General features: G+C 68.0%; 58 protein-coding genes and 1 pseudogene (2 of these 59 only partly in view). 21 read left to right on the plus strand and 38 right to left on the minus strand.

Translation table 11 applies throughout. The annotated features are described in order from the left end of the window. Together E6C70_RS09100 and E6C70_RS09105 are read left to right on the plus strand one after the other, a co-directional pair. On the plus strand, positions 1-226 hold the 3' portion of the coding sequence (locus E6C70_RS09100) for a DUF6114 domain-containing protein (RefSeq protein ID WP_136424215.1). It extends 1385 nt beyond the left edge of the window; only the last 226 of its 1611 coding nucleotides appear in the window; its start codon lies off the left edge, out of view; the stop codon is at positions 224-226. Between the two features lie 83 nt (positions 227-309). Then, positions 310-492, plus strand: coding sequence for a hypothetical protein (locus tag E6C70_RS09105; RefSeq protein ID WP_136424216.1), 183 nt, complete (start codon positions 310-312; stop codon positions 490-492). Positions 493-592: 100 nt separating this feature from the next. Here the strand turns inward: E6C70_RS09105 and msrA are convergent, their stop codons facing one another. From msrA to E6C70_RS09130, 5 genes are all read right to left on the minus strand, one after another. After that, on the minus strand, positions 593-1108 hold the full coding sequence (gene msrA / locus E6C70_RS09110; RefSeq protein ID WP_136424217.1) for a peptide-methionine (S)-S-oxide reductase MsrA: 516 nt from the start codon (positions 1106-1108) through the stop codon (positions 593-595). Next, positions 1105-1590 (minus strand): peptide-methionine (R)-S-oxide reductase MsrB, encoded by a 486-nt coding sequence (msrB, locus tag E6C70_RS09115; RefSeq protein WP_136424218.1) that lies wholly within the window; start codon positions 1588-1590, stop codon positions 1105-1107. Before msrB ends, msrA begins: the two co-directional genes overlap by 4 nt. A 577-nt stretch (positions 1591-2167) precedes the next feature. Further along, the gene (locus tag E6C70_RS09120; protein WP_136424219.1) at positions 2168-2896 is read right to left on the minus strand and encodes a histidine phosphatase family protein; all 729 of its coding nucleotides are present in this window, start codon (positions 2894-2896) and stop codon (positions 2168-2170) included. 239 nt (positions 2897-3135) lie between these two features. Continuing rightward, the gene (locus E6C70_RS09125; RefSeq protein WP_136424220.1) at positions 3136-3573 is read right to left on the minus strand and encodes a pyridoxamine 5'-phosphate oxidase family protein; all 438 of its coding nucleotides are present in this window, start codon (positions 3571-3573) and stop codon (positions 3136-3138) included. Beyond that, positions 3570-4463, minus strand: a complete 894-nt coding sequence (locus tag E6C70_RS09130) for an alpha/beta hydrolase (protein ID WP_136424221.1) — start codon at positions 4461-4463, stop codon at positions 3570-3572. Before E6C70_RS09130 ends, E6C70_RS09125 begins: the two co-directional genes overlap by 4 nt. 117 nt (positions 4464-4580) lie before the next feature. Here E6C70_RS09130 and E6C70_RS09135 point away from each other — a divergent pair, with 117 nt between their 5' ends. Together E6C70_RS09135 and E6C70_RS09140 are read left to right on the plus strand one after the other, a co-directional pair. After that, on the plus strand, positions 4581-5210 hold the full coding sequence (locus tag E6C70_RS09135) for a GNAT family N-acetyltransferase (protein ID WP_136424222.1): 630 nt from the start codon (positions 4581-4583) through the stop codon (positions 5208-5210). Next, positions 5207-6067: a 3-hydroxyacyl-CoA dehydrogenase gene (locus E6C70_RS09140; RefSeq protein WP_136424223.1), complete on the plus strand. Its 861-nt coding sequence runs from the start codon at positions 5207-5209 to the stop codon at positions 6065-6067. Before E6C70_RS09135 ends, E6C70_RS09140 begins: the two co-directional genes overlap by 4 nt. 3 nt (positions 6068-6070) lie before the next feature. Here the strand turns inward: E6C70_RS09140 and E6C70_RS09145 are convergent, their stop codons facing one another. Next, positions 6071-7387 (minus strand): GNAT family N-acetyltransferase, encoded by a 1317-nt coding sequence (locus E6C70_RS09145; RefSeq protein WP_136424224.1) that lies wholly within the window; start codon positions 7385-7387, stop codon positions 6071-6073. Next, complete coding sequence (locus E6C70_RS09150) at positions 7384-8262, minus strand: nuclease-related domain-containing protein (protein ID WP_136424225.1); 879 nt, start codon at positions 8260-8262, stop codon at positions 7384-7386. The genes E6C70_RS09145 and E6C70_RS09150 overlap by 4 nt, the downstream gene beginning before the upstream one ends. Before the next feature lie 107 nt (positions 8263-8369). On the opposite strand from E6C70_RS09150, the gene E6C70_RS09155 reads away from it, so the two are divergent. Then, the gene (locus tag E6C70_RS09155) at positions 8370-9284 is read left to right on the plus strand and encodes a carbohydrate kinase family protein (protein WP_235833364.1); all 915 of its coding nucleotides are present in this window, start codon (positions 8370-8372) and stop codon (positions 9282-9284) included. A gap of 91 nt (positions 9285-9375) precedes the next feature. Here the strand turns inward: E6C70_RS09155 and E6C70_RS09160 are convergent, their stop codons facing one another. Both E6C70_RS09160 and E6C70_RS09165 read right to left on the minus strand, forming a co-directional pair. After that, a complete protein-coding gene (locus tag E6C70_RS09160) occupies positions 9376-10548 on the minus strand; it encodes a MarP family serine protease (protein WP_136424226.1) in 1173 nt (390 codons plus the stop codon). 178 nt (positions 10549-10726) lie between these two features. Continuing rightward, positions 10727-11395: an NAD(P)-dependent oxidoreductase gene (locus tag E6C70_RS09165; RefSeq protein WP_207670080.1), complete on the minus strand. Its 669-nt coding sequence runs from the start codon at positions 11393-11395 to the stop codon at positions 10727-10729. Between the two features lie 37 nt (positions 11396-11432). Between E6C70_RS09165 and E6C70_RS09170 the strand changes: the two genes are divergently transcribed. Continuing rightward, positions 11433-11909: a MarR family winged helix-turn-helix transcriptional regulator gene (locus tag E6C70_RS09170; RefSeq protein WP_136424227.1), complete on the plus strand. Its 477-nt coding sequence runs from the start codon at positions 11433-11435 to the stop codon at positions 11907-11909. Between the two features lie 31 nt (positions 11910-11940). Here E6C70_RS09170 and E6C70_RS16665 read toward each other — a convergent pair whose 3' ends face one another. From E6C70_RS16665 to E6C70_RS09180, 3 genes are all read right to left on the minus strand, one after another. Beyond that, positions 11941-12090, minus strand: coding sequence for a hypothetical protein (locus E6C70_RS16665; protein WP_168770880.1), 150 nt, complete (start codon positions 12088-12090; stop codon positions 11941-11943). A gap of 62 nt (positions 12091-12152) precedes the next feature. Next, positions 12153-13634 carry a maltokinase N-terminal cap-like domain-containing protein gene (locus E6C70_RS09175; RefSeq protein ID WP_136424228.1) on the minus strand — a complete coding sequence of 494 codons (1482 nt, stop codon included), beginning with the start codon at positions 13632-13634 and terminating at the stop codon, positions 12153-12155. 51 nt (positions 13635-13685) lie between these two features. Next, on the minus strand, positions 13686-14081 hold the full coding sequence (locus E6C70_RS09180) for a YchJ family protein (protein ID WP_136424229.1): 396 nt from the start codon (positions 14079-14081) through the stop codon (positions 13686-13688). A 43-nt stretch (positions 14082-14124) separates the two neighbouring features. Between E6C70_RS09180 and E6C70_RS09185 the strand changes: the two genes are divergently transcribed. After that, positions 14125-14499, plus strand: coding sequence for a DUF2834 domain-containing protein (locus E6C70_RS09185; protein ID WP_136424230.1), 375 nt, complete (start codon positions 14125-14127; stop codon positions 14497-14499). On the opposite strand, the gene E6C70_RS09190 is transcribed toward E6C70_RS09185, so the two are convergent. From E6C70_RS09190 to E6C70_RS09205, 4 genes and pseudogenes are all read right to left on the minus strand, one after another. Further along, positions 14399-16705 carry an LLM class flavin-dependent oxidoreductase gene (locus E6C70_RS09190; RefSeq protein WP_136424231.1) on the minus strand — a complete coding sequence of 769 codons (2307 nt, stop codon included), beginning with the start codon at positions 16703-16705 and terminating at the stop codon, positions 14399-14401. The genes E6C70_RS09185 and E6C70_RS09190 overlap by 101 nt on opposite strands. A 320-nt stretch (positions 16706-17025) precedes the next feature. Continuing rightward, positions 17026-17259: pseudogene (locus E6C70_RS17310) on the minus strand (hypothetical protein); the annotation flags it as partial. 60 nt (positions 17260-17319) lie between these two features. Further along, a complete protein-coding gene (locus E6C70_RS09200) occupies positions 17320-17718 on the minus strand; it encodes an NUDIX domain-containing protein (RefSeq protein ID WP_136424232.1) in 399 nt (132 codons plus the stop codon). A 149-nt stretch (positions 17719-17867) separates the two neighbouring features. Further along, positions 17868-18470 (minus strand): AAA family ATPase, encoded by a 603-nt coding sequence (locus E6C70_RS09205; protein ID WP_136424233.1) that lies wholly within the window; start codon positions 18468-18470, stop codon positions 17868-17870. A 67-nt stretch (positions 18471-18537) separates the two neighbouring features. Between E6C70_RS09205 and E6C70_RS09210 the strand changes: the two genes are divergently transcribed. The 6 genes from E6C70_RS09210 to E6C70_RS09235 all read left to right on the plus strand — a co-directional run bounded on the left by E6C70_RS09210 (position 18538) and on the right by E6C70_RS09235 (position 22532). Beyond that, positions 18538-18786 carry a hypothetical protein gene (locus E6C70_RS09210; protein ID WP_136424234.1) on the plus strand — a complete coding sequence of 83 codons (249 nt, stop codon included), beginning with the start codon at positions 18538-18540 and terminating at the stop codon, positions 18784-18786. 138 nt (positions 18787-18924) lie between these two features. Further along, entirely contained in the window at positions 18925-19176 is a 252-nt protein-coding gene (locus E6C70_RS09215; RefSeq protein ID WP_136424235.1) for a hypothetical protein, read from the plus strand. A 358-nt stretch (positions 19177-19534) separates the two neighbouring features. Then, positions 19535-19960, plus strand: a complete 426-nt coding sequence (locus tag E6C70_RS09220; protein WP_136424236.1) for a hypothetical protein — start codon at positions 19535-19537, stop codon at positions 19958-19960. Between the two features lie 250 nt (positions 19961-20210). Then, complete coding sequence (locus E6C70_RS09225) at positions 20211-20738, plus strand: GNAT family N-acetyltransferase (RefSeq protein ID WP_136424237.1); 528 nt, start codon at positions 20211-20213, stop codon at positions 20736-20738. Positions 20739-20810: 72 nt separating this feature from the next. Then, positions 20811-21650, plus strand: a complete 840-nt coding sequence (locus E6C70_RS09230) for an alpha/beta hydrolase (RefSeq protein WP_136424238.1) — start codon at positions 20811-20813, stop codon at positions 21648-21650. 117 nt (positions 21651-21767) lie between these two features. Then, entirely contained in the window at positions 21768-22532 is a 765-nt protein-coding gene (locus tag E6C70_RS09235; protein WP_207670092.1) for a phosphotransferase family protein, read from the plus strand. A gap of 202 nt (positions 22533-22734) precedes the next feature. On the opposite strand, the gene E6C70_RS09240 is transcribed toward E6C70_RS09235, so the two are convergent. Next, a complete protein-coding gene (locus E6C70_RS09240; protein WP_136424240.1) occupies positions 22735-23580 on the minus strand; it encodes a pentapeptide repeat-containing protein in 846 nt (281 codons plus the stop codon). Positions 23581-23698: 118 nt separating this feature from the next. Between E6C70_RS09240 and E6C70_RS09245 the strand changes: the two genes are divergently transcribed. From E6C70_RS09245 to E6C70_RS09255, 3 genes are all read left to right on the plus strand, one after another. Then, entirely contained in the window at positions 23699-24298 is a 600-nt protein-coding gene (locus E6C70_RS09245; RefSeq protein WP_136424241.1) for a carboxymuconolactone decarboxylase family protein, read from the plus strand. A 365-nt stretch (positions 24299-24663) separates the two neighbouring features. Next, entirely contained in the window at positions 24664-24924 is a 261-nt protein-coding gene (locus tag E6C70_RS09250; RefSeq protein WP_136424242.1) for a hypothetical protein, read from the plus strand. 137 nt (positions 24925-25061) lie between these two features. Beyond that, positions 25062-25502 (plus strand): GNAT family N-acetyltransferase, encoded by a 441-nt coding sequence (locus E6C70_RS09255; protein ID WP_136424243.1) that lies wholly within the window; start codon positions 25062-25064, stop codon positions 25500-25502. A 798-nt stretch (positions 25503-26300) separates the two neighbouring features. Here the strand turns inward: E6C70_RS09255 and E6C70_RS09260 are convergent. The 3 genes from E6C70_RS09260 to E6C70_RS09270 all read right to left on the minus strand — a co-directional run bounded on the left by E6C70_RS09260 (position 26301) and on the right by E6C70_RS09270 (position 27432). Continuing rightward, positions 26301-26504, minus strand: coding sequence for a hypothetical protein (locus E6C70_RS09260; RefSeq protein ID WP_168770899.1), 204 nt, complete (start codon positions 26502-26504; stop codon positions 26301-26303). A gap of 175 nt (positions 26505-26679) precedes the next feature. Continuing rightward, positions 26680-27036 carry a hypothetical protein gene (locus tag E6C70_RS09265; protein WP_136424244.1) on the minus strand — a complete coding sequence of 119 codons (357 nt, stop codon included), beginning with the start codon at positions 27034-27036 and terminating at the stop codon, positions 26680-26682. A 153-nt stretch (positions 27037-27189) separates the two neighbouring features. Then, entirely contained in the window at positions 27190-27432 is a 243-nt protein-coding gene (locus tag E6C70_RS09270) for a hypothetical protein (protein WP_136424245.1), read from the minus strand. 109 nt (positions 27433-27541) lie between these two features. Here E6C70_RS09270 and E6C70_RS09275 point away from each other — a divergent pair, with 109 nt between their 5' ends. Continuing rightward, the gene (locus tag E6C70_RS09275) at positions 27542-27973 is read left to right on the plus strand and encodes a hypothetical protein (RefSeq protein WP_136424246.1); all 432 of its coding nucleotides are present in this window, start codon (positions 27542-27544) and stop codon (positions 27971-27973) included. A 432-nt stretch (positions 27974-28405) separates the two neighbouring features. Here E6C70_RS09275 and treZ read toward each other — a convergent pair whose 3' ends face one another. From treZ to E6C70_RS09330, 11 genes are all read right to left on the minus strand, one after another. Then, positions 28406-30229 carry a malto-oligosyltrehalose trehalohydrolase gene (gene treZ / locus E6C70_RS09280; RefSeq protein ID WP_207670081.1) on the minus strand — a complete coding sequence of 608 codons (1824 nt, stop codon included), beginning with the start codon at positions 30227-30229 and terminating at the stop codon, positions 28406-28408. Beyond that, positions 30226-32628, minus strand: a complete 2403-nt coding sequence (treY, locus tag E6C70_RS16855; RefSeq protein WP_207670082.1) for a malto-oligosyltrehalose synthase — start codon at positions 32626-32628, stop codon at positions 30226-30228. Before treY ends, treZ begins: the two co-directional genes overlap by 4 nt. 2 nt (positions 32629-32630) lie before the next feature. Further along, on the minus strand, positions 32631-34838 hold the full coding sequence (gene glgX, locus E6C70_RS09290; protein ID WP_136424249.1) for a glycogen debranching protein GlgX: 2208 nt from the start codon (positions 34836-34838) through the stop codon (positions 32631-32633). A 121-nt stretch (positions 34839-34959) separates the two neighbouring features. Then, on the minus strand, positions 34960-35880 hold the full coding sequence (locus tag E6C70_RS09295) for a 1-phosphofructokinase family hexose kinase (RefSeq protein ID WP_168770900.1): 921 nt from the start codon (positions 35878-35880) through the stop codon (positions 34960-34962). Further along, complete coding sequence (locus tag E6C70_RS09300) at positions 35877-36863, minus strand: carbohydrate kinase family protein (RefSeq protein WP_235833366.1); 987 nt, start codon at positions 36861-36863, stop codon at positions 35877-35879. Before E6C70_RS09300 ends, E6C70_RS09295 begins: the two co-directional genes overlap by 4 nt. Then, positions 36860-37753 carry a carbohydrate ABC transporter permease gene (locus E6C70_RS09305; protein WP_136424251.1) on the minus strand — a complete coding sequence of 298 codons (894 nt, stop codon included), beginning with the start codon at positions 37751-37753 and terminating at the stop codon, positions 36860-36862. Before E6C70_RS09305 ends, E6C70_RS09300 begins: the two co-directional genes overlap by 4 nt. Further along, positions 37753-38718, minus strand: a complete 966-nt coding sequence (locus E6C70_RS09310; RefSeq protein ID WP_235833367.1) for a carbohydrate ABC transporter permease — start codon at positions 38716-38718, stop codon at positions 37753-37755. Before E6C70_RS09310 ends, E6C70_RS09305 begins: the two co-directional genes overlap by 1 nt. Positions 38719-38727: 9 nt before the next feature. Then, positions 38728-40047: an ABC transporter substrate-binding protein gene (locus E6C70_RS09315; protein ID WP_136424252.1), complete on the minus strand. Its 1320-nt coding sequence runs from the start codon at positions 40045-40047 to the stop codon at positions 38728-38730. Positions 40048-40098: 51 nt separating this feature from the next. Further along, on the minus strand, positions 40099-40977 hold the full coding sequence (locus tag E6C70_RS09320; protein ID WP_136424253.1) for an SIS domain-containing protein: 879 nt from the start codon (positions 40975-40977) through the stop codon (positions 40099-40101). Positions 40978-41102: 125 nt separating this feature from the next. Then, the gene (locus tag E6C70_RS09325; protein WP_136424254.1) at positions 41103-41960 is read right to left on the minus strand and encodes a class II fructose-bisphosphate aldolase; all 858 of its coding nucleotides are present in this window, start codon (positions 41958-41960) and stop codon (positions 41103-41105) included. Beyond that, on the minus strand, positions 41957-43273 hold the full coding sequence (locus E6C70_RS09330; RefSeq protein WP_136424255.1) for an alpha-glucosidase/alpha-galactosidase: 1317 nt from the start codon (positions 43271-43273) through the stop codon (positions 41957-41959). Before E6C70_RS09330 ends, E6C70_RS09325 begins: the two co-directional genes overlap by 4 nt. A gap of 106 nt (positions 43274-43379) precedes the next feature. Here E6C70_RS09330 and E6C70_RS09335 point away from each other — a divergent pair, with 106 nt between their 5' ends. From E6C70_RS09335 to E6C70_RS09345, 3 genes are all read left to right on the plus strand, one after another. After that, complete coding sequence (locus E6C70_RS09335; protein WP_136424256.1) at positions 43380-44192, plus strand: DeoR/GlpR family DNA-binding transcription regulator; 813 nt, start codon at positions 43380-43382, stop codon at positions 44190-44192. 102 nt (positions 44193-44294) lie between these two features. Next, positions 44295-45335 carry an LLM class flavin-dependent oxidoreductase gene (locus tag E6C70_RS09340; protein ID WP_168770901.1) on the plus strand — a complete coding sequence of 347 codons (1041 nt, stop codon included), beginning with the start codon at positions 44295-44297 and terminating at the stop codon, positions 45333-45335. Between the two features lie 11 nt (positions 45336-45346). After that, positions 45347-46444, plus strand: a complete 1098-nt coding sequence (locus E6C70_RS09345) for an amidohydrolase family protein (protein WP_136424258.1) — start codon at positions 45347-45349, stop codon at positions 46442-46444. 17 nt (positions 46445-46461) lie between these two features. On the opposite strand, the gene E6C70_RS09350 is transcribed toward E6C70_RS09345, so the two are convergent. The 5 genes from E6C70_RS09350 to E6C70_RS09370 form a co-directional block, all read right to left on the minus strand. Next, positions 46462-47247 carry a DeoR/GlpR family DNA-binding transcription regulator gene (locus tag E6C70_RS09350; RefSeq protein ID WP_136424259.1) on the minus strand — a complete coding sequence of 262 codons (786 nt, stop codon included), beginning with the start codon at positions 47245-47247 and terminating at the stop codon, positions 46462-46464. A 152-nt stretch (positions 47248-47399) separates the two neighbouring features. Further along, positions 47400-48293 (minus strand): SIS domain-containing protein, encoded by an 894-nt coding sequence (locus E6C70_RS09355; protein WP_136424260.1) that lies wholly within the window; start codon positions 48291-48293, stop codon positions 47400-47402. Positions 48294-48326: 33 nt separating this feature from the next. Then, a complete protein-coding gene (locus E6C70_RS09360; RefSeq protein WP_136424261.1) occupies positions 48327-49232 on the minus strand; it encodes a carbohydrate ABC transporter permease in 906 nt (301 codons plus the stop codon). Continuing rightward, positions 49229-50242, minus strand: coding sequence for a carbohydrate ABC transporter permease (locus E6C70_RS09365; RefSeq protein ID WP_136424262.1), 1014 nt, complete (start codon positions 50240-50242; stop codon positions 49229-49231). Before E6C70_RS09365 ends, E6C70_RS09360 begins: the two co-directional genes overlap by 4 nt. 7 nt (positions 50243-50249) lie before the next feature. Further along, complete coding sequence (locus E6C70_RS09370; RefSeq protein ID WP_136424263.1) at positions 50250-51509, minus strand: extracellular solute-binding protein; 1260 nt, start codon at positions 51507-51509, stop codon at positions 50250-50252. A gap of 354 nt (positions 51510-51863) precedes the next feature. On the opposite strand from E6C70_RS09370, the gene E6C70_RS09375 reads away from it, so the two are divergent. Then, positions 51864-53609, plus strand: a complete 1746-nt coding sequence (locus E6C70_RS09375) for a carbohydrate binding domain-containing protein (protein ID WP_136424264.1) — start codon at positions 51864-51866, stop codon at positions 53607-53609. Between the two features lie 90 nt (positions 53610-53699). On the opposite strand, the gene E6C70_RS09380 is transcribed toward E6C70_RS09375, so the two are convergent. Continuing rightward, complete coding sequence (locus E6C70_RS09380; RefSeq protein ID WP_168770902.1) at positions 53700-54482, minus strand: bestrophin-like domain; 783 nt, start codon at positions 54480-54482, stop codon at positions 53700-53702. 264 nt (positions 54483-54746) lie between these two features. Beyond that, positions 54747-55268 carry the 3' portion of a lysophospholipid acyltransferase family protein gene (locus E6C70_RS09385; RefSeq protein WP_136424266.1) on the minus strand. Its footprint extends 273 nt past the window's final position, so 522 of the gene's 795 nt are visible here — the last part of the coding sequence; the start codon falls outside the window, past its right edge — the gene reads right to left on this strand; it ends in the stop codon at positions 54747-54749.

Consider the following 55268-nt stretch of genomic DNA (forward strand, 5'->3'; position numbering starts at 1 on the left):
GCCGAACACCGCGTCGCGCATGAGTGCGGACGGCCGCGTCGAGCTGCTCGTCGTCTCCCTCGGCGGCACTCTGGCGGATGGCACCGGCATCCGTTTCGATGCTGCGGCCCCGCCCCCCGATGGCACGCTGCTGCCCGGGCTGACGGGCCCGGTCGTGGAGTTGGTCTCGATCACGGGCGACTCGTTGCGCCTCGTGGGATCGCACCAGCAGGTGCCGGTCGCGTAGCACCCCGGCGCTGCGGGGGAAACCCTCTACCCGGATGCGGTCTGCAGTCGGATGCTGGACCCATCCGATGACGGGAGAACCAGATGTCCGATATCAACGCGCCCAGTGCATCCGAGGCGCCGGGTCAGGACGATGAGACGACGGATCCAGCGGATCCGGGCACGGAGGAGTCGTCGTCGTACAACATCTCGCCGCCGCCCGACGTCGACTCCGAACCGGGTGGCGACGGGCTTCCCAGCGCGGACGAGGACTCCGCCGCCGAGTAGTCGCGCCAGGAGACGGCTCAGCGCCACCTCGTCGGCGTTCGCGCCAGTTGAACTGGCGCGCGTACCGACGAAGTGGCGCTGAGGGACGACGCTGAGGGCGCTACGCGGGCTGCTGCTCGCTGCGCTTGGGCAGCACCCATCCCGGGCGGACGAAGTGGCAGGTGTATCCGTTGGGGTACTTCTGCAGGTAGTCCTGGTGCTCGGGCTCGGCCTCCCAGAACGGAGCGGCCGGCTCGATGGTCGTGGCGACCTTTCCGGGCCAGAGGCCGGAGGCGTCGACATCCGCGATGGTGTCGCGCGCGATCGCCTCCTGCTCGGGGCTCTGCGGGAAGATCGCCGAACGATAGCTCGTGCCGATGTCGTTGCCCTGCCGGTTCAGCGTAGTGGGGTCGTGCACCTGGAAGAAGAACTCCAGCTGGTCGCGGTAGCTGGTCTTCTCGGGGTCGAACACGATCTCGAGAGCCTCGGCGTGGCCGGGGTGATTGCGGTAGGTCGCGTTGGCGTTCTGGCCGCCGGTGTAGCCGACGCGGGTGCTGATGACGCCCGGGCGCGTGCGCACGAGCTCCTCCATGCCCCAGAAGCAGCCTCCGGCGAGAATTGCGGTCTCGGTGCTCATGATGCGTCCTCCTGCGTGTTGGTCGTGGTGTTCATCGTCTGCGGGAACAGCGAGCGGAAGTCGCCGTATCCCTGCGCCTCGAGCTCGCCGACGGGGACGAATCGCATCGCCGCCGAGTTCATGCAATAGCGTAGGCCTCCCGCCTCGGCCGGCCCATCGTCGAAGACGTGACCGAGGTGGCTGTCGGCGCCGCTCGAACGCACCTCGGTGCGCTTCATCCACAGCGTCCGGTCGGTCTTCTGCGTGACGGCGTCGGCGCTGATCGGCCGCGTGAAGCTCGGCCATCCGGAGTGGCTGTCGTACTTGTCGGTCGACGCGAACAGCGGTTGCCCCGACACCACATCGACGTAGATTCCGGCGTCGTGGTTGTTCCAGTACTCGTTGCGGAAGGCGGGCTCGGTGGCGTCCTCCTGCGTGACCCGGTACTGCGCGGGCGTGAGGCCGCTCACGGCCTCGGGAGTCTTGCGGTAGTCCTGTGACACTTTCTGCTCCTGTTCTCGACATCGCTGGCTGCGACGGCTGGCGGTCGCTCATCTCGGTCTATCGGAGTTCGCGGCCACTGGATAGAACGGATGGGATGTCGATGCTGTTCCATCGAGGCTGGGAGCGCGCTGTGGGTTTGAGCGCGGGCGGGCGCTCGTGGGTTTGGGCGCGAGCGGGCGCTGGCTGTCGCGGCGGCGGATGCGCGTTATGGCACCGACGCGCGGCCGGATGCGCGTTGTGGCACTGCGGTGACGGCAACGCGGTCCGGCCGGATGTGGGGGCCGTGCCGGCGGATGCGCGTTATGGCACCGACGCGCGGCGGGATGCGCGTTATGGCAGTGCGATGATGGCGACGAGGCGAGAGTGGATGTGCGGCGCGGTCACGGATGCGTCAAAGCGTCGACGCGAACGCTTGCGGCATCGGATCCGGGCGCGCTGCCGGCCGGATGCGCGTTATGGCACCGGCGCGTGAGCGGATGCGCGTTATGGCACTGAGGGGGTGGGAGTGGGGTCGGGCCGGACGTGGGGCGCGGCGGCGGATGCGCGTTATGGCACCGACTCGACGCGGGATGCGCGTTATGGCACGGAGGTGGGGTGCGGCGGGGGTGCGTCTCGCACGGTCGACAGGGTGCGGCTGAGCGGGTCGATCGCGGTGACGTCTTCGAGCTCCGCGCCCGAGATGGGCTCGGCATGCCAGTCGACGAGGGTCCAGCCCGCAGGACCGTCCGGTCCATCGGGGTCGACGGAATCGAGGGTGACCATGCCCGTGTTCAGCAGCTCGTGGGTCGAGGCGAACGTGTCGCTGATGTTGCCGGAGCGGTTGGCCGCCCACACGCGGATCGCCATGCCGTGGCTGAACGCCGCAGCGACGTCGACATCCGGATCCGCTGCCGCGACGATCGCGGCGATCGCCTCGTCGTACCGGGCGAAGAACTCGTGGCCATCGGCGGCACCCGGCATCCGCACGTCGAGCTCGCCCTGCGCCCACGCGAAGCACGTGCTCAGGTACAGGTGCACGGACACCGGGTCGCTGCGGTCTTCGAGCTCGCCCGCCTCAACCTCTCGGAGCCCGGGCAGGATTGTGATGGGCAGGTCGAGGTGTCGGGCCAGCGGGGCGGCCGTCAGCTGGGTACGCAGAAGTGGGGATGCGAAGATCGCCTGCGGATACCGGCCGTCGAGTGCGTCCGTGACCGCTTCCGCCTGCTCCTCGCCCAGTTCTGTGAGGCCCGGACCGGGCGCGTCGGTGTCGAGGCGACCGAGGACGTTCGACGGGGTCTGGCCGTGGCGGATGAGCAGAAGACGCATGGTTCGCACAGCCTAAGCCTGCTGAAGCCCGCATCCGCCCGCGCCAGCCCGCTCGTGCTTGCCCCAGTCGCCACCCCCGCTCGTGCCTGCCGCAGTCGCCACCCCGTTCGCCAGCCTCTCGCGCTCGCCCCAGTCGCCCCCGGCTCGCGCTCGCCCCAGTCGCCCCCGGCTCGCGCTCGCCCCAGTCGCCAGCCCGGTCCCGCTCGCGCCAGTCGCCACCCCGCTTGCGCCCGCCAGCGTTACCAGGCGGCGAGCTTCTCCGGCGTCATCACGATGACCGTGCTGAACTGCTCGGCGATGGGGCCGATATCCATGCCGTAGTCGACCATTCCCTCGGCGTACTTGGTTCCGTACGCCGCGCCGATCTCGTCGAGCCACTCGGTCGTCGGGCGGTCGGACAGCACCGCCGAGCCCGTCAGGATCACGATCTCGGAGCCGAACGGGCCTGACTCGAGGTGGAACTGCACGGGCGAGCCACGACGGATGGCGCGGACCTTCGTCGTGGGGGGCTCGCTCAGCACGATGACCGTGCCGTCGTGCCAGAGGAACCAGACGGGGACGCTGTGCGGTGTTCCGTCGGCGCGTACGGTCGTCAGCCAGCCGATGATCTCGGAGTCGAGCTTGCGAAGCGCCGTCTGGTGCGCCTCCTTGCTCTCATCGAACAACGTGTCGGTCATGATCGGTCCTCTCTGGGGTTCGATGCGAGATGGTCACGGAACCACGCGACGGCGATCGCGTCGTACGCCGCAGCCCCTGCCGTCTGCGGAGCGGGTTCGATGCCGGGCTCCTCGGCCAGTGCGTGACCGACCCCGTCCACCACGCGCAGCTCGGCGGACGATGCGTCGGCGAACGCCCGCGCCGGAGAGAGAAACCCCTCCTCATCGTCCGCTCCGGCGACGACGAGAACGGCCGCGCCCGTCGCGTCGATTTCGGGAGCCTGCCGAACGAAGTCGAGCTGGGTCGCGACGGCCTGGGCCGGTGGCTTCCAGTCGTAGGCGCCGCGGCCGAAGAAGGCGGACATCTGCTCGATGTTCGGCTCGAGCTGAAGCATGGGACTGACCAGCACGACGGCGCGGGCCTCGGATGCGCCGCTCGCCAGCACTCCCGCGGCTACCGCCGAGCCGGCCGAGCCGCCCAGGAGGCCGACCGGCGCAGACGGGTCGACGCCGAGGTGCTCGCGCGCGTCGGAGAACGCCTGCGGGAACTCGGCGATCGCGCCCAGGCAGATGGGCTCGAACAATCGGGTGACGGGATCTTCGGAGGCCAGCTGCATGATGGCGTCCATACCTCCGGCCGGCATCCGTTCTCCGTTGAGCGGCAGCCCGAAGTAGATCACGGTCGCGTCGAGACCATCGAGCGGCAGCGCCGCCGCGAAAGCGGCCTCGGAGCGCGGGGGGTCGAGAAGGTGCCATGCGGCGATCACCGGGGCGCCGGGGGAGTCTCCGCGCCGAGCGACGTAGGGAACCCCATTGCCGGTGGTCCCTCGCACCATCTCCGTGCTCGTGACAGCACCGGCATTCGATGCCCCGTCAGCTGCCGCACCCTCGACCATCGCATCTTCGCTCATGCAATCGACGCTAGCCGTCCCCACCGACACTCGAAAGACGGAAACCCGGTCGGCGCGTGGCCACGCGAACCAGTGCGGCAGGCACCCGACCGTGTCCGCCGATGGCAGCATGGTCGTATGGGCGAGAGAGAGCGGATCGAGATCCGGCCCGCGCAGCCCGGCGATGCCGCAGGGGTCGCCGACGTGTGGTTGCGTTCGTTCTCTGCAGCGCTGCCGACGGTCGCCCGCGCGCACTCGAATGACGACGTGCGGCGGTGGGTGAGGGAGGTCCTCCTGCCGGATTCGGCCGTATGGGTCGCGGTCGACACGAGCGCCCGCACGAGCGCAGAGGTGAGCGCCGACACGAGCGCAGAGGCGAGCGCCGACACGAGCGTCGACGGAAGCGCCCACGCGGCCGCCGACGCAGGAGCCGACGCGATCCTCGGAATGATGGCGCTCGGAGGCGTCGACGGAGACGGATGCACGGAGCTCGACCAGCTCTACGTCGTGCCCGAGCGATTCAGCCAAGGCATCGGCACCCGTCTCGTCGAGCGGGCGCGCATCGAGGCGCCCGGGGGCCTGGTGCTGTGGACGTTCCAGGTCAACACCGCCGCGCGTGCCTTCTACGCGAGTCGGGGATTCATCGAGGTCGCCCTCACCGACGGGGCAGACAACGAGGAGCACGAACCCGACGTGAGGCTGCGCTGGCAGCCGACGGACCCGCAACAAACGACAAGCCAAGACATCACCCAACGAAGGAAACCATGACTGAATTCACCAGCGTCACCGTGCTCGGCACCGGAGTGCTCGGCTCGCAGATCGCCTACCAGACCGCGTTCAGCGACTTCGACGTGGTCGCCTACGACATCAGCGACGAGTTGCTCGAGGGCGCGAAGAAGCGCTTCGCCGCGCTCGCCACCACCTATGCGAAGCACGTGAAGGGGGCGGGCGACGGCAAGGCGGATGACGCGCTGACCCGCATCCGTTACTCCAGTGATCTCGCCGACGCCGTCAAGGATGCCGACCTCGTCATCGAGGCCGTGCCCGAGGACATCGCCGTCAAGCGCGAGACCTACGGCCGGCTCGCCGAGGTCGCGCCCGAGAAGACCATCTTCGCCACCAACTCCTCGACCCTGCTGCCGAGCGCGATCGCGGACTACACCGGCCGGCCGGACAAGTTTCTCGCCATGCACTTCGCCAACCACATCTGGCTGCACAACGTCGCCGAGATCATGGGCAGCCCGCAGACCGATCCCGCCGTGTTCGCGCAGCTCGTCGACTTCGCCGGCGCCATCGGCATGGTGCCCATCGAGGTGCATAAGGAGAAGGCCGGCTACGTGCTCAACTCCCTGCTCGTGCCGTTCATGACCGCCGCGAGCGACCTGCTCGTGGATGGCGTCGCCGACCCGGAGACCATCGACAAGACCTGGAAGATCGGCACGGGCGCGCCGGCCGGTCCCTTCGAGATCTACGACGTCGTCGGGCTCACCACGGCGTACAACATCTCGCGGAACGGCGGACCGAAGCAGCAGAAGTTCGCCGCCTTCCTCAAGGAGAACTTCATCGACCAGGGCAAGCTGGGCGTCGCGACGGGCGAGGGCTTCTACACCTATCCGCGCAGCTGAGCCTCAGAACCAGATGCTGAGGTGCGGGGTGCGCTCAGCGGCGAACAGGCGGTCGGCGAGGCGGATGGCGGCATCGTCCGCCTCGATGCGCCCCGCCGCCGCGAGCATGCTGGGTCGGTAACCCCCGAGGTAGATCGCCCCGAGGTCGTTCACGCTCAGGCGCAGCACTGGAGCGGTCGGCTCGGACTCGTCATCCAGAGCGGTGACGGATGCGCGCCCTCCGGCCGCGATGTCCAGCAGGAAGCGTCCGTTCGCGAATCCGAGCGGGTCATCGACTACGAGCTCCAGTGCGCCGGGCGTCTCGTACCGGCGTGCCTCGAGAGCAGCCGCGGTGTCGAGGATGCGCACCCAGAGGTGGTCGCTCACGTGCATCCAGCGCACGCCTCTGGCATCGTCGACCAGCCACTTCAACGGCTCATCGATCGAGCGCAGGTCCGCGTGGATGCTGGTGACGAAGTCGTGCTCGAGGAGGAATCGCCACAGGCCGCGCGCGGCATCATCGGTCGCGGCTTCGCGCACGTCGACCATGAGGACGCGGGTCTCCGGCCCCTTCTCGTCGATGTGGTACGCCGCCCAGCCCTGCGCCACCCCGTCGGCGTCGTCGTATCGGACCGTGCGGAGGGCACGCGCGACATCCGACCCGGGTTTGTTCAGCGCGAGGTAGCGCGGGAAGAAGCCGGTCCACCGGGCGACCTCCCCGGGCGAGCGCCGAACGGCTCGCGCGCTGATGGCAATGGCATCGGGAAGCAGGTCGGCCGCCTCGACGAAGTGCACACGCCCGCTCGGAACCGGTGCGGCCCAGCTGACCCGCCGCCGGTCGACCTCGACGGATGCGGCCGACGTCGCGGGAGCGTATCCGTACCGCGAGTACAGCGTCGCCTCGCTCGCCGTGAGGATCGCCATCGGCACCCCGGCCGAGTGGGCGACCCGCAGCTCGGCCTCCATCATGGCGCGCGCGACGCCCCGACGTCGGTGCGTCGGCGCGACGGTCACGGAGCTCACCGCCCACGCGGGAGCGACGACCGGGCCGGGCACCGTGAGTTCGGTCACCCAGGAGTTCACCGTCGCGACGGGAACCTCGGCGTTGGGGATGCTGTCGTCCCACACTCCCGTCGTGCGATTGACAGCGAGGTGCTCCACGTTCGAGGCCATCACGGATTCGCTGATGCGCGACTCGGCGAACCCGCGTGCATCGGCGGCGAACCAGGCCTCGAAGGCCGCCCGGTCGCTCGTGTCGAGTAGCCCGTAGCGCAGGCCGGATGCCGCGAGGGCATCGACGGCGCGCTGGTCTACGGGCAGGGCGGAGGCGTCGGTGGTCATGCCATCAGGCTATCGAGCGCGGGTCGGGCCAGACCAGCAGCGCTCCCGCGACGACTCGCGTCGGGCCAGACGAGCCGCGTCCTACCAGCCGAACAGACTTCCCATGGCCGGCCAGCGGCTCCGAATCCGGTTGCGGCGATCCAGAGCGAGCGGATGGCGTGAGCCTGATCCACCTCGTCGCGCAAGGCCGTGAATCCGTCGAGGTCGGGGTGGGCGATCGCGTCGACGCCCGACGCGTGCCAGGTGTCCGGCCGAGAGACCACGGCGGCGACCGCGTCGACATCGATGGTCGTGGCGCGACGCGTCCGCAGCCAGGAGAGCAGGCGCTGGTCGGTCATCACCTCGACGGTGGCCGGCTGCCGCTGGATGGTGAGCTCGCGCGCGCCGACGATGACGATCGCGCTGCGAACCGGCACGTTCTCGCCGAGTGCTTCGCGGAGGAGCCGGGTGGCACGAGCGGACTCGTGTGCGGCGTTGCGGACGTGGTCGGTCGGCTGGCCGTTCACGAGAATGCGCCTGGCGCCCACCCACACCCGGGCTCCGTCGTGGTGCTTCGTGTTGATGGTGAACACCCCGGCGGGTCCCACGACCACGTGGTCTATGTCGCTCTCCCCCGACCCGACGGGAACGGCGTGAAGCACTCGCCATCCGTCGCCGAGCCGGCTGAGCCGGCGGGCCACCCGCAGCTCGCCGAGGGCGCCGGCGTACCAACTGCGCGCATCCGCCCCGAGCGGATCGACGCCGAACACACGCTGCAGCATGCGACGGCTGGGCTCGTGGGCCTGCTCGGCGAGGCAGCGCACGATGACGGCGGAGCCGGCGGGGCGGCCGATGAGCGTTGCCGATGGCGCCGGGTCGTCGTCGATCGCGGTCATCGAATCCTCTCGGGGTCGTAGACACGCTAATCAGCGTCGCCCCGCACTGCGTCACCCAGTTCGGGTGGGTACGGTGTTCACAGTCCGTCCCGTCGATCGGAGCCCCCATGACCGAGCCCGCCATGAGCCAGCCCCGCGTGATGGACGCCGTCGATGTGCTCGTGATCGGCGAGGCGCTCATCGACGTGGTGCGCTCGCCCGGGGGCGACGCGGAGCACGTGGGCGGCAGCCCGGCGAACGTGGCGCTCGGCCTCGGGCGCCTCGGCGTCGACGTCTCGCTGCTCACATGCATCGGGCGCGACGCGCGCGGCACGGCGATCGCCGAGCACCTGGCGGATTCGGGCGTGGACGTGCTCGAGCGCTCGTATTCGGATGCCGCGACCTCGACTGCCATCGCCACGCTCGCGGCCGATGGCTCAGCGAGCTACCAGTTCGACGTCACGTGGCGGCTGTCGTCAGCCGTGCTGCCCGTGCATCCGCGCATCGTGCACACCGGTTCCATCGCGGCGTTCCTGGCACCCGGAGCGGTTGCGGTGCGCGAGCACCTGGCCAGCGTCGGCGCGGACGAGATCACGTTCGACCCCAACGTCCGTCCGGCGCTCATCGGATCCCGCGAGCAGGCGCTGCCGGTGTTCGAGCAGACGGCTCGGCTCGCGTCGGTGGTCAAGCTGAGCGACGAGGACGCCGAGTGGCTCTACCCGGGTGCCGGGCCGGCGGAGGTGCTCGAACGGATCCTCGCCCTCGGCCCGCGCCTGGCGGCGATCACGCTAGGCGGAGCGGGCTCGATGCTCGCGGCTGGCGATTTCGCCGTGGAGGTGCCGGTCACGGCGGTGGACGTGGTCGACACGATCGGGGCGGGCGACACCTACATGGCCTCGCTGATCGACTCGATCCTGGCCGAGGGTACGGACGGCCTCACCCGAGACGCGGTCGAGCGCATCGGGCGGCGGGCCTCCCGCGCGGCGGCCGTGACGGTCTCGCGGGCGGGCGCCGATCTGCCGACCCGAGCCGAGATCGGCTGAGGTCTCGAACGAACGCAGGATGAGAGCGGCGATGGACGCATATCGCAGCCAACGCCGGTCTCATCCTGCGTTCTGGGGGAGAGAGCGCGCGTCAGGCGGCGCAGGCGCCCGACGAGACCGTGGCTGACAGTGATGGAGCCTGGGCGGCGACCGGGGCGAGCTCGGCGAGGGTGAGCGCGTAGCCCACCCCGCTCACCGTCGCGGACTTGGCGAACACGACACCCGCGACCGCGCCATCCGTCGAGAGCAGCGGGCCGCCCGAGTCGCCCTGGTTGATGGTGGCAGCGAGTGCGTACACCTCGCGGGTGCCGGATCCGGTCGCGTCGGCGATGGTCGAGGTCTCAGCCACGGTCGCCGGCAGCGACACGAACGGGCCGCCGAACGGGTACCCCTGCACCGCGGCGGCGCTCCCCGTGGGAAGGGCGCCTCCGATGCGGAGTGGTGGCGCGTCGAGTCCGGGCACATCGAGCACGGCGAGGTCCTTCGCCGGGTCGAAGTAGACCACGGTCGCGTCGTGCGGCCGCTCGCCCGGTGCCTCGACGACCGGGTCGGTGACACCCGCGACGACGTGCGCGTTCGTGACGATGCGGTCGTCGGCGATGACGAATCCGCTGCCGGTGATGCCGACGCCGCACTGGTAGGCGTTGCCAGACACCCTCACGACCGATGCTCCGGCGGCGGTCAAGGCGGGTGAGGACGTGTCCACGTCGGCGACCGGCGGAACCGTCGCCGGCGGCGCGATGTTCTCGAGCACCCACGGGACGGCGTCATTCACCGCCGACGCCCGCACGCTGGCCAGGAACGCCTTGGCCGGGTCGGGGGTGAGTCGGTCGATCGTGCCGAGTGTCGCGCTGCCCGCGATCGCCTGGGTCACGATCGGCGCCCCGAGGCTGCTGACCCCACCAGCGACCGTTCCCAGGACGAGGGCGACCACGACGGTGCTGGTGGCGAGTCCGGCCGTGCGATCGATTGCCGAGAGGTGGATCGCGCGGACGCCCCGGCTCAGCAGACGACCGAGCAGCGCGCCCACCGTCTGCCCGAGGACGAGCAGCACCAGGCCGCCGCCGATGACGAAGAGCGGACGCCAGTCGGCCGTCGGGGCCCATGTCGCCAGCACGGGAATGAGCAGGTACGCCGCCACCCCGCCCGCGACGAGACCAGCGGCGCTGAACACGCTGCGGAGGAATCCACTGCGCCATCCCGAGATGGCCGCTCCGATGAGCAGCAGCACGACGATGATGTCGAGAACGACGGATGCCGACATCGTGCCTCCTGCTGGCGTGCGATCCGGCCCGCGAGGTCCGCCGGCCGGACCTCAACTCTGCGGCATCGGATGCGGAACGGGCTGTGAGAACGCTGGGCGCGTCGCCATCCGTCAGCGCGAGGCGGTCTCCCGGCCGAACGCCTCGCGCAGGATGAGCTCGCGCACGCTGGGCGCCCCGTCATCGGTGATGAGCGAGACGGGAGAGCGCGTATAGGTGTCGTCGGTGGCTTGGCGCAGCAGCAGGTCGGCGAGGTCGGCCCGAGGTGAAACGCCCGGGTAGTGGCTCGGCCGAAACGCGGTAGTCGCTCACGATCTCCGCATCGAACAGGCCCGACGGACGCACGATGGTCCAGTCGGTGTCGCTGGCCATCACCAGCTGCTCCATGCGTGCCATGTCGGCGTAGAGCGTCTTGCCGAGCGTCTTCGTGATGAACGGCTGCAGCACACGCCCGAAGAAGAATCCCTCATCGGCGTTCGGGTTCGGCACGGTCGCGCTCGAACTGACGCACGCGAATCGACGGATGCCGTGCTCGGTCATCGCAGACAACATTTTGGCCGCCCCGGAGGAGTACACGTCGATGGGATGCCGGCCGTACGGCACGCCGAGGCTCGAGAGCACGACGTCATGGCCTGCCATCACGCGGGACACCGCTGCGGCGTCGTGCACGTCGGCACGCTGGACGGTGAGGGCGCCTCCCGAGATGTCGAACGCGTCGGGCTGCCGGGTGACCGCGGTGACGGTGTGGCCGGCGTCGAGCGCCCGACGAGTGAGGAGTCGACCGGTCGGACCGTTCGCTCCGAAGACGATGATGCGCATGGACTCTCCCGACGCCTTGGCCGCTACCATGTAGTCAGCGTTCAGTAATATACGAGAAAGATACTATATGAATTCCGTATGGAATGGCACATCCGCTGACCGTCGCCGTGCCGTGCTCGCGGTGAAAGACTCCCTGCGGCATCTCAACGGGGAGCTCACCAGCCTCAACCGCCGGGTGAGCGGGAAAGCGGGCCTCAAGGACATCGACCTCGAATGCCTCGACCTGCTCGTGCGCGACGGTCCGACCGGTCCCAGCGCCTTGGCGCGCTCGCTCGGCCTACACCCGGCGACGATGACAGGTGTGCTCGACCGGCTCGACCACGGCGGCTGGATCGAACGGGATCGCGACCCCGCCGACCGGCGTGCCAGCGTCATCCGTGCCGCGAAGAATCGCGCCGGCGAGGTCTACGGCCTGTTCTCGGGGATGAACTCGTCGCTCGACGACATCTGCTCCCGCTATTCGGATGACGAACTCGCCGTACTGTCCGACTTCATCGCACGGACAGCGGAGGCGGGGCGTCGCGCTGCGAACGCCCTCGCTTGACGGATGAGGCGCCTAGCTGAAAGCGATTCGCCTACTCGACGGCGGACTCCTCGTCCTCCTCGGGGTTGAAGTTCGATTTCTCACCCAGTCCTGCGGCCAGACCGTCCGGCTCCGACGGGATGGTCTTGTCGCCGCCCACTCCGTCTTCCTTCGGCTCGGGGTCGCGTTCGGTGTCGCTCATGGGAACCTCCTCGTTCCCCTCCAGCATGTGATGGATCCAGCGGACGGGCAACGGGGTTGCGCTCAGCTCCGGCGCGCTGCGTCCAGTTGCGCGAGGATGGCGTCCGCCTGCGTCCCGACCGATCCCACGACGGCCGAACGACCGAGGACGCGCACGATGCCGAGCAGCGGGATGGGCAGCCAGTCCTGGCGATTGCGCTGCTCGTAGAGCGCCTCGTAGACCGCCTTGTCGAGCTCGAACGCGTCGCGCACCGTGCGGTGGGCGCGGAGGTCGACGCGGGCGGCATCGGCGTATCCGCGCAGGAACGCCTGCCGCGAATCCGTCGCCCACGCGGCCACCTCCACTGCAGGACGGGACGGATGCTCCCTGCCCACCGACCCGGCGACATAGTCGAAGGAGCGCAGCATTCCGGCGACATCGCGCAGCACGACGTCTGGTCGCACGCGATCGGCCATGGGGCGAAGCGGTTCGCCCTCGAAGTCGATGAGCATCCAGTCGCGTCCCGGGGCCGAGAGCACCTGGCCCAGGTGCAGGTCGCCGTGCACGCGCTGCAACGGCGGCCACTCCATCGCCTGCGCCCGGTCGTACGCCGCCTCGATCGCGGGACGATGCTCGCGCAACGCGGGAATCTCGGATGCCGCTGCCGCGAGCCGCTCGTGCCACCCGAACACCACTCCGGCGATGTCGCCAGGGGTCGCCGGATTCGTCTCGAACAGGTCCGCGAGTGCATGATGCACCTCGGCGGTGGCCCGGCCGATCGACTGGGCCTCCTCGTCGAACGAGGTGCCGTCCGCTGCCGATCGCAGCGCCACCCGCCAGGCGTCCTCGACGCCCGGCAGGAACTCCTGGGCGAACGCGAGGTGCCCGCGCGCCCGTCCACCGGCGCGCCCGACATCGGCCCACTCGCCCACGACGGCCCCGACGCTCGGCGGGACGTGGGTGGAAGCCGCTTCCGCGAGCGCGGTCTGCAGGGTGACGTCGGGGTTGTCGCCGTGATGCAGCTGGCGGAACACCTTGACGATGATGGGCGCACCGCCATCCGTCGCCTCGTAGATGATCGAGGTGTTGGACTGCTCGCCCTCGAGCACGCGGGCGCGCGCGCCTCGAGCGCTGCGGTCGCCGGCCCGCGACGAGCGGGAACCGGTCGCCGACGCGATGTCGGCAGTCGAGCCGCCACCGTTCGACTCGGCGCCGGTCGACTCGCCGCCAATCGATTCGGTGCCGTCGAGGATCATCTCGAGTAATGCAGCCGCGTAGGCGGGGTCGTGAGCGCCGTCATAGAGGTAGCCGCCCGAGGCGACGCGTCCGATGAGCCGGTGGCCAGCGCCGGGCAGCAGCGTCTGGCGGCGGGTGACCGGCACCTGATAGAGCGTGGCGGGGCGGGAGGCGTCATCCATCAGCAGCAGGGTGTGCACACGCACGCCGGGCTCGGGGGTCGGAAGGGTCCACTCGCCGATGGGGCGCAACTCCGGCACGCGACCCTTGCTCGCATACCACCGCTGGCGCGTCATCCAGTCGGTGATGCACTCCAGCGTGCTGTCCATCTTCCGACCGTACCCTGCTGCGCCCGGCGACGGGTGCGGTGCGAGCATGGGTCAGCCCGCGTCCTCGAGGTAGAACCAGCGACCGTCCTCGCGGACGAACCGGCTGAGCTCGCGCAGTTCGCCGCGGCCTTGAGGCCCTCGGAAGTAGGCGATGAACTCCACCGTTCCCGTGGTGTCGAGGGGGCCGCCGGCGCTCGTACCGAGGATGTCGAGGCGGTACCAGCGCTGGTCGTCGTCGAGGTCGAGACGTGGCGGACGGGTCGACGGATGCGCCGTGGCGAGCAGGTAGCGGGCGTCGCCGGCGGCGAACGCGGTGAAGCGGGAGCGCATCAGTTGGAGTGCCGTGGGCGCCATCCGTTCCCCACGCAGCAACGGACCGCAGCACTCGCCAAAGGTCAGCCCGCTCAGGCAGGGGCAGCGGGCGTCGTCGGCTGGCGTGATGGGCACGCTTTAGTATCGCGGGCGCCCGGCCCGGCACCAGACTGGGCGCATGACCCGTGGATGGACGCCCCTCGCTCTCGTGTACCTCGTGCTCAGCATCGTCGGCCTGGTGGGCACGGCGATCTACAACGTGCTTGCCGTACTCCAGCACCGGAACTTCTTCGGCGACTGGTTCGCAGGAGGCCCGGCGATCTCGTCGCTCACGACCGACCTGCTGGTCGCCGCCGTGGCGGGCAGCATCCTCATCATCATCGAGGCCCGTCGGCTCGGGATGCGCCGGGGCTGGCTCTACGTCGTCGGTTCGGCGCTCACGGCGTTCGCGTTCACCTTTCCGCTGTTCCTGGCGATGCGGGAGCGGAAGCTGGCCGCGGAGCGAGGTCGAAGTTCTGATCGAACACCCCCGCCGGGTCCACCCGCGCCTTGACGCGGCGCAGTCGGGCGAGGGTCTCGGGCGGGAAGGCCTGTTCGAGCACGTGCTCGGTCCGGCGCGTCTCGAAGGAGAGGTACATGCCGTCCAGCGACGGCTCGATGAGCGCCCAGCGATCATCGAGTGCCGCGACGCTGCCCCCGAGTGCTCCGGCGATGACGGAGAAGTTCTGGTGGCGGTGGGCGTAGGCGGTCGCATCCGCCGGCACGTCGTTGACCGCGCCGCCGACGGCGCGCAGCTGCAGCCACTGCGCATCGCCCGAGGTCATCAGCGCGCCGATGGAGGCGGCGAGCTCGGGCGTGACGTGGTCGATCAGGCCGCTGCGCGAGTCCGACATGCCCATGCCCTCGTGCACCCCCTCAGCGGCGGCCATCACGGCGGAGTAGGTGGTGACGGATGCCTCCTGCTGCAGCAGCGGAGCCAGCTCGAGGAAGGGAGTGAGCAGCCGCTCGGCCGTCGGCACATCGTCGTTAGCGATGACGGTCATGGCGAGGGCGAGTTGAGGCTGGCCGGCCTGCCGCGGGAAGAAGGTGAGGAAGCTCGTGAGCTCGCGCGGCGACTGCTCGACGAGCCGCGCCCAGCTCTCGAGGAGCGCGGGGGCATCCGTCGCGTCGTAGACCAGTTGCGCCTTGACGACGTTGCCGACGCGGGATGCCTCGAGGTCGAGCGCGGTGACCACGCCCATGTTGGCGCCGGCGCCGCGGACGGCCCAGAACAGCTCGGGGTCGTGCTGGGCGTCGACTCGAACCGCGGTCCCGTCGGCCAGTACGAGCTCAGCCGCGACGACGTGGTCGATGGTGAGGCCGAACTGCCGGCCGAGGAAGCCGATTCCGCCCGTGGTCGCCAATCCGCCGACGCCGACGGAGCCGGTGTCGCCCGAGCTGATCGCGAGGCCGTCGGCCTGCAGCACGGCGGCGACCTCGCTCCAGCGCGCGCCGGCCTCGATGCGGACGAGTCCGCTGTCGGCGTCGAGCACGCTCACACGGTTCATCCGTCGAAGGTCGATGACGATACCCCCGTCGTTGGTGGCCCGACCGCTGATGCCGTGGCCTCCCGAACGGATGGCGAGCGGCACCGGCTGCGACCGCGCGAAAGCGAGTGCATCGGCGACCTCGTCGGCGTTGCCGGGGCGCAGCACGAGTCCGGGCGCGCCGGCGTACGAGTACGTGTGACGAACGCGCCCATACGCGGAGTCACCGGGCTCGACGGCCTCGGCCGCGAGCGAGGCGGGCAGGGCGTCGTAATCGATGGCGGTCGTGCGCTTCGCCAGTGCGCTCGCCGAGCGGATGCGCCCTCCTGTCGCGGTTCCGGTGGAGTCGCGTTCCGCGGCGACCCGCTCTCGCAGCTCGGGGGCGACCTCGGCCATGAACTGCGACATCGCGTCGGGGTCGTCGCCCGCGAGGATGAACGTCGAGAAGCCGTTCTCGAGCACGAGCGGCAGCAACTGCTCCACCCAGTCCGACGGCGGACCCTGGAAAGCCCCGGCTGAGCTCGACTGGAAGCGACCGCCCACGTTGAGCAGCCGACGGATCTCGCGCGGGTCGCGGCCGGCATCCGTCGCGGCGTCGTCGATGCGCAGGTTGGAGGTGCGCGTCTCGCCGGGCTGCAGGTAGCCCAGGCTCGGCAGCCAGCCGTCCGCCTTCTCGCCGACGAGGCGCAGCATACGGGGCTTGAGCGCGCCGACCCAGATGCCGATGTCGTGCGGAGCGCGCGGGCCGCGTTTGGCTCCATCGACGTGGTGGTACTCGCCGCCGGCGCGGAGGGGATGACGGTCGTCGACATCCCAGATGCCGCGGATGACGTCGATGCCCTGGCTGAGGGCGTCGACCGCCTGCCCGGGTGTGAGGCGCTCGCCGCCGACGGCCGCGATGGCATCCCAGAAGCCACCGGCGCCCAGGCCCAGTTCGAACCGGCCGCCCGAGAGGATGTCGAGGCTCGCGGCGCTGCGGGCCACGACGGCGGGCTGACGCAGAGGCAGGTTGAGCACGTTCGGCGCGATCGCGATGCGCTCGGTGCGGGCGGCGAGCCACGTCATGAGCGTCCACGTGTCGAAGAACGCCGGTTGGTAGGGGTGATCCTGGAACGTCGCGTAGTCGAAGCCGAGCTGTTCGGCGTGCCGCGTGAGGGCGAGGATGCGATCGGCCCCCTCCGTGTTCGGGGTGATGAACGCGCCGAAGCGCAGGTCGTGTCCGTAGTCGGGCATGGGTCTCGGTTCCGGGGTTCGGGAGTGGTCGGGGTGGTGGTCGCGGTCATGTTCGGGTCCGCGACGCAGGGGCAGTCGGGGCTGATCTCGATGCCGGAGCGATGGCGGATGTGGCCGCGGACCGTGTCGAGGATGCGCGTGAGCGCCGCGACATCCGCGTCGTCGAGCGGCTCGAAGAACCACTCGGCCACGGAGGAGAGGTGGGGGCCGCCGGCGTCGCGCATCGCCGTGCGGCCGGCATCCGTGATGATGACGAGCGAAGCGCGACCGTCCCCGTCGTCGGCGCTGCGGCGGATGTAGCCGCGCGCCTCGAGCCGTCTCAACTGGTGCGAGAGGCGACTGGGCTCCCACTCGATGGCCTCGGCAAGGCTCGTCGCCCGGATGCAGGCGTCCTGGCCAGCGAGATGCAGCAGGATCGTGTAGTCGCTCTCGGTAAGGCCCGACTGCTCGGTGAGGTCGCGGCCGACGGCGCGCCGGGCATCCGTGTTCACCTGCAGGAACCGCTGCCAGGCGTGCAGCTGCGATGGGCTCAGGCCACGAGAGATAGTTGACACGTCAAGTAATGTACACCCTCGTACTTGTACATCGCTGGCCAGCGGTGTTCGAGCAGGAGGTCATCCGTGTCGGGCGGCTCTGATCACGGCCGGGAGCCATCGTGCGTATGTCGGGTGAGCGACCCGAAGGTCCACGAGCTCGTGCGCCCGGAGCCACCTCAGCGCGTCGTGCTCATCCGGTTCAGCGTTGATCGGCTCACCATCCCAGCGGGTGACGATGAAGGCCTGAGCGCGCAACTCCGGATCGCCGACGTCCAGCTCGACGGGACGGGGATCTCGGATGGTGACACGGATCTCCTCCCTGCACTCCCGTCGTATCGCCTGGTCCGGTGTCTCTCCGGGCTCCACGTGTCCGCCGATGAGGTCCCACACGTCTGGGTACGACTGACGGCGCGGGTCTCGGTGGCCCAGAAGCACCTGATCGCCCCGGACCAGTGCCGCAACCACGATCTCCTCCATCGGCTCACCTCCCGCGTCGCCTCCGCGCAATCTATCTCGTCGGTCGAGGTCGGCACCGTTGTCGCGGGTTCGGTCTCCCGACGGGCGACCGTCCATCAGGTCGAGGCAGCGTGAGTTACTCCCTCAGCGCATGAACGTCGGGATGTGGCTCACCGTATGTGCCGCAGGCCGACGTGCAGGCGGCGCAGTTGAAACTGCCAGGGGGCGAGTCTGGGCGCGGTGAAGGTGAGGCCCGCGTCAGCGGCGATCTGCTCCACGACGTCGTTGGTACTGAGGTGTTCGGTATCGATGTGGGTGGCGTACCTCGCTTGCGCGAGCGCGGCGACGCACCGGGAGAGCTGCTCGAGCGCCCACGTTTCTCGGCGTAGTCCGCCGGGCACGAGCGCGACCCTGTTACGCAGCCGGCCTCGCAAGGCTTGCGGGCTGGCGATGAGGGCATAATGCCGCAGGTCGACGCCGCGCGAACGGAGACCTCCGATGATCTCGTCGAAGTAGTCGTCGTCCACGATCGTCATCGGGACGAGGACAGGGCCGGAGTGCGCCGCCTCAGCTTGCTGCAGAGTGTCGACGACGGCTGACCGCCATTGGGGGAGGTCCTGGAAATCCCGCCGAGTTGCCGGTGGTTGCATGCGGTGCAACGCGAAGCCCAGCAGCTCGGGATCGGCGACGTGAGCGTTCGACAGCCGACGCTCGAGCTCGAAGGCGGTCTGCGTCTTGCCCGCCCCGAACGCACCGTTTATCCAGATCAACACACCTGAGAGCCTATTCAGACCGGGAGTCCGGACGCCGCGCCGCGATCGCACGTGATGCAATTGCGAAGTGACCATTGCACTGAGCCAGCTCGCCGACTGCACCCCGCCAGGTGGCTGGCCGCAGTGGGTCATCACGGCGCCGTATGACGATCGCTGCCATCCGCAGGCCACGCCGCTTCCCGCGCTGGAGGAAGGGGCGAACTGTCAGCGGTTCGCATACGCCGTGCTCGGCTTGTTCGGACTGGCGGTTCCGCCGGACCGGATCGAATCCACGACACAGCGCAGAACGCAACGCCTGACGCCCTCGCTAACCTGAAGTGTGATGCCTCAAGGCGTAGCGAGCACGAGCACCGGCGCCGGCCGATCTCTATACGACCGACTCGCGCTCACGGGATTCTGGGTTTCGGTGGCGGCTTACGGCGTAGTGATCGTCTGCACTCTGCTGGGCGCAGCGATGAATTTCGCTCCCGGCTGGCACGCCCAGGACTCGCGCTGGGTCTTCGGATGGCTGGGAATAGGCATGGCCACGATTCTCTCGATCGTCGCCCTCGTGCTCGACATCCACGCGCTCATCCATTGGGCGGATCTGAGAGGGGATGGTCGGATCTACGCCATCGCCGGAATCGTCCTTCCCGGCATACTGCTCGCGTTCGGGCCAGTCCTCTTCACGATCGCCGCCCGGTTGATCAACTTCCCGGACTACTAGACGGCCCGCTGGGTTCCCCATTCCCGCATCCGCTGCCAGCCGGTTCTGGATGCTGTTCGGCTGCTCGGGATACTTCTGCACGATCCAGATCCCGAAAACGCCCACGATCCGGTCGAGGGTCTTCTCGCAGCCCTCGCGGATGCCGCTCCAGGAGGGGTCGATCGAATTCTTCATGGCAGTCCTTCGCTTGAGAGGTGACTTCTGCTTGGACGACGAACGGGTTTCACCGGAGATCGACACGGTTGGCAAATTGATGCCGCTCTCGTGCCTGATCAGCCGGCTCTCGCGGACTTGCCAAAGGATGAGCCCCCACGCGCCCGTCGTGAGTCCGTGAGACGGAGGGCCTAGCGTCGGAACCATGACTGACTACTTCGTGGCGGGCAGCTGGCGAAATCGCGACGCAATCGCTGACGTGGTCGCCGTTCTCGATGACGTCGGGGCAAGCGCCTATTGCTTCATCCGTGCGAAGTACCCGCAGGGCGCCGCGGTTCTGGCCGCACCTGGGGGTGCCGATGAGGTGAGGCTGGATGATCCCGGCGTCCAGGACTTATTCGAGCAGGACCTCGAGGCTTTGCGCTCGGCAAGGCAATTCCTACTCGTTCTGCCTGCCGGAGCAGCTGCGCACGTCGAAGCCGGTATTGCATACGGTCTGGGCAAGCCGTGTTATGCAATCGGACCGGTCGAGAGATCCGAGACGCTCTACCGGATCTTTCAGAACGTCTTCGCCGAAACGGACGAACTCCACAGGTTCTTGGCCGACGCACCGAATGGCGGTAGCCGATGACCTAACAGACGGGATCGGGGTGACGAGCGGCCAGCGTTATCCGCCGGGGCTGGGGGCGGTATCGGTGTGCTCGATGTACTGCCCGGCATGCTGCTCGTACGCAGCTAGCGTGTCGGTGGCCGGATCATCATCTCGCGGATGCCAGTTCACAGGTGACATGCTGCCAGCATCCGCCCGCTCACGCTGGGGAGTACGGCCGGGGCGCCGTCCAGCGATCGCTCGTGAGCGCAGGCGCCGCCATACTTCCCCTATGGATCATGACGATGCATCCGTTCTGCAGACTGCGCGCCTGCTGTTGCGGCCATGGCGCATCACGGATGCCTCCTTCCACCGCCAACTCTGGTCGGAGCGTGACCCGCGTGTACCCGCGCATCGTCGCATCACACTTGACGGCCACCCCACGTTGTCCGAGTTGGAGAAATGGATTCAGGCGTACGAGGCGGTCCCGGCGCCGGGCTTGCTTGTGGTGGAGCGAAAGACGTCGGGGGAGGTCATGGGCTATTGCGGGCTGATTCCCTACAGCGCTGGTCGTGCCGACGAGCCAGAGCTGGCGTATGAGTTCCTGCATGCCTTCTGGGGCCAGGGTTTTGCGACCGAGGCGTCTCGGGTGATCCTCGAACGAGCAGACGCGCTGGGCTATCCGTCTCTCGCTTCCACCGTTCGCGAATGGAACGACGCGTCGCTGCGGGTGCTGGAGAAGTTGGGGTTCGTCAACACGGGCGAAGTGGAACCCGACGATGTGCACGGCGACTCCTTGCTCCTGAGGCGGGCCATCTGACGGCGTGGGCCGCTCTCATCGTCGAGGCGCCCGTTCAGCGACGAGCCAGCGTGCCCTCGGTAGTGTCGACGTGTGGTCACCACGTTGCCGTTCGTCTCGCTGCCGGTCTCGCAGGCTGACGTCACCTACGAGTACGGTCCCGACTCCGAGCTCCGGGAGGGAGTCGAGCCGGGCATCGTGGAAGAGTTCTCCATCGACGCAAGCGACCAGTTTCCTGGCACGAGCCGCACGGTCTGGGTTCACCGGTCAGCCGGTTACTCACCGTCGCAGAAGAGTGCAGTGATGTTCTTCAACGACGGCTGGTGGTATCTGGACCCCGACGGAGAGGTGCGGGGCGGCACGGTCCTCGACAATCTAGCGGCCACACGCGAGGTGCCGCAGATGATCGGCGTCTTCGTCGACCCAGGAGTCGTCGATGTCGACGGCGCGCCCACAAAGCATCGCAACGCCGAATACGACGCGTTCGATGACCGCTACGCGAACTTCCTCCTCCATGAAGTACTGCCTCGGGTCGAATCGCGGTTCGCCATCTCGAGCGACCCGATGATGCGCGGGATCTGCGGCGGCAGCAGCGGAGGCAATGCAGCGTTGACGGCGGCGTGGACGCGCCCCGACGGGATCGGACGGGTGATCGCTCTCAACGCCAGCTTCGCCCAGATGCCCGAGGGCAACCCCTATCCGGCCCTCATCGCCAGCGAGTCGATCAAGCCTCTCCGCGTCCTCCTCCACGCTGCGCACAGAGACCTGAACTGGAATTCCCGCGACGACAACTGGTTCGCCGAGAGCCTTGAGACTGCAGCGGCACTCGCGCGCGCCGGCTATGAATTCAGACTGGTGACGGGCGACGGAGGGCACAGCCCGAACCACGGAGGCGTCCTTCTGCCGGACGCGCTGCGGTGGTTGTGGGCCTGACAGCTGCGTATTCGCGACGCTGAGCGTCCAGCTCGATCGACGCGGGAGGACATTTCGGGTAGAGATGTGGTCGCGATGACGGATGGGGGTGTCCGTTCCGCCGGCCGTTCCATGAGGATGGTGAGTGTGGAAGAGGTCCAGATCGTCGTCGCTCACAGCCAGCGCGCGACATTGCGCGTTGGCGACGTGTTCCTGAAGGTCGACGGCGACCCGGCACATGCTGACATCGAGGTGCGAGCGATGGCGATGGCGCCGGTTCCGACTCCGGCGATCCTCTGGTGCGAGCCGCCGGTCCTCGCGATCGCAGCCGCGCCGGGCACAGCTCTGGGTCTGCTGGGGGAACCGTCGTCCGCGTCGCCGGCGGCATGGGCCGCGGCGGGCGCCGCCATCCGGAGCCTCCACGAAGCGCCCGTTCCGCCGTGGCCGGGACGATCGCTCGACGACGTGACGGCGGAGCTGGACAGAGAGTGCGAGTGGCTATTCGCCAACCAGGTTCTGCCCACTGAGGTGATTCGCCGCAACCGTGAGATCGCCGAGGTTGCGCTCCGGCCGTGGAAGCCGGTGTTCATCCACGGGGACCTGCAGATCACCCACGTGTTCGTCGACGGCGACGAAGTCACCGGAGTCATCGACTGGTCTGAAGCCGCCCCCGGTGACGCCATGTTCGATCTCGCCATCTTGACCCTCGGCCACGAGGAATGCCTCGATGATCTCCTCGCCGGTTACGGTTCCGACGTGGATCGGGACGTCATCCGCGCCTGGCGGTCACTGCGGAGCCTGGTCGCGTCGCACTGGCTGATCGAACACGGCTTCAATCCGGATGAGCCGGGATGCGAATTCGATGTGCTCAGATCCCGGATGCAGGAGCCCGGCGCTATCTGAGTGGAGCTCGCTCTCTCCGAGCGTGCTCCCGATAGTCCATCCCACACTGCGACGGCGGGGTGCGCCCGACGGAGAACCCGCTTCATCGGACGGTCGAGTAACGGGTTCGTGTGCGTGGTTTTGGCGGGAGGGCTCGATGGCGAGTTCGGCGCCGCGCACAGCTTCTGCGGGCAGGCCTACGCCGATCTCACACTGGAGGACCTCACCAGTGCGACGGCCGATCGAAGCCGTCGGGCAGAGCGGTGCGAGAGTCACCGCGAGCGCTGTTGACCTGCATCTGGGTGAGGTAGATCGCGGTGCCTAAGTCGGCCCCGCCCAGGTCGGCGTCCCGCATGTCCACGCCGAGGACATCGCAGAGCTGCATCTTCGCGTCAGAGAAGTCAGCGCCGATTGCGACGCTTCCGCGAATGCTCAGCCCCCTCAGGTCCATGCCTGCCAACTGGGCCCCGATCAGATCGCTGCCAGGCTCCAGCGGATGACCGCCACGCTTGCTCTCCCGGCCCTCGTGACCGGCGCGTGCGATCCCGCTCGCCTCCACCAGCAGGTCGCGCACGGCGTCGTACTCGGCATCCACGTCCAAACCCCCAAGATCATCAGCGTCCCGGTCGCTGAGCTGCTGAATTCGCTCGAATGCCACCAACCATGGCGTCGCGTCACGACTCGTCTGGACCATCGTGATCGCCTCGTCCACGTACCAGAGCAGCTCATGAAGCCGTCGCACGATCGGGAAGGTGGAGAACATCGCGGTCCGGGTTCGCGGGTCTTCGCGCCAGGAGCGCCCTGAGAAGGTGAGTCGGGAGACCTTCTGCCCAGCCCCGAAACAGTCGAAGACCGTGCAGCCCTTGAAACCGCGATCGCGCAGATGTGGATGAATCCGGCACGCATCATCGCTGGCGAGGTTTTCACACGGCTCCCCGGCGGCCTTGTCGAACGGAAAGTCTGCCGACTTGGCGAACGCCAACGCGACACAACACAGCCCGAAGCAGTTCGCGCAATCAGCGCCGAGATCTTCGCGGCGGCCGAGTTCAACCCGGGTTCGTTCGCCCATCACCAGAACTCTAGCTAGCTGGGGCGACACCTCCAACACATCGCATGCGGGTATTTACCCCCTAGCGGGTGCGCGGATCGGAAGGAATGATCGGGGGAAGCAGAGAGAAGGAAACGCCATGTCGATCATCCGAACAGCGGACCCTGACGAGGTGACCGGGCTCACCGCCCAACTGTACGAGGAAGACCTCGAAGATCTGGGTTACGTACCCGCTCACACGCGGGTGATGGCCACCAACCCGGACGCGGTGCGAGCGTACGAGGCGCTCATCGGCGCGATCTCGTCGGGACTGGGGGCGCGACGGTACGAGCTGGTGACGCTCGCCGCCGCGAAGGCGATCGGCTCCAACGCGTGCCGCCTCGCCCACGGACGCAAGTCCCTCAGCCTCTTCGACGAGGACCAGCTCGAGCGCATTGCGCGTGATCACCACGACGCCGGCCTGAGCGACGCCGAGGTGGAGTTGATGGACTTCGCCGCGAGGCTGAGCACCGCCGGCTCGGCCTCCATGACGGACGACGACACTCTCCGCCTGCGTTCGGTCGGCTTCACCGATCGTGAGATCGTCGACATCGCGCTCGCCGCATCGGCACGCAACTACTACAGCCGCGCCCTCCACGCGCTGAACGTCGAAGTTGACGTGCCACCCGGACTCAGCACGCGGTTGCGGGAAGCGCTCACCGCGCCGGAAGCGCCTCGCGCCGACGCTGACTACCCGTAACGAGATCAGAACAAGAGGGGGCCGCCGGCAGCCGACGGACCAACCCCTCCGAACCCCATCCAAGAGGGCGAGGACGCTCGCTGTTGTGCGTCACCCACATTGTCGCCGAACAAATCGGGCTGCTGACTCACCGACCATTTGAACAGGCTCACCCGGTTTCTGGCGGTGAGGATGCCAACGACAACCATCACGGGACCGACGAAGAGATTCATAGGAATGGGCGTCCAATTTCCCCGGCAGGCTAACGACTGATCATTCCGTGGCTGTCGAGGGAATGAAAACGACCGGTCCCGCGTCCGTAAGCCGGTCCCTCAGCGCACCAGATGTGTTGCGCTCGGAAGCTTGAGGTCGCGATGATGACCGGCGTGACCACCTTCATCTCGCCCGATGCCTCAAATGGTCGTACGCGACGCATTAGAGGTCTGTGGCTCGCGTTCGCTGGATGGACGATCGTTCCAGTGTTGATCGTGCTGGTGACCAACTCGTGGGGCCAGCCGTCGATAGCCGACATCGAACGGATGCACCTAGCCGCTTCAATCGCGGCCTCCATAGCCGCGGTGTCGTTCGTCGTATCCGCCGGTCTCGTCGCGTCTCTGGCTTCGACGGGGCCTCACGGTCGCCGCTGACTCGATGCAACTACACGGCCGCGAGCCGCGCCCGTGCCCGTCGCCCCTGCAAGAGCATCGCCTCCCGTGCGTTCACTCCGTCGACGTGGCGGAAGGCTTAAATAGGCAAGACTGTCGTTCCGTTCCACCGTGCGTGGCTGCGCCAGTATGGACGTGTGGATGAACTCCTGTTCCGCACCGGACGGGCGGATGACGCCGACGTGCTGCTGCGGTTCTGGTCGATCGCTGCTGAGAACTCCGGCCGCCCGACGGACACGCGAGAGGCCGTGGAACGGTTGCTCGACCGGGATGCAGAGGCTCTCATCGTCGCCGAGCGCGACGGGCGCGTCGTCGGAACAGTGATCGCCGGCTTTGATGGCTGGCGCTACCACCTCTACCGACTGGCGGTCGATCCCGGCGAGCGTCGACGAGGCATCGGACGAGCACTGCTCGAGCGCGCCGAGAAAAGGCTCGTCCGCTGGGGAGCCACACGCCTGGACGCGATGGTCCTGGCGGACAACTCGTTAGGTCAGGCCATCTGGGCGACGTCGGGATTCTCGCCTCAACCGGAGTGGCGGCGCTGGGTCAAGCCGCTCTGACGCCGAGCCGCAACAGTCTTCTCGAACGCGACCCATTCGCTGCAAACGAGACGTCCAATAGCTCATCCCTCAGTGGCCTAGGAGTCTGCTTGGTATGAGGCCTCAATGGTGGTCAACACACGATGACGACGACAAGCTTCCACGACGGCGACTACCGCGATGATGAAGACCGCTGCGAGTTCGGCCCCGAAGACCGCGAAGGACCACACCTGGCCGGTCTGAATCGTGGACCCGCCCAGCCCGATCAGACCCAGACCCATCCCGATGAGGGTCGGCAGTGCAATGCGGGTCGAGCGGCGCTGCCACAGAAGTATCCCTCGAACAAGAGGGGCAGTCAGTGGTGTTGTGCTCTCCTGGCCGCGAATCTGCTTTGCAATCTCAACGCGTTGCTTCTTCCGGAGAACCACCAGGGGGCGCTCTGGTTCTTCGACCCTGTAGGGGAGCAGGGTCCTAGCGAGTCGCGCCCGGACCCAGCTGAGGACGCAGATTGCGGTCCCCGCCCCGGCGAGAAGAAGCCACGCGAGGTTGCCGGGACTAGAGGTCCTCGTCGCGACCATGACGGCCCACAAAACCGACAACCCGGCGGCAGCCGCTTGCTGCGAGAAGCTAACGACCGTACCTCCGTGCGAGGCGAGGTTCTCGGCGCGTCGTTGAGCGATGGCGAGATCATCTACGGGCGCCGTCGAATCCACAGCACGATCCAACCACGGATGCCCTCACGCGAGCCGACTCATCCCACAAAAGTTCGATAGCCGACCCCTCGGTGGCGCATCCGAGCGAAGTCGCATCGAGCCATCGTCAGTCCGTCGGCCGATAGATCAAGAACCGGGTCCCTTCGTAGTATCGTTGTCCAATTTGCCAACCGAAATAGATCGCGCCATTCTCGAATCGCGGACCTACCTCCTCTGCCACGGCTGCCGCCTCCTCTTGGGTGGCGAACACACCCAAAACAGTGTTGTGCGGGCTTTCGTCGTGACAGACGATCCAGATGAGTTGGACCACGCGACGACTCTAAGCTGTGAGGTTGACTCGGACCCACCCTGATCACGCCTCGGCCCCGGAGCGGGGAGTCACCCGCCGGGAACAGGCCGAAGTCAAAACCCGCCCTCCGCTGGGCGCCCTCGCCGCAGCCGAAGGACCCTCTCGACGGTCGGTGACCATGCGCGCAACCCGATGTCTACCGGTGGTTCCGGTAGAAGCCCCGCTTGTTGCGTTTATCTTGCGCCGCGACGGCGAGGGCCGGAACGGACACAAGAAGCTCTAATGCCCCTAGCGCGATCCAAAACCAGGCTGCTCCCGACCTCGATTCCTCGACAAGCCGAAACAGTCCCAACGCGATCCATACCAGCGCCACGATCACCATGCTCGAGGCCCACAGGACTCGCGGCGCGCCGAAGAACCGACGGAATCGCGTCTTCGGCTCAGCAGCAACCTCAAGTCTGCGACGTGTCTGCGGATCAAGCTTGGCAAGAGCAATCTCGGCTAATGATTTCTCCCGACCTTCTGGCCCCCTGCCTTCGGTACCCATGGTCATAGGCGAATTGTGCTCGCCTGCGACCATGAGCGCTAGGGATGGCCGCTGCCGCCTCGCAATGCGGTGCCCCCGAAGGCTGATGCACTGGCGCCGAAACTAGATCCCTCAGCGTTCGCGGTGGCCGATCGTCGGGCAGGTCACAACCCTTGTTCGTTAGCGGTGAACTAGACCCTTCACGCCGTAGCGCGTCACCCATCTACGCGACATGACCATCACGACAATCACCGCGGGAACAACGATTCCGATGATCGCAAGCATCACGACGCTCACCAACGACAGCCCGTAGTGCCGCACGCCAACCGAGACCAGCAGGCCCAGGACGCCGAGCGCCATCAGGATCATCCCGCCCTCAAACCGTGAGATTGCCCACCACGGCCAAGCACGTCCGTCCTGCATAAGCCAACCCTACCCAGCGGTGCCCATCCAGCCGCAGGCATCCGCTTGCCGACGTCGCGTCTAGCCGAAGGGACTGGACCGCCAGAAGCTGGGCCCGAGATGATAGACCGTGATCTCTGACGAGCAGATAGCTTCGGCTCTCCATGAGACCGATAGGTCACGGCCGTCTTATGTGGAGCGAGACGCGTTTGATTTCAGGATCACCGATATCCGTGTCCTGCTCGGAGCCGTGGACCTCGCTCTTGAGCAGCGCGCCGGACAGCATGCTCGAATCGTCGTTCCGTTGCCATCGTCGGGCTCGCCTCAATACTGGTTGTACGCGGCGCCGGACAACGCGACAGGGTGGGTTGACCAATTACTCATCTGGATCGACGAGGAAGTGGGTGCCGATGGGATGGGCGAGACCCGCGCTCGGGATATCAACGGCGGCGAATCCTACGTAGTGGCAGAGAACTACGGATGGCGGCGGCAGGACGCGTCCGAGCATGAGAGGCTACTGGCCGCAGCCGGACCCGACGGCTGGTCCGGCCCCGTTCATTGAGGACAACCGCGCCGCTTATCGGACGATGATGCAGACATCTGACCATCTTTGGGACTCCCGTAGCCGGCCCCTCATCGCTCGCTACGGAGTCAGTACCGGAGCTCAGAAGAGCGGTGGGGTGGACATGTACGTAAGTCCCGCGCGATGTGATGCAAGGTGAAGGGGCGAAAACTCCGACCATGCGAACGCGAAGCCCCTAATCTCGCGTCGCGTTCTGCGACAACGACAGTTCCCGGCACCGGGTCCAGAGCGAGGATGGTCGTCCACATCGCGAGGCGTATCTCCAGCGCCTCCGAGCCGTAGAACTTTTCCGGCGGAAGGGCCGAGTAGGTCTCTCGCCATTATTCGACGTGCACACGCGCGATGCCGTTCGCGTCACTCGGCCGCGCAGGACGAATAGCGGTCGCAGAATCCCCATCGGGACAGGCGGGTTCAGGCGCGTTCGATGATGACGGCCGAGTCGGGCGGGAGCGAGAAGGAGCGCCGAGGGCCGTCGGTGGTGGGCGTGGCGTTCGGCGCCGCCGTGAGATCGACGCGAACGAGAACTGCGGCGCCGTCTCGGGGCGAGGTCTCGGGGGCGCCTCCGGCATCCGTCGCCAGCAGCACGACGGATGCGGTGCCGCACTCCACGGCGATCGGCGCCGCGCCGAGGTTGGCGACGACCGAGAGTCCGCCCCGATCGAGTCGGAACCAGTGCGCGTCGTCGTCGTACGACGCGGCTACCTCGGAGAAGGACGCATCGGTCAGCTCGGGTCGCTCGCGCCGCAACGCGATGAGGGTGCGGTAGAGGTCCCGCAGGCGGGCGTGTTCCGACCCGTCGAGCTCGGCCCAGTCGAGCTTGGAGTGCTGGAATGTCGCCGGGTTCTGGGGGTTGGGGACGAGGGCGGGATCCCATCCCATCCGGGCGAACTCGGTGATGCGTCCCTCGGCCACCGCGAGCCCGAGGTCGGCCTCGGGATGCGAGGTGAAGAACTGCCACGGCGTCGAGGCGCCCCATTCCTCGCCCATGAACAGCATGGGGGTGAAGGGCGCGGTCAGGGTGAGCACGGCCGCGACGGCCAGCCGGTCGGGGCTGAGGCTCTGCGAGAGCCGGTCGCCGGCCGCTCGGTTTCCGATCTGGTCGTGGTCCTGGGCGAAAGTGACGAAGCGCCAGGTCGGCAGATCGCGCGGCACGGGGAAGCCGTGGTCGCGCCCGCGGAACGTCGAGAATGTTCCATCGTGGAAGAAGCCGACCGTCGACACCTTGGCGAGCGCGCCGAGGGAGGCGAAGTCCTCGTAGTAGCCACTGGTCTCGCCGGTTAACGCGACGTGCACCGCGTGATGCCAGTCGTCGTCCCACTGAGCCGTCAGTCCGTAGCCGGTGGGACGAGGGGTGATGAGCTTCGGATCGTTGAGGTCGGACTCGGCGATGAGCGTGAGCGGCCGGCCGAGTGCGGCGGATCGCTCATCCGTCTGAGCTCCGAGGTCTTCGAGGATGTGCACGGGCGACGTGTCGACGATGGCGTGGACGGCATCGAGCCGGAGGCCGTCGACGTGGTAGTCCTCGAACCACATCGCCGCGTTGTCGAGGATGTAGCGGCGCACATCGGCGTCTTCGACGTTGACGGATGACCCCCACGTGTTGCTGCTCTCCGTGTGCAGGTAGGGGCCGAAGCGCGGCAGGTAGTTGCCGCTCGGCCCGAGGTGGTTGTAGACCACGTCCTGGACGACTCCGAGCCCGCGCGCGTGGGCGGCGTCGACGAAGCGCTGATAGGCGGCCGGCCCGCCGTACGCCTCGTGGACGGCGTACCAGAGCACGCCGTCGTAGCCCCAGTTCCAGACGCCGTTGAAGTCGTTGACCGGCAGTACCTCGACGAGGTCGATGCCGAGGTCGACGAGGTGATCGAGTCGCTCGATGGCGGAGTCGAGCGTGCCGTCGGGCGTGAAGGTGCCGATGTGCAGCTCGTAGATCACGCTGCCGTCGAGCTCGCGGCCCGGCCAGTCGGCGTCGGTCCATTCGAACTCGTGCGCGTCGAACACGGCGCTCAGCCCGTGCACGCCATCCGGCTGGCGGCGCGAGCGGGGGTCGGGGAGGGCCGGCTCTGTTCCGTCCAGGGCTGTCCCGTCGAGCACGAATCCGTAGGCGGTGTCGACTTCGAGGTGAACATCGGCTCTCCACCAGCCACCTTCCGACGGCTGCATGGGCTGGTCGACGGACGCTCCGCCCACCCGCAGGGCGACGCTCGAGGCGAGCGGTGCCCACACCCGGGGCCTCACGACTGCTCCGGGGGAACCAGCACCACCGACTCCTCGGAGTCGACCGGCGAGGAGTCGACCGGCGAGGAGTCGACCGGCGAGGCGTCGACCGTGACGAGAAGCGCAACCGGGTAGTCCGCGAGCAGCTCTCTCAGCGAGAGGGCACCCCCCTCGAAGCGACGCCCGGTTATGACGTCTACGACGGGTCCAGCGTGTCGCAGCAGCTCGGTGTCCGCCCACGGGTCGTCTCCGCGTGCGGCGAGCGCCACCGGCAGGCGCGTCGCCACGGCCAGCGCTCCGCCGCGATCGAACGCGATGGCGTGCCCGGCAGCAGGACCGACGACGGAGAAGGGGGTGTACCGCGTGAACAGCTCGGGCCGGTCGCGGCGCAGTCGCAGCGCCCGCGAGGTGACCAGCAGCTTCGCGCCGCCGGACGCGTCGATGGCCGGCAGTGCTCCCGCGCCGAGGGTGGCCAGCATCCGTCGCCGTTCGCCGAAGTCGACCGCGCGCCGGTTGTCGGGGTCGACCAGGCTCGTCTCCCACAGCTCGCTGCCCTGGTAGACGTCGGGCACGCCCGGGCCGATGAGTTGGAGGAGCTTGGCGCCGAGGGCGTTCGACCAGCCGGCCGGAGCGATGCGCTCGACGAATGCCCCCACCAGGGCGGCGGCTCGCTCGTCGTCGAACGCCGCGTCGACGAGCGCGTGCATCCGCTCCTCGAAGGCGACGTCGGGGTCGGTCCATGTCGTCGAGTCGCCGGCCTCGCGAGCGGCCTTCTCGACGTAGGCGTGCAAGCGCTCGCGGGAGGCGGGCCACGCCCCGATGATCGCCTGCCAGATGAGCGTGTCGAATGGGCCGTCGCCGGTCGAGGCGATGCTGCGCAGCTCGCCGAGCACGCCGGCCCATTCGTCGGGCACCTCGGCGAGCACGTTCAGGCGCGCCCGCACGTCTTCTCCGCGCTTGGTGTCGTGCGTGGAGAGCGTCGTCATCGAAGCGGGCCATGAGGCCTGGCGCCGGGCCGCGCGCTCGTGGAACTCGTCGACCGTGATGGCGAACTCGGCGGGGTCGGCGCCCACCTCGGTGAGCGAACCGAGCCGGGTGTAGCGGTAGAACGCGGTGTCCTCGACGCCCTTGGCCATCACCATGCCGGTGGTCTGCTGGAAACGGATGGCGATCGCAGCGTCGGGTTCGGCGAGTTGCGGCACGATCACGTCGAGCGCCGCGGCGAGGTCGGGTCGGTGCTCACGGGCGAGGGCGTCGGCGGCCGCGAGCTCCTCGGCGCCGAGGGGGAGGTAGGAGCGGTAGACCGGGAAGCAGGTCAGCAGTTCCGCGATCGCGTCGGCCGCGCCGTCGACGGGAGTCGGCAGCATCCGTTCCAGCCGTAGCACCTCGGAGCGCAGGATGCCGTCGGCGACGCCTCGCTTGGTGTCGTGGATGAGCTCCTCGTACACCGGCGACGGTCCGCCTCGCAGCGACGCGTCGAGGGCGTCGAGGCCGGCCTGCCCCGCGGGGTCGACGAACACCCGGTCGAGTTCGGCGAGCGCGTCGTAGCCCGTCGTGCCATCCGTCGCCCAGGCGGACGGCAGCCGCTCGGGTCCCTCGAGGATCTTCTCGACGAGCACGTAGGCCCCATCCGTGCCCTCGGCGAGCCGGTCGAGGTAGCCTCCGGGGTCGGCGAGCCCGTCGGGGTGGTCGACGCGCAGCCCGTCGGCGATGCCCTCACGCAGCCAGCGGAGGATCTCGACGTGGCTCTCGTCGAACACCCACGGCACCTCGACGCGGATGCCGGCGAGTGAGTTCACCGCGAAGAACCGGCGGTAATTCAGCTCGGCATCGGCGCGCCGCCAGTTCATCAGCTCGTAGTGCTGTGCTGCGTGCACCTCGAGGGCGGATGCGCCGGATGCCGCAAGCCCGATCGTCTCGGGCGCAAGCGGGAAGCGGTTGTCGAAGTAGTGCAGCTCGTCCCCGACCACACGGAGCTCTCCAGCCGCGGCGGCCTCCTCGATGGTGTCGCCGAGCACGGGGATGCGCACCCGGTCGCCTCCGAACGCCCAGTCCACGTCGAAGGCCTCGGCGTAGCGCGACGCCCGGCCGAGGCGCAACAGGTCCCACCACCACGCGTTGGCCGCCGCATCCGCCACCCCGACGTGGTTCGGCACGATGTCGACGAGCACGCCCAGGTCGGCGGCGCGGGCGGCCGCCGAGAACCGGTCGAGGCCATCCCGCCCGCCGCGCTTCGGGTCGACCCGGCTGTGGTCGATCACGTCGTAGCCGTGGTCGGACCCGCTCGCCGCCTCGAGCAACGGGGACAGGTAGGCCCAGTCGGCACCGAGGTCGCGCAGGTAGTCGACCAACTCCGCCGCATCGTCGAGCGTGAAGCCGACCCGGATCTGCAGGCGGTAGGTCGACACCGGCACGCGCATGGTCAGAGGCTCCCGCGCGGCGCGGGCGCCGTGTTCTCCTCGGAGGTCGAGGAGGCCAGCACGGCCAGCGATGCGGCGACCGAGTGGTCGGGCTCGGGCTCCGGCACGTCGTGGGCACGCAGCACGATGAGCGACTTCTCGTCGACGGCGACGGAGGAGCCGGGCTCGACGAGTGTCGAGTCCGCCTTCACGCCCGCGGTGTCGACCACGATCTCCCACTTCGGCGAGTACTCGTCGGAGGGGATGTTGAAGTCGACGGGCGCGTCGCCCGCGTTGAACAGCAGGATGAAGTGCTTGTCCGTGATCTCCTCCCCCCGAGCATCGCGCCCGAGGATGCCGTCGCCGTTGAGGAACACGCCGACCGAGCGGCCGAAGCCGGAGTCCCAGTCGCTCGGGCCCATCGCGGTGCCGTCGGGGCGCAGCCAGACGATGTCGGGCAGGGGAGCGCCCTCGTCGCGTTCCACCGGCCGGCCGTCGAAGAAGCGGCTGCGGCGGAAGGTGGGATGGTCCGCCCGCAGCCGGGCCAGCGCCGAGGTGAACTCGACGAGCGGCTTGTCGACCGCGTCCCAGTGCACCCAGCTCAGTTCGTTGTCCTGCGCGTAGGTATTGTTGTTGCCCTGCTGGGTGCGGCCGAGCTCGTCGCCGTGCAGCAGCATCGGAACGCCCTGCGAGAGCATCAGCGTCGCGATGAAGTTGCGCTGCTGGCGCGAGCGCAGGGTGTTGACGGCCGGATCATCCGTCGGCCCCTCCACCCCGAAGTTCAACGATCGGTTGTGCGATTCGCCGTCCTTGTTGTCCTCGCCGTTGGCGTCGTTGTGCTTGTCGTTGTACGAGACCAGGTCGCGCAGGGTGAAGCCGTCGTGGGCTGTGACGAAGTTGATCGACGCGACCGGCCGACGTCCGGAGTGCTCGTACAGGTCGGACGAGCCGGTGAGCCTGCTGGCGAACTCGCCGAGCGTCGCCGCCTCGCCGCGCCAGAAGTCGCGCACCGTGTCGCGGTACTTGCCGTTCCACTCCGTCCACTGCGGAGGGAAGTTGCCCACCTGGTAGCCGCCGGGGCCGACGTCCCATGGCTCGGCGATGAGCTTGACCTGGCTGACCACCGGGTCCTGCTGCACGAGCTCGAAGAAGGTCGACAGCTTGTCGACGTCATAGAACTCGCGGGCCAGCGTCGAGGCGAGGTCGAAGCGGAAGCCGTCGACGTGCATCTCGAGCACCCAGTAGCGCAGCGAGTCCATGATGAGCTGCAGGGCATGCGGATGACCGACGTTGAGCGAGTTGCCCGTGCCGGTGTAGTCCATGTAGTACCGCTTGTCGTCGTCGACGAGGCGGTAGTACGCGGCGTTGTCGATGCCTCGGAACGAGATGGTGGGCCCCATGTGGTTGCCCTCCGCGGTGTGGTTGTAGACGACGTCGAGGATGACCTCGATGCCCGCGGCGTGCAGGGAGCGCACCATGCCCTTGAACTCTTGCACCTGCTGGCCGAGCTGGCCACTCGAGGCATACGTGTTCTGCGGCGCGAAGAACGCGATGGTGTTGTAGCCCCAGTAGTTGGAGAGGCCCTTCTCCTGCAGCGTCGAGTCGTTGACGAACTGGTGCACAGGCATGAGCTCGATGGCGGTTACGCCGAGCTTCTGCAGGTGGTCGATGACCGCGGGGTGGCCGATGGCGCTGTAGGTGCCGCGCATCTCCTCGGGCACGCCCGGCAGCAGCTCGGTGAGCCCCTTGACGTGGGCCTCGTAGATGACGGATGACGCGTACGGCGTGCGCGGAGCACGATCGCCTGCCCAGTCGAAGAACGGGTTGACGACGACGCCGAGCATCATGTGGGCGGCCGAGTCGTCATCGTTGCGGGAGTCGGGGTCGCCGAAGTCGTAGCTGTAGAGGGACTGATCCCACGAGATCGCGCCGACGGTCGCCTTCACATACGGGTCGAGCAGCAGCTTGTTGGGGTTGGCGCGCTGCCCGTTCTTCGGGTCGTACGCGCCGTAGACGCGGTAGCCGTAGCGCTGGCCCGGTCCGACCTGCGGCAGGTAGGCGTGCCAGATGAAGGCGTCGACGTCGGTGAACTCGACGCGGGTCTCGACGCCGGCCTCGTCGAAGAGGCACAGCTCGACGCGTTCGGCCGCCTCGCTGAACAGGGCGAAGTTCGTGCCGTTTCCGTCGAAGGTGGCTCCGAGCGGATAGCTCGATCCGGGCCAGGTGTGCATGGGTGCCTTTCAATGGGCGACAGGGTGCCGCACGGCGCCGGGCGGGTGTCCTCCAGAGTACCGAGCGCGCGGCGCCCATGCGCACGCTTGCACGAGGCGTGCGCGCCCGGTAGGGCGTCGGCTACTCTGCCGTCACCGTGATGGAACGCGAGGCGTCCTCTGCGTCGGCCTCCGTGAACAGGGCTGCGCCGGGGCGGCGGGCGTTGGCGGTGGCGGTGGCGGATGCGCGGCCGAGAGCTGCGCCGAGGGTCTCACCCGCTTCGAGTGCGTCGACCAGCCCGGCGAGGAAACTGTCGCCGCTGCCGACGGCGTAGGCGCCGGGTGCGGCATCGCTCCGTGCGCGCCAACGGCATCCGTCGTCGTCGCGGGCGACGGACCCGTCCACGCCGTCGGTGACCACGACGATCGGGACGCCGAACTGGGCGAGCGCGTCGGCGAGGTCTCCGGCCGCGAGCGCGCGCGCCTCGGCTCCGGCGACGGCTGCAGCCTCCGCGCGGTTCACCTTGACGATCGAGGCGGCCCCGGCCCGGACGATCGCGTCGAGCGCCTCGCCGTGGACGTCGACGACCACGCGCAGGCCCCGGCCGGTCGCGCCGGTCAGCATCTGAACGAGCTCGTCGACCGGAACGCCGACCGGCACGCTTCCCGAGACGAGCAGCCAGCCTTCGTTGATCGCGTCGACGGCCGAGCGGATGCCACGCCACGCGTCGGCTTCCAACGGCGCCGCGTTCTCGTAGAACTCGGTGAGCTCGACGTCATCGGTGACGGTGACGCACATCCGGGTCTCCGTCGTGGTCGGAACGCGTTCCAGCGCGACGCCGGTGGGCACGAGCAGATCGGCGACGAGGTCGCCCGTACGGCCGCCGAGCGGCACGATCGCGCGCACGTCGCGCCCGAGGGTTGCGAGAGCTCGCGCGGCGTTGAGCGCCTTGCCGCCCGCCAGCTTGAGTGCGAGCGTCGGTCGGTGGATGCCGCCGACCGTGAGGGCGGGCACACCGTAGGTCGCATCGAGGGCCGGAGAGAGGCCGAGGCAGTGGATCACCGGGCATCCTCGAGGTCCGCGCGCGTGGCCTGCGCGGCGGTGCCGCCAGCCGCTCGGGTCGAGAGTGAGCCGGCCACGGCCGCCCAGCGCACCCGCTGCGTTTCAGACTCGACCCCCCCGATGAAGGCGGCGAGGTAGCCCGCGTTGAAGCTGTCGCCCGCTCCCGTCGTGTCGACGACGTCGAGTTCGAGTCCCGCTGCGCGCGCGACGTCGCCGTCGCCGGCGGAGAAGCCTCCGTCGCGGCCGGCCTTCACCACGACGCGCGGGCCGCGGACGGCGATCCGCTGCGCGAGCGACTCATCCGTCCCGTCGGCGTGGCCGAGCGCAGCGGCCAGCGCCCGCAGCTCCTCTCGGTTCGGCAGGAGGACGTCGAGCGTGGGCAGCACGGCGTCCATGCCCGTCCAGAGCTCGGCGGGATCCCAATTGGTGTCGAGACTCGTCGTCACCTTCTGCTCGCGCAGCCAGCCGAGCAGTTCCGGTAGCTCAGCCGCCAGACCGGGCTGCAGGTAATAGGACGCGACGTGCACGTGGCGCGGCTTCAGCCGCAGCACTGCGGAGCGCACCTCGTCGGCGGCCACCGTCGGGATGGTGCCGGGAAGGGTGAGGATGGCGCGGTCGCCGGCCGTGGACAGGATGACGGACAGGCCCGTCGGAATGCGCGGGTCCCGTCGCACCGCCGAGGTGTCGATGCCCGCCTGGTCGAGGCGGCGGCGGGTCTCGACGCCGAAGACATCGTCGCCCACGGCGCTGACGAGCGCGACCCGGACCCCGAGCCGTGCGAGTCCCGCCGCCGTGATGGACGCGCTGCCGCCGAGCACGAGTTCTGCGCCGTCGAGCAGCTGTTCCACCTGGCCGAAGCGCGGAACCACGTCGCCGCGGAGGATCAGGTCGGGGTTCGCGTCGCCGACCACGAGAACATCGAGGGGCATCTGCACGTCACCATCGTCGCGCACGCCGGGAGCGCCCGCATCCGTCGCCGTCATCCCTTCAGACCCGAGAAGGTCATGGTGGCGATGAACTGACGCTGCGCGACCAGGAAGAACAGGATGAGCGGCAGCGTCGCGATGACGTTGCCCGCCATCAGCAGGTCCCACTGCGTGCGTCGGGTCGACTGGAAGTTCGCGATGCCGAGCTGCAGCGTGAACGCCTGGTCGTTGTTGATGGCGATGAGCGGCCAGACCAGGTCGTTCCACGAGCCGAGGAGCGTGAAGATCGCGAGGGTGGCGATGGCGGGCCTGGCCAGCGGCAGCACGATGCGGAAGAACACCTGCCAGCGGTTGCAACCGTCGATCTGGCCGGCCTCCTCGAGTTCGGCGGGAAGGGACAGGAAGAACTGGCGCATGAGGAAGATGCCGAACGCCGTCGCGAGCCACGGCACGATCGCCGCGCCCAGCCCATCGAGCAGGCCGAGCTTGCTGAACAGGATGTAGGTCGGGATCATCAGCAGCTGCGTCGGAATCATGATGGTCGCGAGGATCATGAAGAACCCGAAGCTGCGGCCGGCGAACTTCAGCCGCGCGAAGCCGTAACCGGCGAGCGAGCAGAGCACGATGTTCGAGACGATGGCGGTTGCCGAGACGATGACGGTGTTGCCGAGCCACAGCAGCACATCCGTCTGCGTGAACAGCTTACTGTACCCGTCCAGCGTGAGGTGCGACGGCACGAACGGCGGCGGGAACGTGACCAGTTCCTTGGCGGGAGACAGTGAAGCCAGCAGCATCTGAACGAACGGCAGCAGGAACAGCAGGGCGATCGGGATGAGCACCACGTGCCACCAGCTGAACCGCCGCCGGCGACGTCTCGAGGCTGCGATGGGGCGGGCGGCCACCTGCTCCGAGGAGGTCACCACCTCGCTGAGGAGATCGGTCGACATCAGAACGCCTCCAGGTTGCGCTTGCGCGAGTAGATGACCACGCCCACCGTGATGAGCAGGGTGACGAAGAAGAGCACGTAGGCCGCTGCCGACCCGTAGCCGAACTGCAGGGTCTTGAACGCCTTCTCGTAGAGGAAGTAGACGATGGTCTTGGTGGCATCCAACGGGCCGCCGCGGGTGGTCGTGTAGACCAGGTCGAACAGCTGGATGGCCCCGATGGTCTGCCAGATGGCGACGAAGACGGTCACCGGGGCGAGCTGCGGCCACACCACGCGCCAGAACACCTGCCATGGGTTGGCTCCGTCGATGCGGGCGGCCTCGATGAGCTCGGAGGGGATGTCCTGCAGCGCGGCCAGGTAGATGACCGTCGTGAACGCGGCCTGACCCCAGAGCGACATGATCGCGATGACGAGCATGGCCTGCCCGGGATCCTCGAGCCAACCCTGCTGCGGCAGCCCGAGCACTCGCAGCACGTTGTTGACGACGCCGTACTGGGGGCTGAACAGGTAGGTCGTCAGGATGCCCGTCGAGGCGGCCGAGACCACGAACGGCACGAAGATGGCCGTGCGGTACAGGCCGATGAAGCGGATCTTGCGGTTGAGCGCCACGGCCAGGAACAGGCCGAGCAGGACGGACGCCGGAACGAACAGCACGGTGAAGCCGATGGTGTTCGACACCGCGCCCCAGAACTCGTCATCGCTGACGAGCTTGGCGTAGTTGTCCGCCCCCACGAAGGTCGCGTCGCTGAACCCGTCCCATTTCTGCAGCGACAGGATGAACGCCCAGGCGGCCGGGAAGATCGACAGGCCGAGGATGATGAGGGTCGCTGGTGCGACGAAGCCCCAGCCGCTCAGGCTCGCCCGCCAGCCGGGACGCCGGTCCCGGACCTTCTTGCGCGGGCCCGGCCCGGCATCCGTCATCGTCGTGACGGACTCCGTGACGGTCGCCGAGCGGCTCTGCTGCATGACCATGTCCTACTCGCTGAGCGCTTGGTCGGACTTCTTGACCGCGCTGTCGAGGGCCGACTGGGGCTCGCCCTTGCCCTGCAGCACGTTCGAGATCGCCGAGCCGATCGCCTCGGACAGGCCGACGTAGCCGGGCACCGTCGGGCGGGCCTGCTTGGCGTTGACACTGTTGGCGGCCATGATGTCCAGGCCCGGATACGCCTTCACCTGAGCCTGGAAGGCCGGCGAGTCGACCTCGGAGGAACGCAGCGGAAGGTTGCCGACGGCGACGTTCCAGCGCTCGTCCTGGGCGGCGGAGGTCAGCCACTCGGTGAACTGGTACGACCAGTAGGCACGGTTCTTGTCCTTGTGGTCGAACAACGCCCAGATGTCGGGACCGGAGACGGTCTGGTGGTCGCCCTTCGTGCCCGGGAGGGTCGTGACGCCGTAATCCGTCTTCGCGGTCTTGAGGTCGTAGAGCTGCCACGGGCCCGACGTGATCATGCCGATGCGGTCGCTAGCGAACAGCTGCGCGAACTTGGTGTCGGTCTGGTCGAGGTAGACGCTCTTGTCATCGATCGCCATGTCGCGCAGGTAGGTCAGGGCGTTCACCCCAGCAGCGGAGTTGAAGGTCGCCTTGTTCTGGTCCTTGTTGAGGATCTCGCCGCCGTTCTGCCACAGGTGCGGCCAGAACTGCCACGTCGTCTCCTCCGACCCGGAGACCGAGTAGGCGTATCCGTAGGTCTCGGTTGCGGCATCCGTCAGCTTCTTGGCCGCGTCGCGGAAGTCGTCCCACGTCCAGTCGGCGGTGGGATAGGCGACGCCCGCCTTGTCGAACACCGTCTTGTTGTAGAGCAACGAGAGGTTGTCGACGATGGCCGGGAAGCCGATGGTCTTCTTGCCCGTGGGCTGCACCGTCTTGCGTGCGGCGTCGGAGAACTCGTCCCACTTGACCGCCGGATCGGAGACCCGGTCGGTGATGTCGAGGGTGCGACCGGATGTCTCCAGCTGGCTCGCCCAGGCTCCGAATGCGTAGGAGATGTCGGGGTAGTTGTTGCCCGCGAACCCGGCGGAGAGCTTCTGCAGCAGGTCCTCCGTGGAGGAGGCACCCGGCGAGACGTCGATCGAGACGTTCGGGTGGTCCTTCTCGAACTCCTTCGCGAGCTTCTCGACGAGCTTCTCCGCCTCTTCGGTCTGGCCGGTCCACATGGTCAGCTGCACCTTGGCGCTCTTGTCGAGCGTGGTTGCTCCTTGCGACGAACCGCAACCGGTCAGTGTCACGACCACGGCGGCGGTCAGCGCCAGCGCTGTCGTGGTCAGGAACGCCGTGCGGCGGGAAGTGGCTTTCATCGTTGAATCCTCTTTCGGGTGCGTGTCGAGATCAGGAGATCGAGTCGGTTCTCAGCCGAGGACGATCGAGCGGGTGAGGTGCCTCGGGGTGTCGGGGTTGAGACCGCGGCTCTCGGCCACGGCGACGGCCATCCGCTGCGTGAGGGCCAGTTCGATGAGCGGGTCGTGGCTGCTGGTGCGCACCGTCGCCCCGGTGGCGCGGATGTCGTCGGCCAGGCCCGCGTCGCCGCGCCCGATCATCCACACCAGCGACTCGTCGCCGGCGACGGCGAGCGGGCCGTGGCGGTAGTCGAGCAACGGGTAGGACTCCGACCACGCCTGCGCGGCCTCGCGGATCTTGAGGGCGGCCTCTTGGGCGAGCCCGTAGGTCCAGCCGCTGCCGAGGTAGACGAAGTGACCGACGGATGCCGCCTCGACGCCGAGCGGCTCGGCCAGAGCGGCGGCTGCGGCATCCGGGAGGTCGCTGACGTCTTCGCCGAACGCGGCGCGGGCGAGCAGGACGAAGGTCGTGGGGAAGCGGGTCTGCACGACCGACTCCTCGTCTGCGAAGTCGAGCAGGAGCACGTCGTCGACGATCTCGGCGACGGGGGAGTCGGCCACGCCGGTGACGGCGATGGTGCGGACGCCGGCCGGCACGGCGCGGAGGGCGTCGATGACCTCGGTGGTGGTGCCCGACCGCGAGATGGCGATCACGGCGTCGTACTCGCGCCAGCGTCGCGGCTCCGAGGCGTAGGCGGCGTCGGTCTCGCCGAGGTCAGCCGCCTCGCGCAGGGCGGCGAACGACTCGGCGATGAAGGCCGACGTGCCGCAGCCGATCACCAGTACGCGCTCGCCGGGACGGGCGAGGAGCTCGGTGGCGCGAGGTGCGAGCTCGAGGGCTGCACGCCAGATGTCGGGCTGGCTGTCGATTTCACGGGTCGTGATGCTCACGGGAACTCCTGCGTCTCGTCGGTCCGACTGAGCCGGACCGGGTGGTGCACTCATCATCGCCGATAATGATTGCTTTGTATCTTTAATGCGCGGAACGATCATTCCTGTTGATCGGTACGTGCCGATTATGCAGATGCCGCGGGCGCGATGATGCGGCACAGGTGTGCGACGAGCGCGGCGGTGGCGTCGCGGGAGGAACGCGAGTACTTCCGCGGGTCGATGGCGCCGGGTTGCTCAGCGAGGGCGGAGCGCAGCGCATCCGTGGCCGCGATGTTGAGCGCGGTTCCCACGTTGACCTTGCGGATGCCGGCTTCGACCGCCTCGCGCACCACGTCGTCGGCAACACCCGACGACCCGTGCAGCACGAGGGGAACCGGCACGCGCAGCGCGATGCGACGCACGAGGGCGATGTCGACAGCCGCGGATTGCTCGCGCATGGCGTGTGAACTGCCCACGGCCACGGCGAGGCCGTCGACATCCGTCGCCTCCGCGAAGGCCCGCGCCTCATCGGGGTCGGTGCGCACGCCGGGCGCATGCGCGCCGTCCTTGCCGCCGATCTCGCCGAGTTCGGCCTCCACCCAGAGTCCGAGCGCATGCGCCTCCGCCACGACCGCGGCCGTCGCTTCGACGTTGTCCTCGTAGTCGAGCGTCGACGCGTCGAACATGATCGATCCGACCCCGAGGTCACCCGCTCGGGCGAAGACCCTTCGCAGCAGGTCGCGATCCTCGACGTGGTCGAGATGCAGGCCGACGGGCACGGGAGCAGCGGCCGCCAACTCCCGGCAGGCGGCGAGGATCGGCTCCGGCGAGCGGTGCCAGCGGATGGCGTTCTCGCTCACCTGCAGCAGCACTCCGACGCCTGCCGACGACGCGCCCTCGACGATCGCCTCGGCCTGGTCGAGCGTGATGACGTTGAACGCCGGGACGGCTCCGCCCCGCTCGGCGGCATCGTCGACCAGCGCACGCGTCGAGCTCAGCGTCATGGCAGCATCAGGTCGAGGTCGCCGCCGAGGCTGCGAGGAAGCAGAGCGCGGTGGGCTTCGGTGAGTTCGTCGCACAGGGCCCAGATCTGCTCGGGGGTGAGCGTCGAGCTCGCATTCGGGTCGATCAGCACCGCCTGGCGCACCAGGTCGGGGTTGCCCGTGCGTGCGGCCTCGATGGTGAGGCCGGCGACGGAGAGGTACGTGCGGTTGAGCGCTGCGCCCTGCTCGGGGATCGCGCCGAAGGGATGGGGATGCACGCCGTCGCGATCGACGGTGCTGGGCACCTCGACCACCGCGCCGGGCGGCAGGTTGTCGATGAGGCCGCGGTTGACGACGTTGGCGTGGATCATGCGTTCGGTGCCCGTGAGCATCGAGTGGATGATCTGCGGAGCGTACTCGGCTGCGCCTTCCTCGAGCTGCAGCGGCTCCCCGGATGCCAGCGCGTCCTTCGCATGCTCGAACTCGGCGACGTTCTCCTCGGAGATTCCGATGTACTGCAGCGGCTCGATGCGGAAGTGTTCGATCTGCTCGGGAGAGCGCAGGAACCAGTCCAGGTACTCCGACGAGTGCTCGCTGGTCTCCGTCGGGTAGAAGCCGATCCGGCGGAACATCTCGACCCGCACCCGCCGCTCCAGTTCGGGGTCGGCGGCGATCTTCTCGCGGAGCGCCGGGTAGAGGCTCTCGCCGTCGCGGCTCCACTCCACCAGCCACGCCTGGTGGTTGACGCCCGCGGCGCGGTAGTGCGTGCCCTCCATCGGAACACCGATGAGCTCGCACAGGTCATGCACCGTCCAGTACACGCTGTGGCACAGGCCGACGGCCTTGAGCGACGGCGCCACCACCGACAGCCACCAGATGTTCATCGCCATCGGGTTGGTGTAGTTGAGGAACCAGGCCTCCGGGCAGATCTCGAGCATGTCGGCTGCGATGCCGCTCAGCACGGGGAACGTGCGCAGGGCGCGGAACACGCCGCCGACCCCGGTGGTGTCGCCGATGGTCTGCAGCAACCCGTGCCGGGCCGGCACCTCGAGGTCGATGCGCGTCGCCGCTATGCCGCCCACCTGGATCATGTTGATGACGAAGTCTGCGCCGGCCAACGCCTCCCGGCGGTCGAGCGTCGCGACGATCTCCGCCTCGCGGCCGAAGCGCTCCGAGAGCTGCTGGGCGGTTCCGCGGGCGACCTCGAGTCGCTCGGCGTCGATGTCGTGCAGCACGATGCGCAGTGGAGGAAGGTCATCGAAGCGGAACAGGTCGGCGACGAGTTGGCGGGTGAAGACGACGCTGCCTGCGCCGAGGAAGACGAGCTGGGGCATGACCCGATCATGCGGTGCAGTGCGCGTTATGCGCAACTCAATGAGCGCAATGGCTGTAAAGTGAGCATTTCGGATGAGCGTACAACGGAGTCGGAGGGGCGATCGGATGGCTGTGACACGCGAGGGGCTGTTGGCGCGGAGCAATTCCGGCAAGAGATCCAGGCGCATGGTGGAGATTCTCGATCTGGTGGCGGAGCAGGGCACCCTGAGCCTCACCGACCTGTCGGAGAAGCTGGGCATCTCGGCCGCCACCGCCCGCCGAGACCTCTCCGACCTCGCGGAGCAGCGCCTGCTGGTCCGCACACATGGTGGGGCGACGAGCATCGACCGGAGCGCCGAGCTGCCGGTGGTCCTCAGAGACACCCGCTTCCAGAGCGCCAAGAAGGCCATCGCCCAACGGATGGCGTCCTTGATTCCCACCGAGCGCTATGCGGTGGCCCTCAGCGGCGGCACCACCACCGCGAGCGTCGCCCGAGAGCTGGCCAGGCACCCCGGCCTCACGATCATCACCAACTCGCTCTCCATCGCCAGCCTGGTGTCCAACTATCCGCAGATGAAGGTCGTCATGACGGGCGGCATCCTGCGCTCCCAATCGCTCGAACTCGTCGGGGTGCTCGCCGAGAACACCTTCGCCGCCGTCAACATCGGCACGGCCATCCTCGGCGCGGACGGCATCACGGCCGCCACGGGAGTGACCACCCATGACGAGACGGAGGCTCGCACGAACCGCGCCATGGTCTCGAAGGCGCAGCGCACGGTCGTTGTCACGGACGGATCGAAGGTCGGCCGGGTCGCGCTGGCCCAGATGGCGCCCACCGAGCAGATCGACATGCTCATCACGGATCGTTCCGCTGACGCGCAGGAGCTCGACCTGCTGCGCGCGGCGGGAGTCGATATCGTCATCGCCGACGCCGAATGATCGGGGCTTGCGCTCACCCATTGTGATCGATTCGCTCATTCAGTTGGAGAAATGCGCGGCACTCCTGACAATGAAGTCGGCGGAAGGGATGAGGCTCACCGGATGAAGTTCTGGCTCCACGGGTTCCCGATCCCCACGCGCAGCGCACCCCTGGCCCGGCGGGCTGAGGGGTGGGGATACGAGGGCATCCTGCTGGCCGACAGTCAGCTGCTCGTCGGCGACCCGTACAGCGAACTCGCGCTGTGCGCCGCCTCGACGACGACCCTTCGTCTCGGGGTCGGCGTCACCAACCCCATCACCCGCGACCCGTCGGTGACCGCGTCCGCGATTCTCACGGTGCACGAGGAGTCGGCCGGCCGGGCCATCCTGGGCTTCGGTCGGGGCGACTCGGCGCTCAAGCTGATCGGCAAGAACCCCGCGAGCGTCTCCGAGACCACGCGGGCGATCGGCTCGTTGAAGACGTACCTGGGTTCGGACCCGTCCGATCCGGCGCGCGGTGGGATGCCCCCGTGGGCGTCGCGCGACCTCGATCCCGTTGCCATCGACGTCGCGGCGACAGGTCCTCGCATGATCGGCCTGGCCGCCACCTCGGTGGACCGCGTCACCTTCAACATGGGTGCGCATGTCGAGAGCCTGCGCTGGGCGATCGAAACCGCGCGCGAGGCGAGGCGGGCCGCCGGTCTCGATCCGCACGGCGTCCCGTTCGGTGCCTACGTCGACGTGCACTGCAGCGACGACCTGGACGCAGCGGTCGGATTCGTCCGCGGAAGCGTGTCGATCTTCGCCAACTTCCTCGCGGAGGGTGCCGCGGCCGGAACGGTCGTCCCCGACGACGACAGGTCGGAACTGACCGCCGTCTCGCGCTCCTATGACGAAGCTGCGCACGGCGACTCGAGCGCGCCGCAGGCCGTGATCCTGTCGAGCGCGTTCGTCCAGCGATTCGCGTTGGTGGGGTCGCCGGAGCAGCTCATCGAACGCATCCGTCAGCTGGAATCGCTCGGCCTCGACCACCTCGTCCTGGTGCCGGCGTCCCGCGGCGCCTCGGAGGTCGCGATCGAGGACAGCAACGAACTGATCGCAGCGCAGGTGCTTCCGGAATTCGCTCGGACACCAACCGCGCCGCGCACGACGCCGGCATCATGACAGGAGCCCCGATGGCAGAACAACCCGACTGGCGACGGATCGCCGACATGCGACTGAGCGAGTGGACGCCGATGTCGCAACTCCGGGCGCCCGAGACCTCGGTCGAACGGTCGGCGGTTCCCTGCATCGATGTCCACAACCACCTCGGCCGGTGGCTCTCAGGTGGGGATTGGCAGGCCGGCACCGCGCCGTGGATCATCGACGACGCGGGCGCGTTGGTCGACCTGATGGACGAGCGGAACGTCGAGACGGTCGTCAACCTCGATGGGATGTGGGGCGAGGAGGTCACCGCGAACGTTCGTCGCTACGACGAGTCGCATCCGGGCCGCTTCCTGACCTTCTGCCAACTGGACTGGTCCGTCCTCGCTCAGCCGAACGGCGTCGCGCAGCTGATCGCGTCGCTCGAGGACTCCGTTGCTCGCGGCGCTCGCGGCGTCAAGGTGTGGAAGACCCTCGGCCTCCACGTACGGGATGCCGACGGCACCCTCATCCGTCCCGACGACCCGCGGGTGATCGAGGTCCTGTCTGCCGCCGGAGACCATGGCCTGCCCGTCCTCATCCACACCGCCGACCCGGTGGCCTTCTTCCAGCCCGTCGACGCGTTCAACGAACGGGTGGACGAGCTCAGCCGCATTCCGGAATGGTGGTTCGGGGACAGCAGCAGGTTCCCCACCTTCGACACCCTGTTGGACTGCCACGCCCGACTGGTGCTGTCCTGCCCCGGCACGCGGTTCATCGGAGCCCACGTCGGGTGCGCGGCGGAAGATCTCGACCGGGTCGAGCTCCTGCTCGCGGCCGCCCCGAACTACGCGGTCGACATCGCGGGACGGATGGCGGAGATCGGGCGTCAGCCTCGACGCTTCACCGCCATGCTTGAGCGCTTCGGCGACCGGGTGCTGTTCGGCACCGACATCTACCCCGCGACGGACGAGCAGTTCCGGCTGCACTTCCGCTTCCTCGAGACCGAGGACGAGAGCTTCGACTACGACCCGGGAAGTCCCATTCCCGGGCAGGGTCGATGGAAGGTGTCCGCTCTGGCCCTCGAGGGTGATCAGCTTCGTCGCGTCTATCGCGAGAACGCCCTAACCGTGCTGGGCCTCAACGGCTGATCGCGGACGGCCCGCAGTCAGTCGGCGACGATGAGGTCCCAGCCCGCCTCGCGAAAGGCCGACCGTTGGTCAGCCCCGATGCCGGAGTCGGTGATGAACGTCGAGCCACGGTTGGTGCGCACCGTCGCCAGCGAGATCTTCCCGATCTTGCTCGAGTCGGCCACGATCACCGTGCGGCTCGCGCGGTTCGCCATCCGGGAGTTCGCTGCCGCCTCCTGATCGTCATTGACGGTCGGCCCGACATCCGGGTGCATGCCGTTCACGCCGATGAACACGACGTCCATGGCCACCTGCTCCAGGATGGTGTCGGTGAACGGACCGACGAGCTCGTAGGACCTCGGATGGATGACTCCGCCGGTCACCACGGTACGGATCTGCGGGCGGGTGGCCAGCTGGGCGGCGATGTTGATGGCGTTGGTGACGACCGTCAGCGAGATCCCCTGCGCGGGAGCGGAGATGTCGCGCCGGGCACTGAGGGCGAGGGCGATCGCCGTGCTGGTGGTGCCCCCGTTGAAGCCGACGACGCTTCCCAGCTCGACCAGCGCGCTCGCCGCGAGAGCGATGCGGTCCTTCTGAGACGAGTTCTGGCTCTTGCGGTATCGGAGCGGCAGCTCGTAGGCGACCTCCTGTGCGACCGCGCCACCGTGCGTGCGGCGCAGCAATTCCTGCTCGGCCAGGTCGTCCAGGTCGCGCCGAGCGGTCGCGGGAGAGACGCCGAGCTGTTCCACGAGGTCTTCGACCCGGAGTCGACCGCGATCGCCCAGCATGTCCAACACGGCGGACAGTCGCTCGGATCGCTTCATCGCTCGTCTCTCGTGCACGGCTGCGCTGACCGGCGGGCGGGGGCTCGGAGTCTCCTCGTGCGCGGCGACGAGACTGGCACCACGATATCGGGGCGAGTCCAACACGTCCGGCCCATCCGCGAGTTCCCCGGAATCCGTCGGCGCGGAAATGCTCACAGACCGACGGCAGGCTCGAGGATGACGGAGCGGGTCAGGTTGCGCGGAAGGTCTGCGTCGAGACCTCGTCGGCGCGCCCGCTCCAGTGCCACACGTTGGGCCAGGACGAGGTCGGCCATGGGATCCAGGTCGCTCTCGATCAGGAGCGCGCCCGTCGCTTCGACCGTCTCGGCCAAGCCGACCGGAGTCGGTCCGAACACCCAGGTGACCCGGCCGGGCGCGGCGATGCTGATGGGTCCGTGCCGGTACTCCATCGCCGTGTACGACTCCGTCCAGCTCTGCGATGCCTCCCGCATCTTCAACGCCGCCTCGTGAGCCAGGCCGATGGTCCATCCGGTGCCGAGGAAGGTGATCTGGTCGGCGTGGATCGCTCCGGCCATGAGGGGAAGTGACAGGGCGCGCTCGCCGTCGGCGACCACCGTACCGAGGTCTTCACCGAGGCTCGCTCGGAGCAGCGCGAGGGTGCTCGTGGCGAATCGCGTCTGAACCACCGACCGCTCGTCGGCGAAGGGCAGCGCGATACGGTCGTCGGTCAGGGGCGTCAGCGGGGAGTCCTCGCTGCCCACGATTCCGATGACCCGAGGCGAACCGGGAACGTCGCGCAGAAGGTCGAGGACCTCGGATGTCGTGCCCGATCGCGTAATGGCCACGACGACGTCGTAACCCCGCTCGAGCCGGGCCTCCGATGCGGTGAAGGCATCCGTCACGCCATGGCCCGCGTCTTCGCGCAGAGCCGCGTAGGCCTGTGCCATGAACCACGAGGTCCCGCACCCGACGACGGCGACCCGCTGCCCGGCTTCGGGCAGGATCCGCGACGCAGCGCCCAGCTCGGCGGCCCGAGCCCAGAGGCGCGGCTGGCTCTCCAGCTCCTCGGCCATGTATTCGTTCATCGCGACCTGCTTCCTCTTCGTGGTTGGGGTGGGCTACTTGACCGCGCCAGCGGTGAGACCGCCGACGAGGTGCTTCTCGATCAGGGCGAACAGGATCACGACCGGAACGATGGCGATCAGGGAGGCGGCGAACAGGTCGGACCAGTTCTGCTGATAGGCCGTGACGTAGGAGCTGATGCCGACGGTGAGCGGCTTCTTCGACTCGTCCTGCATGAGGGTGAGCGCGACGACGTACTCGTTCCAGGTGGCGATGAAGGTGAAGGTGATGGCCGTCACGACCCCGGGAAGGGTCAAGGGGAGCATCACCTGCAGGAGGGTCCGCATCCTGCCGGCACCGTCGAGCACAGCCGCCTCCTCGACTTCGGCGGGTATCGCGGCGAAGAAGCCCTGGAGGATCCAGAGGGCGAAGGCGATGTTGAACGCGGCGTCGGTCAGGATGAGCGACGTGTACGTGTTCACCAGCCCCCAGTCGTAGAACTCGCGGTAGATGCCGACGACGAGGCTGGTCGGCGCGAACATCTGCGTCACGATGATCAGCATGAGGAAGAGGCCGCGTCCGCGGAACCGGAACCGGGCGGTGAAGTAGGCCGCCGGGATGGCCACCAGCATCACGAGCACGGTCGACGTCACCGAGACGATCAGCGAGGTGCTGAGCCATCCCCGGAAGACCGGGTCGCTGACCACGTCGACGAACGCGTCGAGCGTCCACACCTTCGGCAGCAGCCGTGGCGGAGTCGCGAGCACCTCCCCGCTCGGCCGCAGGGCGTCCAGGAGCATGACCAGGTAGGGCGAGGCGAACACGAAGGCGACGATGAAGCCCGCGACGGTCAGCAGGACGGCACGAGGAGAGCGGCGGCGCCTGCGCAGGGTTGAGCCGGCTGAGAGCGGAGCTGTTCGACGCGATGCCTGCGACGGCGACTGCACGGATGTTGAGGTCATGACGGGTTCTCCGCTCTGGTGCGGGTGAGGCGGACGTAGACGATGACCGCGATGAGGATGACGATCACGTTGAACACGCCCGCGGCTGCGGCGACACCGACGTCGTGCTGCGCGCTCTTGAAGGCGATCTTGTACATGTAGGTGATGAGGGTGTCGTTCCCGAAGCCCGGATTGGACCCGTTCATGATCCAGATGATGGGGAACGAGTTGAAGACGTAGATCATGTTGAGCACGACGGCGATGAGCATGGCTGGCCGCAGCAGCGGGAGCGTGATGGTGGTGTAGATCTGCCACGGACTAGCGCCGTCGATGCGTGCGGCTTCGTAGACGTCCGTCGGGATGGCGCTGAGGCCGGCGACGAACAGGTACGCCGTGAACGGAAGCGAGACGTACACGCCCACCAGGATCATCGAGGCCATCAGCAGCGGCGGGTTGCCGAGGAAGTCGATGGGCTTCGGGATGACGTGGAGCGCGAGCAGCACCGCGTTGATCGTGCCGTGGTAGTAGTCGAACAGCAGGCGGAAGAGCTGGCTCGTGATGACGAGCGCCGCCGCCCACGGCACGATCACCGCCCAGCGCACGACCCGCCGCCCCCAGAAGTCCTTCGAGAGGAACTGGGCGAGCGCGAGGCCGATGAGGATCGTGATGGCCACGACGGCGACGACCCAGATGCCCGTGTTGAGGACCACCTTGGGAAGGTCGGGGCTCGAGAGGAAGCCGGCGTAGTTGGCGAATCCGGCGTCGCCCTTGCGGATGCCGGTGATGGAGTACTCGCTGAACGAGGTGCTGAAGAGCGTGATGGCCGGGTAGATGACGATCGCCGCTATCAGCAGCAGTGCGGGCGAGAGCCAGAGGAGCGCCTGCCATCCGCTCGCCTCGTTGGCGCCGCGCCGGCGGCCGCGCCGCGAGGAGGGGGCGGGCCCCGAAGCTCTTCCCCCGATGGAAGGCTTCGGAGCCCGCGCTGGCGCGAGTCTCGTGCCGGATGGTGCGTCGGTCAGGACTCGAGCCATGGGAGTTCTACTTTCCGGCCTCGGCCTGCGCCTGCAGGTCCTTGAGGAACTTCGCCGGGTCGCCGTCGGGTGCCACGGCCAGACCGATGTTCTGCTGGATGGTGAGCTTGACCTTGTCCCACTCGGGGTCGTCGGTCGGCGTGAGGTGGATGTTCGGCAGCGTGTCGAGGTACACCTTGAGCTTGTCCTCGGACTCGAAGGACTTGAGGCCCGACTGGGTGACGGGCAGGAAGCCCTCCGCCTTGATCCAGGTGTTGATCTGGTCGGGCGAGTAGTAGAGCTTGTAGAACTGCTTGACCGCGTCCTGGTTGCCCTTCTTCTTGAACGCCATCAGGTAGTCGGTGACGCCGTAGGTCTGCGGGTCGGCCTTGTTGCCGGACGGCATGGGGGCGATCCCGTAGTTGACACCGGTGAAGTCCTTGTCGAGCGCGCCCTGCAGCGGGCCGAATCCGACGATCATGCCGGCCTTGCCCTGCTCGAACAGCGGGAAGGCTCCATCGGTGCGGTTGGTGCTGCCGGGGTTGTTCTGCGTGACACCGTCGGTCACGCTCAGACCCTTCATGAACTCGAGCGTCTTGACGTTCTCAGGCGAGTCGAGCGTCCACTTGCCGTCCTTCTTGAAGGTGCCGCCGTTGTTGAACAGCCACATGGCCAGTTCACCCTGCGCCTCCTCCGGGCCGAGCGGCTGGGCGTAGCCGACCGCGCCGTTGCCGAGGGCGGTGACCTTCTTGGCGTCGTCACGGAACTCGTCCCACGTGGTCGGCGGCTTCGCGATGCCGGCCTGGCTGAAGAGGTCCTTGTTGTAGAACAGCGCCCGGGCCGAGGAGAGGTCGGGCATGCCGTAGAACTTGCCCTTGTACGTCCCGCTGTTCACGAACGCCGGGATGATGTCCTCGGCGGTGTCCTTCGGGAGCACCTCGTCGCCGCTGTAGAGCAGACCGTCTGCGGCGTAGCTCGCGTAGGTGTTCAGGTTGAGGATGTCCGGCAGGTTGTTCGTCTGCACCATCGTGCTGCTCTGCTGGTCGATGTCGTTCCAGCTGATGATCTGGAGGTCGAGCTTGACCTTGGTGGTCTCCTCGTACGTCTTCGCGAACGCCTTCCAGAACTTGGCGGTGTTGTCGGGGCTGTACTCGGCGATGACGACCTTGATGGACTTGACCGAGTCGCCTCCTGAGCCGGATGAGCCGTTGGTGGAACACGCCGCCAGACTGATGGCAGCGACGCTGGCGAGGGCCAGGGTGGCGCCTCTCCGAATGGACTTTCGCATGGTGACCGCACTTTCAGTGAGTGATTCAGGGGGGATGTGATGCTTTCACGCTTCGAAACGTCGATAAACGATCGATTTTGCTCAAGCTAGCAGCGACGCGATCAGTTGTCGTCAGGTGAAAATCACGAAAACATCACAACCATGACCCCAGTTCGGGGGATATTACTGACGCATTCGTGATCGATCGTCAGATTCCGTGACCGGGTTGATGTATTCGGCCGGATCCATAGCCCGCCGCTGATCGATCTGCTACTTTTCCGTCACATTCGAGCACGGTGATGTGACGAGGATTTCTCGCTCATGTGCGCGCTCGCCGATGAGGGCCGGGCGTCCTCGGAATGCAGAGAATCGCACATGCCGCTTCACGACCCATCCACCCGTCCGCCCTCCCGTCGTCCCGGAGGCGCTCCCGCCGCCGCCCGTTGGAGGTTGCCCATCGCCGTCGCCGGGGTCGCAGCCGTCGCCATCGTCGGCGGAGTCGGCGTCCAGGTCGCTACCGCTTCGGAGTCCGCCAGCGTGCGGGCGGCGGCCCCCGCTCCGCTCGCCAGCTTTCCGCCGAAGTCCAACGGCGCGTGGATCTACGACGGCGCAGCCCGGGGACAGTGGCTGCCCGTCATCCAGTCCTACAACCAGATCGCCACCGGCGAGCACAAGATCACCCAGATCAACACCTACGGGTCGGACATCGAGGGCGACTCGAGCGGCTACGACACGTACTACGACACGAGCGCCAAGACCGGCAACCGCGACACCACGTCCGAGTACTACAACGCCCTCGTCCTCGCGCCGGCACTCGCCGGCACCGCATCGACGTCGTACACGTTCTCCCCGATCATCGACGCGCAGCTCACCAGCGACTACATCAGCGGCTTCAACGGAGCGAGCAAGGCCGTGGCCGAGGCATCCGCCGACAAGGTGGCTGCGCAGGTGTGCGCCGACGAGCGGGCCGACGGCATCCAGTTCGACATCGAGAGCTTCGACGTGACGAAGGACGGCCAGTACTACTTCTACAACCAGATCAGCAAGGACTTCGCGGGTCTCCACTCGGGCAGCACGGCCAGCGACCCCTACGGCTGCGTCGACGCGAAGCACGCCAACGGCCGGTACTACTCGGTGTTCGCCTTCGCCGCATCCGTCGACCCGGCGAACGGCAATTCCGCGGCACGCGTCAAGGACGTCTTCGAGACGAACGGCAAGGCCAACGGATACTTCGTCGATTCCCTCTACGACCTCGGCACCGGGGCCACCGGACACCTCAACGACCTCCCGACGTACCAGAGCCTCGTCACCGCGGAGGTCACCCACATGAAGACGTGGGCGAACAGCCTCGGCATCTCGTACGCCTTCGGCATCCCCGCCTCGGCGTCGGCCCACGAGTTCACGTCGTGCACCGGTGGTTGCGTCGCCGGCGCCGATGGTTCGCTCGGCAACCCGATGATCGAGTACACGAAACGAGCGGTCGGGGCCATCAACTCGGCCGGCGCTCCGCAGGACCCGCTGTTCATCGGAACCAACATCTGGTCGATGGGGTCGTTCACGGCGATCTCGCCGTTCAACTTCTACCCGTCGCCGCCTCCCACCGACGTGCTGACCTGGCTCGCAGCGAACCTGCCCGGCTCCAAGGCGGCGGGGACGGGAACCACGACGCCCACTCCGACGCCCACTCCGACAGCCACGCCCACGCCAACACCGACGCCGACGGCACCCGCCGGAACGCAGCTCATCACCAACGGAGGATTCGAGAACAACCTCACGGGCTGGAATTGCGACGGCACCTACAGCGTGGACTCCGTTGCCGCATCCGGCACTCACGGGGTCCGGCTGACGCCCTCGGCGACCGTCACATCCGTCTGCTCGCAGACCGTGAGCGTCGTGTCCGGCAAGCAGTACACGCTGTCGGCCAAACTCAAGTCGAACGGGGCGTACATCTCGGTGGGCGTGAAGAACGGAGCCGAGGTGACGTCGAATGCCTCGACGTTCACGTCGGCGAGCCTCCCCGTCACGGCGACGGCGAGCACGATCACCGTGTACGTGCAGGCCTACAAGCAGCAGACCGGAGACACCTGGGCCGATGACGTCAGTCTCATAGCCGCAGGCTGATCGAGGCGGTAGTCGAGGGAGTCACCTGCTCCCCGGAGAATGCGGACCCGTTCACCGAGCGGGTCCGCATTCGTGCGCGCGCGACATCCGTCAGCGATCGATGACCTGGAGGATGCGCTCGAAGTCTCCGGGACCGACGGCGATCGAACCGGCATATGGATGATCCATGTCAGCGGTGAGGAAGATCACCAGGCCGACGAAGAGCGCGAGGAGGGCGGCCATCATCACGTGCAGGCGGAAAGCCTTCACGTCGATGAAGGCGATGAGGATCGCGTTGATGAGGGCCCCGATCCAGATGACCACCCAGAACAGTGGGGGCAGCTGGAGAGTCGTGGCATCGATTCGCGCTCGCCGCGCTTCGACGAAGCCGTCGAAGGTCGCGAGCAGCCGCATGTAGACGGCCTGCTGTCCGAGCGTTTCGGGATTGAAGCTGTAGATGCGGCTCTCGATCGCGTCCACCTTCGCGGTGCTCGCCACGGCGACCTGCCCGTCGGCCTGCTGGGGCCAGTCCTGATGGATCACCGTGCGCACGTAGTCCCTGAGCGATTCGTGAACCTCGTCACGCAGGCCGGCCGGCAGCGCGTTCGCTCCACGGTAGAGGGCACCGATCTGCGAGGTCTCCTCGAGCCCCGCGGAGTGAGCATCGCTGTAATTGCCGTACACCGTCACGGCAACCAAGGCCAGAAGGATGCCGAAGAACACGCCGAACGTGCTGCTCGTGTAACCCAGCACGCGATCCCACTGCGCGGGGTCCAAGACCGACCGCCGCACGGACGGGCGCAGGACGATCACGATCGCGACGGAGCCTCCGACGAAGAGCACCACGAACGCGGGCAGGGTGACCCAATCGGGTGTGTCGTAGAACCAGGACACCGGCGCTCCTTTCATCATCCGAACGCATGTCGATCGCCGCTCAGCTTAGAGCCCGGTGCGGGGTTCCGTCAGGTGTGGGGCTCGTCGATGGCGCGCCGCTGCGGGTTCGCCCGGTTGTCCGCGCGCTGATGCCGCGGGTGGGCGTCCGCGTCAGGTGATGGAGCGCTGATGCCGTGCGGCGGGCGTCCGCATCAGGTGGTGGAGCGGTGATGCTGCACGGTGGGCGTCCGCATCAGGTGACGCAGGCCTGATGCCGCGCGTCTCTCAGTGCTCGGGGCGGGGGGCGGCTACCGTCGTGGCATCGGATTCGCGAGCGGCGTCGCGCTCGGCATCCGCGGCGGCCGACTCGGCAGCGGTAGGCGCGGTTCCGCCCAGTGCGCGCGGCTGCCACCACGCTCCGGCTCCGTTGACCGGGTAGCTCTTCTGCAGACCGTCGACCAGCGACTGCAGAGTGCCGCGCAGACGGTCGGTCGCGATGCGCACGTCGTCGGCATCCGTCACCGTGATCGGCGAACCGAACGCGAACGAGACCGGGACCCCGAAACGCTCGAGGAATCCGACGCGGTGGCGTTTGGTCATGAGGCGCTGGCCGCCCCAGACGGCGACGGGGATGACGGGCACGCCCGCCTCGGCTGCCAGGCGAACCGCGCCGGTCTTCAACTCACGGACGGTGAACGATGCGCTCACGCCGGCCTCGGGGAACACGCCCAGCAGCTCGCCGTTGCGGAGCGCCTCGACCGCCTTCGCGTAGGCGGCGGCACCGGCCTTCATGTCCACGCTGATGTG

Source organism: Orlajensenia flava (genome assembly GCF_004801905.1).
Lineage (GTDB): Bacteria > Actinomycetota > Actinomycetes > Actinomycetales > Microbacteriaceae > Orlajensenia > Orlajensenia flava.

Bases quoted from the DNA above. Each gene is read 5' to 3' on its own strand.
- E6C70_RS09130 (WP_136424221.1), bottom strand. From the start codon at position 4,463: ATGAGCGAAGATGCGATGGTCGAGGGTGCGGCAGCTGACGGGGCATCG.
- E6C70_RS09170 (WP_136424227.1), top strand. From the start codon at position 11,433: ATGAATTCCGTATGGAATGGCACATCCGCTGACCGTCGCCGTGCCGTG.
- E6C70_RS09235 (WP_207670092.1), top strand. From the start codon at position 21,768: ATGGTGAGTGTGGAAGAGGTCCAGATCGTCGTCGCTCACAGCCAGCGC.
- E6C70_RS09190 (WP_136424231.1), bottom strand. From the start codon at position 16,705: ATGCCCGACTACGGACACGACCTGCGCTTCGGCGCGTTCATCACCCCG.
- treY (WP_207670082.1), bottom strand. From the start codon at position 32,628: ATGCGCGTGCCGGTGTCGACCTACCGCCTGCAGATCCGGGTCGGCTTC.
- E6C70_RS09350 (WP_136424259.1), bottom strand. From the start codon at position 47,247: ATGAAGCGATCCGAGCGACTGTCCGCCGTGTTGGACATGCTGGGCGAT.
- E6C70_RS09360 (WP_136424261.1), bottom strand. From the start codon at position 49,232: ATGACCTCAACATCCGTGCAGTCGCCGTCGCAGGCATCGCGTCGAACA.
- E6C70_RS09240 (WP_136424240.1), bottom strand. From the start codon at position 23,580: ATGGGCGAACGAACCCGGGTTGAACTCGGCCGCCGCGAAGATCTCGGC.
- E6C70_RS09335 (WP_136424256.1), top strand. From the start codon at position 43,380: ATGGCTGTGACACGCGAGGGGCTGTTGGCGCGGAGCAATTCCGGCAAG.
- E6C70_RS09330 (WP_136424255.1), bottom strand. From the start codon at position 43,273: ATGCCCCAGCTCGTCTTCCTCGGCGCAGGCAGCGTCGTCTTCACCCGC.
- E6C70_RS09220 (WP_136424236.1), top strand. From the start codon at position 19,535: ATGACTGACTACTTCGTGGCGGGCAGCTGGCGAAATCGCGACGCAATC.
- E6C70_RS09155 (WP_235833364.1), top strand. From the start codon at position 8,370: ATGACCGAGCCCGCCATGAGCCAGCCCCGCGTGATGGACGCCGTCGAT.
- E6C70_RS09145 (WP_136424224.1), bottom strand. From the start codon at position 7,387: ATGACCACCGACGCCTCCGCCCTGCCCGTAGACCAGCGCGCCGTCGAT.
- msrA (WP_136424217.1), bottom strand. From the start codon at position 1,108: ATGAGCACCGAGACCGCAATTCTCGCCGGAGGCTGCTTCTGGGGCATG.
- E6C70_RS09245 (WP_136424241.1), top strand. From the start codon at position 23,699: ATGTCGATCATCCGAACAGCGGACCCTGACGAGGTGACCGGGCTCACC.
- E6C70_RS09135 (WP_136424222.1), top strand. From the start codon at position 4,581: ATGGGCGAGAGAGAGCGGATCGAGATCCGGCCCGCGCAGCCCGGCGAT.
- E6C70_RS09265 (WP_136424244.1), bottom strand. From the start codon at position 27,036: ATGACCATGGGTACCGAAGGCAGGGGGCCAGAAGGTCGGGAGAAATCA.
- E6C70_RS16665 (WP_168770880.1), bottom strand. From the start codon at position 12,090: ATGAGCGACACCGAACGCGACCCCGAGCCGAAGGAAGACGGAGTGGGC.
- E6C70_RS09270 (WP_136424245.1), bottom strand. From the start codon at position 27,432: ATGCAGGACGGACGTGCTTGGCCGTGGTGGGCAATCTCACGGTTTGAG.
- E6C70_RS09305 (WP_136424251.1), bottom strand. From the start codon at position 37,753: ATGTCGACCGATCTCCTCAGCGAGGTGGTGACCTCCTCGGAGCAGGTG.
- E6C70_RS09225 (WP_136424237.1), top strand. From the start codon at position 20,211: ATGGATCATGACGATGCATCCGTTCTGCAGACTGCGCGCCTGCTGTTG.
- E6C70_RS09365 (WP_136424262.1), bottom strand. From the start codon at position 50,242: ATGGCTCGAGTCCTGACCGACGCACCATCCGGCACGAGACTCGCGCCA.
- E6C70_RS09325 (WP_136424254.1), bottom strand. From the start codon at position 41,960: ATGACGCTGAGCTCGACGCGTGCGCTGGTCGACGATGCCGCCGAGCGG.
- E6C70_RS09105 (WP_136424216.1), top strand. From the start codon at position 310: ATGTCCGATATCAACGCGCCCAGTGCATCCGAGGCGCCGGGTCAGGAC.
- E6C70_RS09200 (WP_136424232.1), bottom strand. From the start codon at position 17,718: ATGGAGGAGATCGTGGTTGCGGCACTGGTCCGGGGCGATCAGGTGCTT.
- E6C70_RS09355 (WP_136424260.1), bottom strand. From the start codon at position 48,293: ATGAACGAATACATGGCCGAGGAGCTGGAGAGCCAGCCGCGCCTCTGG.
- E6C70_RS09125 (WP_136424220.1), bottom strand. From the start codon at position 3,573: ATGACCGACACGTTGTTCGATGAGAGCAAGGAGGCGCACCAGACGGCG.
- E6C70_RS09375 (WP_136424264.1), top strand. From the start codon at position 51,864: ATGCCGCTTCACGACCCATCCACCCGTCCGCCCTCCCGTCGTCCCGGA.
- E6C70_RS09165 (WP_207670080.1), bottom strand. From the start codon at position 11,395: ATGGTAGCGGCCAAGGCGTCGGGAGAGTCCATGCGCATCATCGTCTTC.
- E6C70_RS09310 (WP_235833367.1), bottom strand. From the start codon at position 38,718: ATGCAGCAGAGCCGCTCGGCGACCGTCACGGAGTCCGTCACGACGATG.
- E6C70_RS09315 (WP_136424252.1), bottom strand. From the start codon at position 40,047: ATGAAAGCCACTTCCCGCCGCACGGCGTTCCTGACCACGACAGCGCTG.
- E6C70_RS09340 (WP_168770901.1), top strand. From the start codon at position 44,295: ATGAAGTTCTGGCTCCACGGGTTCCCGATCCCCACGCGCAGCGCACCC.
- E6C70_RS09140 (WP_136424223.1), top strand. From the start codon at position 5,207: ATGACTGAATTCACCAGCGTCACCGTGCTCGGCACCGGAGTGCTCGGC.
- glgX (WP_136424249.1), bottom strand. From the start codon at position 34,838: ATGCACACCTGGCCCGGATCGAGCTATCCGCTCGGAGCCACCTTCGAC.
- E6C70_RS09175 (WP_136424228.1), bottom strand. From the start codon at position 13,634: ATGGACAGCACGCTGGAGTGCATCACCGACTGGATGACGCGCCAGCGG.
- E6C70_RS09300 (WP_235833366.1), bottom strand. From the start codon at position 36,863: ATGACGGCGACGGATGCGGGCGCTCCCGGCGTGCGCGACGATGGTGAC.
- E6C70_RS09370 (WP_136424263.1), bottom strand. From the start codon at position 51,509: ATGCGAAAGTCCATTCGGAGAGGCGCCACCCTGGCCCTCGCCAGCGTC.
- E6C70_RS09215 (WP_136424235.1), top strand. From the start codon at position 18,925: ATGAATTTCGCTCCCGGCTGGCACGCCCAGGACTCGCGCTGGGTCTTC.
- E6C70_RS09160 (WP_136424226.1), bottom strand. From the start codon at position 10,548: ATGTCGGCATCCGTCGTTCTCGACATCATCGTCGTGCTGCTGCTCATC.
- E6C70_RS09185 (WP_136424230.1), top strand. From the start codon at position 14,125: ATGACCCGTGGATGGACGCCCCTCGCTCTCGTGTACCTCGTGCTCAGC.
- E6C70_RS09345 (WP_136424258.1), top strand. From the start codon at position 45,347: ATGGCAGAACAACCCGACTGGCGACGGATCGCCGACATGCGACTGAGC.
- E6C70_RS09150 (WP_136424225.1), bottom strand. From the start codon at position 8,262: ATGACCGCGATCGACGACGACCCGGCGCCATCGGCAACGCTCATCGGC.
- E6C70_RS09120 (WP_136424219.1), bottom strand. From the start codon at position 2,896: ATGCGTCTTCTGCTCATCCGCCACGGCCAGACCCCGTCGAACGTCCTC.